Below are 54941 nucleotides of genomic sequence, written 5' to 3' on the forward strand. Positions count from 1 at the left end.
GGGCGTGTCCGAATTTTTGTGTAAACGGTTCGGACTTCAGTTGACGGAGATGCGGTCTCCGAACTGAATGGTAAAGCGGGTCAGCGCAGCCTTCCAATCCCGGATGGGCATGGTCCACTTCTGGCTGATGTTGCGCAGGGCCAGGTAGAACAGCTTGCTCAGCGCCTCATCGCTGGGGAATGAGCCCCGGTTCTTGGTCAGCTTCCTCAGGCCCATGTTCACCGACTCGATGGCGTTGGTGGTGTAGATGACCTTGCGGATTTCCGGCGGGTAGTCAAAGAACGGGATGAGTCGGCTCCAGTTCCTGCGCCAGGACTGGCCAATGGGCAGGTACTCGGCATCCCAGCGCTCCTCGAATTCCCCGAGCATCAGCTCGGCCTCCTCGGCGGTGGCGGCCGTGTAGATGCGGCGCAGGTCGGCAGCCACCTCTTTGCGGCGCTTCCATGAGACGTAGTTCAGGCTGTGGCGCACCATGTGAACGATGCATAGTTGCACCACCGCCTTGGGAAAGACGGCCTCAATGGCGTCAGGGAAGCCCTTGAGCCCATCGACGCAGGCGATGAAGATGTCCTGCACGCCCCGGTTGCGCAACTCGGTGACCACCTGCAGCCAGAACTTGGCGCCCTCGGTCTGGGCCAGCCACAGGCCCAGCACCTCCTTGTCGCCCGTCATGGTGATGCCGATGGCCAGGTACACCGCCTTGACCCGCACCGCGCCCTCGCGCACCTTCACATGGATGCAGTCCAGATAGACGATGGGATAAATCGGCTCCAGCGGTCGGGCCTGCCAGGCCTTGACCTCGTCGGCCACGGCATCTGTCACCGAGGAAATCAGGCTGGGTGAGACCTCGGTGCCGTACATCTCTTCGAGGTGGGCCTGTATCTCGCGCACCGTCATGCCACGGGCGTACAGCGAGATGATTTTGTCGTCGAAGCCGGCCCAGCGGGTCTGGTGCTTGGGGATGAGCTGAGGCTCGAAGCTGCCATGGCGGTCGCGTGGCACTTCGATGGGCAATTCGCCGAACTCGCCCTTGAGGGTCTTCTTGCTCTTGCCGTTGCGGGTGTTGCCAGCGGGGTTGGCCACCGCCTCGTTGCGTTCATGGCCCAGGTGCTCAGTCAGCTCAGCGTCCAGGGCTCGCTCGACCAGCAGCTTGGTAAGTTGCTTGAGCAGACCGTTCTCGCCGATGAGGTCTTCGGGCTTCTTGTAGTTGGCCAGCAGGCCAGACAGCAGTTCTTCGGGTACGTCGTGTTTCTTGGTGTTCATTGTGCTTACGGACAGGCCGGCTTACGCCGGCGGTGGATTGTCCGTTTACACAAAATTCTGCACACCCTCGTTTCTGCAATGCAGCGTAAGGAGCCATTTGAGCCTGGCGGCCGAAGTACCGCAGTCGGACCGCGACCGGCCGCTGGGAGCAGTGCCCCTTCCTGAGGAACTCCAGCTTAAGAGTCTGTAGCACCAGGTGCTATAAGATACGGGTTTAGTTGACGGAACGCTGGAGGAGGTGGACAGCGATGAGCAAGATGAGGTCACCCGTCATTGAAGCCGTGCGCGACACCACCAAAGGCCTTCGGAAAGCAGGCGTGATGGATCAGGTCACACTGCGCGAAATCGACCCGCTGTGGTTGCCTCCGGTCGAGCCATTGGAGCCGGCCGAAATCAAACGCATCCGCGAAAGCGCTCATGTCAGCCAAGCGGTTTTTGCGCGCCTGCTGAACACAAGTCTCTCGACCGTTCAGAAGTGGGAGATCGGGCAGAAGAAGCCCGCGGGCACTGCGCTCAAGCTGCTGCACCTCGTTCAGAAGCGCGGCCTGGAGGTTGTCGCATGACTGCGATGCTCCTGCAACACTCGATCCGACCGCAAGTTTGCGGACCAGGCTTCGGCAATGAAATCCAGTCTGTCTGCGTGCTATCACTCGTCCGACGGCTCGCAATTAAAGGTGATACCGCATGAACGCCGATATTCTGAAAAGAGTAGTACGAGCCATTGCCGATGGTTCGCAATCCGACTTGGACCGGCTTGCCGGCAAGATCGTCGAAGCAGAACGCAAGACAGGCCACGTCAGACTGGCTGAGCAGCTGGAGGCCATCCTTAAGCAGCCCAAGACAAGACGTGCGCCGCCGTCGCCGACTCCGTCGGCTGACATTGAGCGCACGCTGAAAGAGCTGCCCATGAGCCGGCGTCACGGGGAGACGCTGGCCACGCTCATTCCGCACGACCAGTTGGAACACCACATGGTGCTGCCCGAAGCGGTAGAGCAGCGCTTCGCCCGCATCGAAGCCGAGTACGCGGCACGTGACAGGCTGCGTACCTTCGGGCTCAAGCCCCGCAAGACTGTGTTGCTATACGGGCCACCGGGCTGCGGCAAATCGCTGGGCGCTAAGCGGTTGGCTTGGAATACTGGCTTGCCACTGATGAAAGTGCGCTTCGATGTGCTGATTTCGTCTTTTTTCGGCGAGTCAGCCCAGAACCTGCGATCCATCTTCAGCAGCGCCCGCGAGAAGCCCTGCGTGCTGCTGCTCGACGAATGCGACTTTATTGCCCGGTCACGCACGGCCTCCAAAGACATCGGCGAAGTCTCTCGCATCGTCAACTCCTTGCTGCAACTGATGGAGGAATACGACGCGCCGGGCCTACTGGTCGCGACGACGAATTTGGAGTCCGCATTGGACCCGGCGCTGTTCAGACGCTTTGACGATGTCTTCGCAATCCCGCTGCCTGGAAAAGCAGAGATCGAGAAGTTGCTTAAGTTGACGCTCTCCAGCGTGCGGATGGACAAACCTATCCACTGGGATGCTCTAGTTACCAGACTCGAAGGATCGTCTGCCGCGATGGTCGTGAAGGCCGGCCAGGACGCCGCCAAAGCTGCCGTGCTGGCCGGCCACCCCTCCCTGTCGCAAGACAAGCTGCTTAAGGCCATCGACGAGCTTCAGCGGCATGACGCAGCGCAGAAAGCCTAAGCCATGCCGGGTGCGCACAACTTTGAACACCTGCCACTGCTACTGCGCTATCAAGGCAAAGCGCGCCTGCGCGGAGGCGGCGATCCGTCGCCGCAAACGCTCGCCAATAAGGGAGCGCAACGCCAAGCGCACAGCGTCGCCCTGGACACGGCGGCGCAGGCGCTCAGTCAGAACTGGCAGGCCCGCAAGGCGCAGCGACTGGCGGCAGGGCTGGTCTTGCCCGACATCCCGGCGGGCATTCCCATCCTGCTGCAGATCGACACCGGCCTCGACCTAGACGCGCTGCGCGCCAAATTCGAATTCGAGATCGTGGCGGAACAGGAAGACGGCTATGTGATTGTGGCGTCTGAGGACATTCAGCTGACGGCGTTCCGCAACATGGCCCGGGGATTTGCTGTCACCGTGCACGGCTCGGCGACCATCGCCGAGGTCCACACGCTGTTCGACGATCCCAACCAGACAGACCGGCTGGGCCGCATCCTTTCCGACCAGTTGATAGCTTCGTGGGGCTACATCGACGAAGACCAGCTCTACATCGTTGACGTTGGCATCGCCTGTGCCGGCACGCAGGAAATTCCGCCTCGTCCGGTGCGAGGCAAGCGCGCGACTGACGCCCAGTGGGCGGCCAAGGAGTATGAATGGTCTGAGCGGCGGGCCAGTGCGTACAACGAGTGGGACGACATCAAGATCGAACGCGAGACTTCCATCCAGAAGTTCACAGATTTCTACCAAGCCGAAATCCTGCACATGCGGGATAGCGCCGACTTCGACGCGGGCGTCTTGCCTGACAGCTTTACGGTTCGGCTGAAAATCTCGGGCAAGGGGCTGAAGGACTTCGTCCTGAACTATCCCTACATCTTCGAAGTCGTCGAACCGGAAGATATCGCGCTGCCCCAGCACCTGAGCCAGCAAGGCGTGCAAGCGGCAACCGCCGTCGCGCCGGTCGCACCCGCCGCTGATGCGCCCGCCGTCTGTGTCATCGACAGCGGTATCCAAGAAGCGCACGTCATGCTCCAGCCGGGTATCGATCAAGCAACCTCATATTGCTTCCTACCGGGTCAAGCAGCGACAGCCGTCGCCGATGAAGTCGCGCCAGGTGGCCACGGCACACGCGTCGCTGGCGCAGTGCTTTATGGCGAAGATATTCCGGCTGACGGCGCACCGCAGTTGCCGTTCTGGATTCAAAACGCCCGCGTGCTCGATGCCCAGAATGCGATGCCGGTCGAGTTGTTCCCGCCCGAGGCGCTGCGCAAGGCGGTCGAACGCTTCAACGACAGCCCGCGTCAGACCCGCATCTTCAATCATTCAATCAACGCGCGCAGCTACTGTCGCACGCGCTACATGTCGTCGTGGGCGGCGGAGATTGACCAGTTGTGCAATGAACGGGATGTGCTCATCGTGCAAAGCGCCGGCAACCTGCCGCTGAAAGGCACGCCGCCATTCCTGGGCATCGCCGACCATCTGACCGCCGGCCGCGACTACCCGGCTTACCTGGTGGAAAGCTCAGCCCGCATCGCTAACCCAGGTCAAAGCCTGCAGGCATTGACCGTTGGCTCAATCGTCTATGACGCGGCAGAGCAAGGGGCATGGCGCACCTTCGCTACGCAGCCTGCAGGTCCGTCTGCATTCTCGCGGACGGGCCCTGGCATCTGGAACGTCATCAAGCCTGAAGTTGTGGAGTATGGCGGCGATGCCGCTCTCTCAAACAATGAGCCGCCCGACCTACAGGCCGGTGGCGTCATCCCTGCCGCTTGCCCCTATCTCGTCCGCTCGACGCTGTATGGTCCCGGACCCGCAGCTGACCGTGACACTGCCGGCACCTCTTATGCAGTGCCGAAGGTCGCGCGCATTGCCGCCCAAATACAGCGTGTCCTGCCTGCTGAGCCGGCGCTGCTGTACCGCGCACTCGTCGTGCAATCAGCGCAGTGGCCGGCGTGGGCAGAAGACCTGCTGACACGTTTGCGCAATCCGCCGCCCGGCATGACGCCTCAAGAAAAGCAGGCTCTACTCGCCTCGGCGTCTAGTGCTTTACGCAGCTTGGGTTTCGGTATTCCGGATGCGGAACGAGCCACTACCAATACTGACCATCGAACGACACTCATTACGAGCAGGGAGATCGGTATACATGCCGGTGAGTGTCACATCTATCAAGTGCCTATTCCCGCCGAGCTGCGTCAGCAGGCCGATGAATTCGATATCCGGATTGACGTGACCATGTCCTACGTCGCCCAGCCGCGGCGCACGCGCCGCAACCTGCGCCGGTATCTTTCAACCTGGGTCGATTGGAAGGCCAGCAGGCTGGGCGAGGGGCTGCATGATTTCCGAGTGCGCGCTATGAAGGACGCGGCAAACGGCGAGGCGCCGCTGCCTGGCACCACGCTGCCTTGGGTGCTGCATGACAAGCCCCAGGATGGCCTGATCCGCGACTTCAAGCGCAACAGCGGGACGGTGCAGAAGGACTGGGCGGTCGTCCGCTCGAACAGCCTTCCCGACCACTTCTGCATCGCCGTGGTCGGCCATCAGGGTTGGAGTCATGACCCGGACTCGACGGCGCGCTATGTGCTCGCGGTGACCTTTGAAATCCTGGGCGGCGAAATCACGATCTATGAACCGCTGCGCGCAGCAATAGCCGAACTTCAGGCCCAGACCGAAGTCGAGATCGAGGGCAACGAGGTCGAAGTGGAAGTCGAAGCGACTGAGTGACCCGCGGACACAGATCCAAAATAGGAGACAGAGTTGGTTGACTTTAAGAAGCAACTGGCCGGGAAAAAAGCTGAACGCCCTACCGATCCGGTGAAGCTGTTGACACCTTAGATCGTACGCACGATAAAGGGGCCGCTGCGGCCCGATGAGGGCGCAGTGATGAAGGATTGCTTTGACAGCCCATCGCTAGCAGAAAGACGTGATCGTCAAGCTACACAAGGGGCAGGACAAGATGCTAATCGGCCTGCTGGTGCTGCACTCCCGGCGCAACAACGGCAAAGGGCCGGCCAAATAGCCGACGACAGCTATCGTTCGAAGCAGCCGCTCAGCGTCCGAGACTGAGCGTCGGCTTGCAGCCTCTTGCAGTCATCGGAGCGTTTAGGGGCTGCTCGGACCGCAAGAACTTCTGGGAAAACCGAAGAAAAAGAGCGCTCACCTTGAGCGCTCTTTTTTGTATAGCAAAAAGTCCAATCCAGACCTAGGCGACATTCGCATGTATTGGTCTTCTTCACCCGTTGAATTCGAGTTTACGACTTTACAGTTACAAATGACCGCCCCGCAAACCCGCATGAATGCTAGAGGCCTGTTTACGACTTTATTTGCGAGTTTACGACTTTAATTGCCCGGATTAACCATGCCGCCGGCGTGCTTGGCCTTACTCCACCGTGACGCTCTTGGCCAGGTTACGGGGCTTGTCCACATCCGTTCCGCGCGCGCAGGCCGTGTGGTAGGCCAGCAGTTGCAGCGGCACCACGTGCAGCAGCGGCGACAGGGCGCCGTAGTGCTCTGGCATGCGGATGACGTGCAGACCTTCGCTGCTGTCGATATGGGTATCGGCATCGGCCAACACGTAGAGCACGCCGCCACGGGCGCGCACTTCTTCCATGTTGCTCTTGAGTTTCTCCAGCAGCGCGTCGTTGGGCGCCACGGTCACCACCGGCATGCTGCTGGTGACGAGAGCTAGCGGGCCGTGCTTGAGTTCACCCGCAGGGTACGCCTCGGCGTGGATGTAGCTGATCTCCTTGAGCTTGAGGGCACCCTCCAGTGCAATGGGGTAGTGCAGTCCGCGGCCCAGGAACAGGGCGTTCTCCTTCTTCGCGAAGTCCTCGGACCAGCTGATGATCTGCGGCTCCAGCGCCAGCACGGCCTGCAGTGCGGCGGGCAGGTGGCGCATGGCTTTCAGGTAGTTGCCCTCGGCCTCCTCGGTCAGGCGCCCGCGCGACTGCGCCAGCGCCAGGGTCAACAGGAACAGTCCCGCCAGCTGCGCGGTGAAGGCTTTGGTCGACGCCACGCCAATCTCCACGCCGGCGCGGGTGACGTAGGCCAGCTCGCACTCGCGCACCATGGCGCTGGTGGCCACGTTGCAGATGGTGAGCGTGTGGCGCATGCCCAGGCTCTGCGCATGGCGCAGTGCGGCCAGGGTGTCGGCGGTTTCGCCGGATTGGCTGATGGTCACCACCAGCGTGCGCGGGTTGGGCACGCTGGTGCGGTAGCGGTATTCGCTGGCCACTTCCACCTGGGTGGGAATGCCCGCGATGCCCTCCAGCCAGTACTTGGCGGTGCAGCCGCTGTAGTAGCTGGTCCCGCAGGCGAGGATGAGCACGGAGTCGATCTCCTTGAACACACGCCAGGCTGCCGCGCCCTGCTGTCCGGGCTGGCCCACGCCGTCGAACAGCTCGGGCACGATGCCCTGCAGGCCGTGCAACGTGTCGGCAATGGCGCGCGGCTGTTCAAAGATTTCCTTTTGCATGTAGTGGCGATAGGGCCCCAGCTCCACCGCACCACTGTGTGCGTGCACGGTGCGCACGGGGCGGCTGCCGGCGTCCAGCGGCTGGCCATCGGCCGTGGTGATCCAGTAACGGCCCAATTGCAGGTCCACCAGGTCGCCCTCTTCCAGGTACACGATCTGGTCGGTCACACCAGCCAGGGCCATGGCATCGCTGGCCAGGAAGTGCTCACCCTCACCGACACCCAGCACCAGGGGCGAGCCCGCGCGCGCACCCACCACGCGGTGCGGCTCGTCCTTGTGGATCACGGCGATGGCGAACGCGCCGTGCAGCCGCGCAGTCGCGGCGCGCACGGCCTGGAACAGGTCGCCGTCGTACAGGCTGTCCACCAGATGCGCGATGACTTCGGTATCGGTCTGGCTGGAGAACACGTAGCCGCGCGCCTGCAACTCGGCGCGCAACTCCTCGTGGTTCTCGATGATGCCGTTGTGCACCAGCGCGACGCGGCCGGGGCGCTCTGCCTGCGCCGGCGCGGCACCGGGTCCATGGCTGAAATGGGGATGGGCGTTGTGCACGGCGGGGGCGCCGTGCGTGGCCCAGCGGGTGTGGGCGATGCCCGTGGCGCCTTGGAGGTGTTCATGGTTCACCTGCGCCAGCAATTCGGCCACGCGGGCAGTGCTGCGCGCACGGTACAGGCCACCCGCGGGCATTTCGCCCAGGCTCGCCTTGTGCACGGCGACGCCGCAGGAGTCATAGCCGCGGTACTCCAGCCGCTGCAGGCCCTGCACCAGGATGGGAACGATATTGCGGGTGGATACCGCGCCGACGATGCCGCACATAAATACTGCTCCGATGAAAGAATGGGCGAGATGCTAGGCGGCCTCTCAAGAAATTTTTGATCTGATTTTCATTACATATGAACAAAAATTTCTTCCGCCATAATCCAAGAAGTATTTATTCATAAAACACACTTTTATGGAATCTGATTCCTCGCTGGATGCCGTGGATTTGCAATTGCTGGACCTGCTGCAGCGCGACGCCTCCCTCAGCAACCAAGCTATGGCAGAACAAGTGCATGTCTCCCCACCCACCTGCCTGCGCCGCGTGCGGCGGCTGCACACCCTGGGCCTGATCGAGCGGCAGGTGGCGCTGTTGCAGCCCGACCGCCTGGCCGCGCTGCAGGGCCACGGGCTGGCTGCGATCGTCGAGGTTGCACTGGACCGCCAGGGTGCCGAGCACCTGGACGCGTTCGAGGCCCGCGCCGTCGCCGAAGACGAGGTCCAGCAATGCTGGCGTGTCTCGCCGGGGCCGGACTTCGTGCTCATCGTGCACACGCGCGACATGCCGGGCTACCTGGCCCTGTCGCAGCGGCTGTTCACGCAGGACGCCAATGTGCGCAACGTGAAGTCGTTCTTCTCGGTCCACCGTGCAAAGTTTGAAACAAAAGTACCTCTAGCGCTTATCTAGCAAGCGTCAACAGCTATTGAATTTATAGCAATCCTGCACGACCTCTTGACCTTCCGGGACAGCGACTCCACTCTGTGAACCTCAAGGCCGCGCCCACTGCGGGCCGGCCATGCATGGAGGGACGCATGGAGTTCAAGGACTACTACCAGATCCTCGGCGTGGCACGCGACGCCACTGCCGCCGACATCAAGAAGGCCTACCGCAAGCTCGCGCGCCGGTACCACCCCGACGTGAGCAAGGAGGCCGATGCCGCGGCCCGCATGGCCGAGGTGAATGAGGCCAATACCGTGTTGTCGGACCCGGAGAAGCGCGCCGCCTACGACGCGCTGGGCCGCGAGGCACCGCACCGCGCGGGGCAGGACTTCCGCCCGCCGCCGAACTGGGACGCAGGGTTCGAATTCACCGGCACGCCCGGCGCCGAGGGCATGGACGCGGCGCAGTTCAGCGACTTTTTCGAGCAGCTCTTCGGCCGTGCCGCCCGCGCCCAGCGCAGCCGGCACGCGGGCCCGTCGGCCCATGATGGAAGCGGCAGAACCTCACCGCAGCGCGGGCGCGACCACCACGCCAGCATCGAGCTGGACCTGCGCGATGCCTACCTGGGCGCCGAGCGCACGCTGACGCTGCGCGGCGCGCGGGTGGACGACAGCGGCCACCTGGTCAATGAAGAACGCCAGTTGCAGGTGAACATCCCCAAGGGGGTGCGGGAGGGCCAACTCATCCGCCTGGGCGGCCAGGGCGGCCCGGGCCTGGGCGGCGCGCCCGCGGGCGACCTGTTCCTGGAGGTGCATTTCAAGCCCGACGCACGCTGGCGCGCCGAAGACCGCGACGTGTACCAGTCCGTTACCCTCGCGCCCTGGGAGGCCGAACTGGGCGGCCCCGTCGAGGTGCAGACACCCGGCGGCGCCACCGTGGAAGTGACCGTGCCGCCGCGCTGGAAACCCGGCCGCAAGCTGCGCCTGAAGGAGCGCGGCATTCCCGCCGCCACGCCCGGCGACCTGTACCTGGAACTGCACGTGGCCCTGCCCCCCGCCACCAACGAGGCCCAGCAGCAGGCCTACCGCGCGTTCGCGCAGGCCTTCCCGCAATTCCAGCCCCGCAAGCCCTCTACGCAAGGAGCCTGAGCATGCCCACGCCCCCATTTGTTGATCATGCCCTGGCCGAGCTGCTGGACGAGCAGCCCCGCCTCACGCTGGAAGACCTGGCACGCACCTGCTGCATGCGCCCCGACTGGGTTGTGGAGCGCCTGGAGGCCGGCTTGCTGCAAGGCGAGCAGGCCGGCGGGCACTGGCGGTTCAGCAGCGCAAGTGTGGTGCGCGCGCGGCGGCTGGCACGCCTGGAATCCACTTTTGACGCCGACCCCGAGCTGGCCGCACTGACGGCAGACCTGATCGAGGAAGTGACCGCGCTGCGCCAGCGCCTGCGCGAGCTGCAGACGCGCCTGGGCCTGCCTGCGGCGATGCCTTGAGCGCGGCGGCGGGAAGCGCGGCAAGCGCAGGCCGCTACTGCGCCGCAGCCGGCCACTCCAGCGCCACCGTGCAGCCCGCACCGGGCGCCGCGGTGGCCTGGATGCGGGCGCCATGGCGCTGCGCGATCGCCTGGCACAGCGCGAGACCCGCGCCCACGCCCTCGAATTCGGCTTCGCGGTGCATGCGCTGGAACACGCCAAAGAGCTGCTGCGCGCGCGTGCCATCAAAGCCCACGCCGTTGTCCCGCACGGTGATGCGCACACCGCCCTGCGCCGCAGGTTCAGCCTGCACCTGCACATGGGGCTGCGCCACGCCGCGCGAGAACTTCACCGCATTGCCCAGCAGTTGCACCAGCAACTGGGCCAGCAGCTCGGCATCGGCCTGCACGACGGGCAGATCCGGCGCAATGTTCCATGCCGCGCCTTCGGCCGCCGCACCCAAAGCCTGCCGAGCGTCCTGCACAGCCACGGTCAGCGCAACGGCCCGGGGCCGCAGCGCAGCGCTGCGCGCGCGGGCGATGGCCTGCAGCCCGTCGATCATCTGCGCCATGCGGCGCGCGGACTGCTCCATCGTGGCCAGGAAACCCAGCGCCTCGTCCACCTGCGGCGGCTGCTCCTGCAGTACCTCGCGCACCAGCGCGCCATAGGAGGTGACGTGGCGCAGCGGCGCGCGCAGGTCGTGCGACACACCCCGTAGAAAGTCCTCCTGCGCCGCCGCCATATCGCTGATCTGCTGGCGCGCCTGGGCCAGTTCGCTGCGCAGCTGCGCCAGCGTGTCCGCCGGTGGAATGCCCTCGCCGGTCATGGCCTCAACCCTTGGCCTGTTTGGCGGGGCGCTTCCAGTTCGCGATGCTCACCTGCCGGCCACGCGCCACGCTCAACCCCCCGGGTGGCGTGTCCTTGGTGATGGTGGAGCCGCCACCCACCGTGCCGCCCGCCCCAATGGTGACGGGCGCCACCAGCACGCAGTTGCTGCCGATGTGCACGTCGGCCTCGATCACCGTACGGTGCTTGTTGGCACCGTCGTAATTGGCGGTGATGCTGCCGGCGCCGTAGTTCACGCGCTCGCCCACGCTGGCGTCGCCCAGGTAGGCCAGGTGGTTGGCCTTGGCGCCGTCGGCCAGCGTGCTGTTCTTCACCTCCACGAAGTTGCCAATGTGCACCTCGCGCCCCAATTGCGCGCCGGGGCGCAAGCGCGCGAAGGGACCAATCAGTGCGCCTTCGCCCACATGGGCGCCGGCCTTCTCGCCATCGATGTGGGTAAAGGGGTGGACCACCGCGCCCGCGGCGATGGTGGCGTTGCTGATGTGGCAGTAGGCGCCGATGCGCGCGCCCTCCCCCAGTTCCACGCGGCCGGTGAAGATGCAACCCACGTCGATCTCCACATCCTGCGCACAGAGGATTTCGCCGCGCGCGCCGCTGCGCGCATCGTCGCGCAGGTCAAAGCGCGCGGGGTCGGCCAGGCGAACGCCCTGCTCCATGAGTGCCGCGGCCTGGGCGCGCTGGTGCGCGCGCTCCAGCTCGGCCAGTTGCGCGGGGCTGTTCACGCCCGCCACCTGCAGCGCATCGCCAATGCAGTGGGCCGCCACGGGCACGCCGTCCGCCACGGCCATGGACACGATGTCGGTCAGGTAGTACTCGCCCTGCGCGTTGTCGTTGGTCAGACGCGCCAGCCAGCCCGCCAGGCGCTGCGCGGGCACGGCCATGATGCCGCTGTAGACCTCGTCGATGGCGCGCTCGGCATCGTTTGCATCCTTGTGCTCCACGATGCGCTGCACCGTTCCGCCCTCGCCGCGCACGATGCGGCCGTACCCTGTGGGATCGGGCAGGCGCACGGTGAGCAGCGCAAGGCGCTCGCCCGCCCCGGCCTCGACCAGCGCGCGCAGCGTCGCGGCCTGGGTCAACGGCACGTCGCCCGACAGCACCACCACCGTGCCATCGCCCGCCAGCGCGGGCGTGGCCTGCTGCACCGCGTGGCCCGTGCCCAGCTGCGGCTCCTGGCGCACGAACTTCAAGTCAAAAGTGCCCTCATGGCCCGCCAATCCTGCGCAAGCAGCTTCTACTTCTGTAGCGCCATGGCCCGTTACCACCACCACGCGGCGCGCCTGCAGGCTGGCGGCCTGGCCCAGCACATGGTGCAGCAGGGGCCGGCCGGCCAGGCGCTGCAAGACCTTGGGAATGCGGCTTTTCATGCGCGTGCCCTTGCCCGCGGCCATGATGATGATGTCCAGTGCTGTCATGAAGGTGTAGAGAGTGGAAGGTCGTCGTGTCCTGCCAGCCCAGGCCGGCAGCCCTCCGCCATTATCCCGCCGCCCATGCGCTGCCCCTCTGCGGCGCGGCTGCACCACCGCCTCTGATTGCTCCTAAAAAAATAGCTGCTAGCGCCCGTCATTCGGGCGCTAGCAGCCAGTTTGATGCGATAGCCGGATGGTCAGGCGCGGCAGACATCGCCCCGGGGGGAGGCGTACTGCGTTGACGGTGCGCGCACCGCGGCGGCGCTGCGCCACTGGAACTGCAGCGGCTCGCGGCCCATCGGCTCGACCACGGCGTGCTGGCCGGAGGCCACGCACACGCTCTGGCCCGCGTGCAGCATGAGGTCCCCCGAATCCTCGCGCCAGCCATGGGGGCCGTCGCTCAAGGTCACCCAGGCCAGGCCGCTGACCACGCGCAGTTGCATCGGCGCGCGGGGGTGCAGGCTGCGCGCCGCGCCCTGGGGAATGGTGCACAGTTCCGGTGCGGCAACGCCGGCGGGAACGCTGGAGGCTTGCGAATGCAGAACTTGCGAGGTGGTCACGGTCATCTCCTGGTAAACCCTTTGAAGTGACGTCAGTGTGCGACTGCGGCCCGGGCACCGTCCAATGAAAACGGAAGGCCTCATCGATTACGGAACGGCATCAATCACGGTATCACCCCATTGCCCCGGGGGACGGCAACCGCCAGCAGTGCTCCCGCTGCCTGAGCAGCCTGCTGCGCGATCGATGAAAAAGCGCTAGCATTTTGATTCCTAATGGTCATCAATCTGCCATGAACTCCCCCCTCTTGCCCGCCAGCGCTCCTCCCATCGCGCATCTGCGCACCCGGCCCGTGGCCGTGGGCCATTGGCGCGCATTTCTGGCCGTGGCGCGGCATTTGAACTTCCGCGCCGCGGCCGAGGAACTGGCCCTGACCCAGTCGGCGGTGAGCCGCCAGATCCAGGCGCTGGAGGACGAAGTGGGCGTGCCCCTGTTTCTGCGCCACACGCGCGCCGTGGAGCTCACCAGTGCAGGCGGCCAGTTGCAGCGCGCCGTGGCACCCGCGCTGGAGCGCATGGACGCGGCCGTGCGCCTGGTGCGCCAGACGGCGGGGCGCAAGAGCGTTGCCATCACCACCTGGGCCAGCTTTGCGTCCATGTGGCTGATCCCACGCATGGAGGAATTCCAGCGCGACAACCCCGACATCGATATCCGCATCGACGCAACCGACACCATCGTGGACCTGGAGACGGCCGACATGGACCTGGCCCTGCGCTCCAGCGTGCCCGGCACGCAGGCCGCGGGCGCGCAGCGGCTGTTTGGCGAGCAACTGGCGGTGGTGGCCAGCCCCTGGCTCCTCAACAGCATGCCGCCCATCCGCACGCCGGCCGACGTGGCGCAGTTCACGCTCAGCGAGGCAGGCGACGCGCACCGCATGCCCTATTTCGAGTGGATCACCTGGCGGCGCTGGTTCGAACTGCACGGCCTGGGGCGGCTGCAGCCCAAGCGCTGGCTGTACTTCAACTACGCGCAGCAGATCGTGCAGGCCGCGCTGGCCGGACAGGGCCTGGCGCTGGCGCGCATGCCGCTGATCGCGGAAAGCCTCGCCTCGGGCGACCTGTAGGAGGTGCTGCCGGGCCACCGGCTGGACTCTCCGCTGGTGTACTGGCTGGTCGTCGGCCCGCGCAGCGGCCAGCGCCCCGAAATCCAGGCGTTCAGCGCCTGGCTGCTGCTGCAGGCCGAAGCCACGCGCCAAGCCGTCGGCGAAGTGCCGGACACGGACCTGGTCGAAGACATCTCCTGAGCGCGGCACGGTTGCTCCTCTATTTATAGCGCCTAGCGCGCGATGGGCGGGCGCGTTTGGCTTTTTTTGCCCAGGAATGCGTGGCAAACCGCTCACGCAGCCGGGCGCTTCGTCTGACGAAGATCAAGGCCCATGCAAATCCATGCGAATGACATGGTCTTCCCCTATGGGTTGTCACGCAAAGGTCTGCGACCGTCGGCAGGCTATGCCCCGCCCCCGACAACACCAATGGACAGAAGAGAAGACCCTGTATGCCTTTCATGCCCTGGACCGCGGAACTGGAACTTGGCCTGCCCGAAATCGACGACCAGCACCGTCAACTGGTCGCGCTGACCAACGCCCTGCACGATGAACTGAGCGCGGCGAGCCCGCGCCGCAGCGCCGTGGGCGAAATTTTGGAAGGCTTGGTGGACTACACGCGCAACCACTTCATCGTGGAGGAGGTGCTGTTCCAGCAGCACGACTACGCCGAGACTCCTGTCCATAAGGCCGAGCATGACGGCTTCACGCGCAAGGCCATGGATCTGCTGACGCGCTTCGACGGCGGGCAGGAGGTCATGCTGGAGGCGCTGGAATTCCTCAAGCAATGGCTGGTGCACCACATCTGCAAGGTGCACCGCGCCTACCTGCCGTTCATGCGCGAGGCGCTGCAGGCGCAACGCACCGTCGCCCTGGCCTGAAAGGGCATGAAAAAAGCCACTGCGCGGAGTGGCTTGGCAAAGCGGTAAGCGGTCGCGCCCCGCCGGGCGTCAGGCCAGGGTGACGCGCGCGAACTTGCGCTTGCCGACCTGCACCACGTAGCTGCCCGCTTCCAGCTTCAGGCCCTTGTCGCTGACCACGCCGCCGTCCACGCGCACGCCGCCGCCGTCGATGAGGCGGTTGGCCTCGCTGGTCGAGGGCGCAAGGTTGGCCTGCTTGAGCAGCGCGCCGATGCCCAGGGGCGCGCCCGCCAGGCGGACTTCGGGAATGTCGTCGGGAATGCCGCCCTTGCTGCGGTTGATGAAATCCTGCTCGGCCGCGTCGGCCAGTGCGGCGCTGTGAAAGCGCGCGGTGATCTCCTTGGCCAGCATCACCTTGGCATCCTTGGGATTGCGGCCTGCCGCCACCTCGGCCTTGAGCGCGGCGATTTCGTCCAGGCTCCTGAACGACAGCAGCGTGTACCAGTCCCACATCAGGGTGTCCGAGATGGAGAGCACCTTGGCGAACATGGAGTTGGCGTCCTCCGTGATGCCGATGTAGTTGTTCTTGGACTTGGACATCTTGTCCACGCCATCCAGCCCCACCAGCAGCGGCATGGTGAGCACACACTGCGGCTCCTGCCCCCATTCTTGCTGCAGATGGCGTCCCATGAGCAGGTTGAACTTCTGGTCGGTGCCGCCCAGCTCCAGGTCGCTCCTGAGCGCTACCGAGTCATAGCCCTGCAGTAGCGGGTAGAGGAACTCGTGCAGGCTGATGGAGCTGCCGTCGGTGAAGCGCTGGTGGAAATCGTTGCGCTCCATCATGCGTGCCACGGTGTACTTGGCCGACAGCTGAATCATGCCGCGCGCGCCCAACTGGTCGCACCACTCGCTGTTGTAGCGGATCTCGGTACGCGCTGGGTCCAGCACCTTGGCCGCCTGGGTGTAGTAGGTTTCGGCGTTGACCTTGATCTGCTCGGCCGTCAGGGGCGGGCGCGTGCTGTTGCGGCCCGACGGGTCGCCGATCAGCGTGGTGAAGTCGCCGATCAGGAAGATGACCTGGTGGCCCAGGTCCTGCAATTGGCGCATCTTGTTGAGCACCACCGTATGGCCCAGGTGGATGTCCGGCGCCGTGGGGTCCAGCCCGAGCTTGATGCGCAGCGGCTGGCCCGTGGCCTCCGAACGCGCCAGTTTCTGGGTCCATTCTTCTTGGGGCAGAAGCTCGTCGACCCCGCGCAGGGAGACTTCAAGCGCCCGTCCTACACCATCGGTCACCGAGAATGTTGTAACAGCAGATTGATTCATAAGGGTTTTTTGGGGTGCCGCCAGGGCCCCAACGACTATACTTCCGGGCACTTTCCAGCCGTGGATTCTAGTGGGCCGCCCGTACGCCCGGCGTTCGCTCCCTTCCACAGCACTACGACATTGACAGTGCCTCCCGCCCTTTAAGACCCCTGGCCCGGGGCCTGGAAGCACACAGACGCCTGGGGTAAGACTCTTGAACAACGGCTTGACGACCGCCTGCCTGGTATTGCTCAACCAACTGAAGCAGTCCGTTCAGAAACATCCAAAACGCATCACCGCCGCCGTGGCCACCCTGCTGCTCACCGGCGGCGGCGGTGCCTTCGCAGTGGCTTCGTTCGCGCCCGACCCGGCCGACCTGCCCGTGCGCACCGTCACCCAGGCTGTGCAGTCGCTGGCGGCAGACGAACCGCTGTCGTCGCTGGTGGACATCCCGCAGTACGCGCTGTACCGCTCCGACGTCACCCGCAGCGCCGATACCGCCGAGAGCATCCTGCAGCGCCTGGGCGTGGCAGACCCCGCCGCTTCGGCCTTCCTGCGCAGTGACGCCAACGTGCGGCAGAACCTACTGGGACGCACTGGCCGCTCGATGTCCGCCGAGACGACCGACGACCACCGCCTCACCCGCCTGACGGCGCGCTGGGCCCCCGACGACAGCGGGAGCTTCAAGCGCCTGGTGGTCGAGCGCCAGCAGGACGGCAGCTTCGCCTCGCGCATCGAGACGGCGCCGCTGACGGTGGGCAGCCGCCTGGCGGGCGGCATCATCCGCAGCTCGCTGTTTGCGGCAACGGATGCCGCCAACATTCCCGACGCCGTCGCCGTGCAGCTGGCAGAGGTGTTCTCCGGTGACATCGATTTCCGGCGCGCCCTGCGCAAGGAAGACCGCTTCTCGGTGGTGTATGAAACCCTGGAGGCAGATGGCGAGCCCCTGCGCAGCGGCCGCGTGCTGAGCGCCGAGTTCCACAATGGCGACAAGACCCACAGCGCCGTCTGGTTCCAGGAGCCGGGAGCCACCAAGGGCTCGTACTACACACTGGACGGCGAGAGCATGCGCCGTGCCTACCTGTCGTCGCCGGTCGAGTTCTCCCGCGTCTCCAGCGGCTTTGCGATGCGGTTCCACCCCATCCACAAGACCTGGCGCGCGCACCTGGGTACCGATTTCGCGGCACCGACCGGTACTTCTGTACGCACGGTAGGCGACGGCGTGGTGGATTTCGCCGGCGTGCAGAACGGCTACGGCAACGTGGTGTACATCAAGCACCGCAACCAGCACGTCACCGTCTACGCGCACCTGAGCCGCATCGACGTGCGCAAGGGCGAAAGCGTGGAGCAGGGCCAGAAGATTGGCGCCGTGGGCTCCACCGGCTGGGCCACGGGCCCGCACCTGCACTTCGAATTCCGCGTCGCGGGCGAGCACAAGGACCCGATGGTTATTGCGCGCCAGAGCGAGGCAGCCCAGCCGGTCTCGGCCGCCGCACGTCCGGCATTCGACCGCCTGGCCGGCAACATGCGCGTGCAGCTGTCCTCCGCCGCACAGATCCTGCAAGCCAGCGCCGAGTAACGCCCTTCGCCCATGGATACGCCGCCACGGTGGTTCATCGGGCTGATGTCGGGCACGTCGCTGGACGGCGTGGATGGTGTGCTCGCGCATTTTTCAGGCCAAAAATGCACTGTAGCCCAGCATGCATCAGCGCCATTAGCTCCTAATTTAAGAGCAGAACTCCTCGCTCTCAACAGCACCGGCCACGACGAACTGCACCGCGCGGCGCTCGCCGCGAATGCGCTGGCGCGTACCTATGCGAAGGTAGTCCACCGTCTGCTGGACCAAGCGGGCCTCACGGCGGCCGCGGTGCAGGCCCTGGGCGCGCATGGGCAGACGGTGCGCCACCGGCCGCAGGCGTTCGATGGCACGGGCTACACGCTGCAACTCAACCAGCCCGCCTTGCTCGCTGAAATCACCGGCATCACCGTCGTGGCCGACTTCCGCAGCCGGGACGTGGCGGCGGGCGGCCAGGGCGCGCCGCTGGTGCCCGCCTTCCACCGCGGCGTGTTCGGCCAAGCCGGACGCACCGTGGCGGTGCTGAACCTGGGGGGCATTTCCAACCTGAGCATCCTGCGGGCCGACGGGACCACCGTGGGGTTTGACTGCGGCCCGGCCAACGCCCTTATGGATCACTGGTGCGAGCGGCACACGGGGCAGCCCTACGACCACGAAGGCGCCTGGGCACGCAGCGGCCATGTCCTGCCCGCCCTACTGGAGGCGATGCTGGACGAGCCATTCCTCGCCCTTGCGCCCCCCAAGAGCACAGGGCGTGACCTGTTCCATCCGCAATGGCTGGCCACACGCCTTGCGGCCAGCGCCGTGGGCGCCGCGCCCCAGGATGTCCAGGCCACCCTTGCTGAGTACACGGCCCTTACGTGCGTCCAGGAGTTGTCACGGCACGCACGGGACTGCGGGCTGTTGATCGTCTGCGGCGGCGGGGCACTGAACCGCTATCTGATGGAGCGCCTGCAGCAATTGGCACCGACGGTTCGTGTCGAAAGCTCGGATCACCACGGGCTGCCCCCCCTGCAGGTCGAAGCGGCTGCCTTCGCGTGGCTGGCGCATCAATGCGTCAGCGGCCAGACAGCCAGCTTGCCCGCGGTCACGGGCGCCCGCGGGGAGCGCATCCTCGGCGCCATCTACGCCGCCTGAGCAATCTGCCACGCAGCCATAAAAAAGCCGCCCGTAGGCGGCGGATTCTCATGGGCTGTGCGTCAGTGGTCTTCCACGGAGAAGCTGGAGCCGCAGCCGCATGTCGAAGTGGCATTCGGGTTCTTGATGACGAACTGCGCACCCTGCAGGTCTTCCTTGTAGTCGATCTCTGCACCCACCAAGTATTGGTAGCTCATGGCATCGATGAGCAGTGACACACCGTTCTTGGTCATGGTGGTGTCGTCTTCGTTCGTGATTTCATCAAATGTGAAACCATACTGGAAGCCCGAGCATCCCCCGCCCTGCACGAAGACCCGCAGCTTGAGGTCAGGATTGCCTTCTTCGGCAATCAACTCGGCCACCTTGGCGGCGGCGCTGTCGGTGAAAAGGATGGGGGCGGGCATCTCGGTCGTGGTGTTCTCGGCAACGGCGCTCATGAAGGGCTCCTTGGGTCAGTCTTTGTTTCGATGGTAAGGCATAGCCCCCCAGCGCTCCGTTCACTGTGCGTTTGACGCCAGTTTCAGTGTGGGCTTTTCTTCCAGCAGCAGCGGCGCGGCCGGGCAGAGCTGCCCGGCAATCACCGCGCCCTGGTGCATTTCAAGGGCCTTGTAATGCACGTTACCTGTGATCCGCGCCTTGGGCTGAACCTCCAGCAGCTCCGTGGCATGTACGGGCCCCTCCACCGTTCCGTTGACGATGACATGGGCGGCATGCACCGCACCTTCCACCTTTGCTGATTCGGACACCACCACAATGCTGGGTTCAGCCGAAGACCGCAGGTCGCCGATCACTTCGCCATCCACCCGCAATCCGTCAGCGAACAGCACATCGCCCTGCACGCGCGTTCCTTGCGCAATCAGGCTCTTGATCGGGGGTGGCTTCTTGCGCGAAAACATGTGGTATTCCCTCGGGGTGTAGTAGTCATTGCCATGCGGGTCCGCAGCCGGGCCCTATGGCTCTAGTGAAAAAGTCTGGGCCGCGCGCAACGAGGTTCCATCCATCAGGCGCGCGGTCACGGTTTTTACCATGGCGCCCGGCGGCAGGGCCGCCACGCCCTGAACCCGCCGGTACTGCCGGAACTGAAGCGGCTGGATGACCGCTGGAGACGTGGAGGACCACTCCGCCCCGTTCAGCGTGCCCGCCAGCAGCAGTTCCAGCCGGCCCTTGAATTCCGGCGCATTGCGCATGGGCTGCATGGCCAGCACCTGCCAGCGCAACTGCCCACCTCCTTCCAAGGTCTCGGCATGCAGCCCGCGGATGGTCAGGTTGCCAGGCTTGCCGGTGGGGGTCAGCTTCTCGAAGAAGCCCAGGTCCTCCCGCAGGCTACGGTTGTCGGCTTCGAGTTGCCGCAGTTGCTCCAGCAGGCGATCCATGGCCGCCTGCTCGGCTATGCGCAGGCTGCCCGCGGCTTCCTGCTTTTCGTGCTGGAGACGGTTGTGCTCGCGCAACTGCGACACCTCTGCACGAAGGCGCTGCAATTCCTCCCGGCTGCCCGCGTCCAGCCCGGCGATCCGTTTGCCCAGGTCGAAGGCCCACAGCGTCATGGCCGCGCACAGGCCCAGGACGATGGCCACGGCCGCCCAGCGCAGCGGCCACGGAAGCGCGCTGCGCACGGTGACGCGCGGAGCGGAGATCGTGAGGCGGCGGCGCAGCAGTCGGTAACGCATGGGCAGTGCACGTTTCTTTCAGTGGGATGGTCGCCGCCCGCGGCAACGCCCAAAAACAAAAAACCGCCCCGAAGGGCGGTTTCTGCACTCTGCAGCACGCCAGGGGCGCTGCAGCATAACGCAAGGCAGTGGCCGAGGCTTAGCGCTTCGAGAACTGCTTGGCGCGGCGTGCGGAGTGCAGACCGACCTTCTTACGTTCGACTTCACGAGCATCACGCGTCACGAAGCCGGCTTGGCTCAGTGCGGGCTTCAGCGTCGCGTCGTAGTCGATCAGAGCGCGGGTGATGCCGTGGCGGGCAGCGCCAGCCTGGCCGGATTCACCACCGCCGTGCACGTTGATCTGGATGTCGAAGGTTTCGACATGGTTGGTCAACGCCAGGGGTTGCTTGGCAATCATGATCGAGGTTTCGCGGCCGAAGTACTGCTGAATGTCTTTGCCATTCACAGTGATCTTGCCGGAACCCTTCTTCAGAAACACGCGGGCGACGCTGGACTTGCGACGGCCGGTGCCATTGTTCCATTCACCAATCATTCAAGGCTCCTTAGATTTCCAGCGCTTTAGGCTGCTGAGCGGTGTGCGGATGTTCCGCGCCGCCGTACACCTTGAGCTTCTTGATCATGGCGTAGCCGAGCGGGCCCTTGGGCAGCATGCCCTTGACGGCCTTTTCCAGCGCGCGGCCGGGGTGCTTGGCTTGCAGATCGCGGAAGTTCGTGGCCGTGATACCGCCGGGATAACCCGAGTGGCGGTAGTACACCTTGTCCAGGGACTTGGTGCCGGTGACCTTGAGCTTGGAGGCGTTGATGATGACGATGTAGTCGCCGGTATCAACGTGAGGCGTGTAAATGGCTTTGTGTTTGCCGCGCAGACGGAGGGCAACTTCGCTGGCTACCCGGCCGAGCACCTTGTCGGTGGCGTCAATCACAAACCACTCGTGCACGACCTCAGCGGGCTTTGCGCTGAATGTGGACATGAGTTTCTCTTTTCTAGAGGTGGTTTGGCGGTCCTTTTCCACGGTCGGTGCTTTTCTGATGAAAGCCTCTTAGGTGGGATGTGCGCTTCGCCGCGGGACCTAAAAATCGCTGCGAAGCCGGCCATTATACAAAATCGACCGCTGCGCAGTGCCCTACTGCGAGTAAAGCTGTCGCCTGTGCTCCTCGGCTTCCTGCCGGCGGCGGTTTTCCACGCAAACGGGATGGTTGGCCAGCCCCGGCTTCTGGCATTGCTCGTGAATGCACAACGGGCGAGCAAAGAAACTGGATGCCTCGCAGGCCTCGTCAGGCCCGGGCACCCTTGCGGGCACCGCAGGGCGTGACGGCGCAGGGGGAGGTGGCGCCGGCTCGGGAGCCGGAGTCACAGGGGCGGGCGCTGGGGCAGGCGCGGTCGCCTCGGCAGCCTTGCGCGCAAGCCGGGGTTTGGAGACGGCCGCCGGCCGGGCCTCAGCCACCGACGCAGCCTCTGGCTGCATTGCCATTGCCGCCGACGCGGGGTCCGCCGCCTCATGCGACACCATCACCACCTCTGCCGGCTCCGGTGCTGGCGCTGGTGACGCAAGTTCCGTGATGATCTCGTTTTCGGGGGTATACCGCGGCGCGCTCTCCCGGCCTCCCCACCACGGACTGCTGGCGATGACCAGCAGCGCCAGGGAGGCAGCCATACCCCACACCAGCCGTGCCCGTCCGCCATGACCTGCTCTGGCAACACGGGGGGCTGATGCATGGCGTGCAGCCTTCTGGGGGCGGGGTGTGCGCGCGTGCGTCTGTTGGCGTGTACCGGTCGGCGCGTCATGTTGCGGCATCTCGCGCGTATCTGCGAAGGCCTGCGTGTCGCCCGCATCGGCAATGGTTTCCGCAAACACGGTCGCAGGCTCCACGGTTGACACCATGAGGTCTGCCGGCGCGCTAGCCGACGCCGCCACAACGGTGGCGGCCTGCGGCCGGGAATCCTGCGGCTGCGACATCGCCGTGAGGTCGATCATCGGGACTGCCACGCCCTGCGCATCCTTGCTCGAGGGCTCCACCCAGATGGAGCCCAGTTCGGCACGGAAGTCGAACCCGTCCAGTCCCGCGGGCGCAGCCGTCATGCCCATCGTCTGCAGGAACGCGTCGATCGATTGCGGACGGTCTTGCGGCTGCAGCGCCAGGCATTGCGACACCGCATCGACGAACGGACGCGAGTATTCCACGCCGAACTGCTTGCGCACCGTGCGTGCTACGCGGGAGAACGACACCATGCGGTCACGTATGGCACGCAGAGTAGCGGGCAGCGGCGTGTCGTTGCACAGGCAGCCATGCACGACGGCGCCCAGCGAATACAGGTCGCTCCACGGCCCTTGGTGCAGGTGCGATGCCGCGTCCGTGTACTGCTCTATGGGCGCGTAGTTGACTTTGAGCACGGCCGTGTGCTTCTGGTCCCGGTCGCTGATCGCATGCCGCGCGGCGCCGAGGTCCAGCAGCACTGGTGGGCCATGGTCCTGCAGGAAGATGTTGTCCGGCGAGATGTCGCGGTGCAGCGTCTGTCCATCGTGCAGCACCCGCAACGCGCTAGTGACCGACCACAACACCTTGCGCAGCCATTCCTCGGGGGGCGGCGTGCGCATGTGCGCGCGCGCCTGCTTGAGGGTCAAGCCGCTGTACAGGGGCATGACCATGTAGGCCGTGTGATTGGCTTCCCAGAACCGGAAGACCTTCACCAGCGAGGGATGGTCGAACTGCGCCAGCAGGCGCGCCTCGTCCACGAACGAGGCCAGGCCCGCCTGGAAAGACTGCTCGTCCGACGAGGAACGCACCCAGAGCGAATGCCCGTCCGCGCGGCCCGCCAGGGCGGCAGGCATGTATTCCTTGATCGCGACGAAACGCAGCAGGGAATGGTCGAACGCCTGGTACACCATGCCGAAGCCGCCCACGCCCAGCAGCGCCACGATCTCGAACTCTCCCAACCGGGTGCCCGCCGGGAGGGCGTCGACGTGGTGCGCGACGCTGGCGGGCGTGAAGCGGGGGGGGAGCGAAGACATGGAGGGCGTTGCGGACAAGGGATGCGGATCAGCGAGGGCAGCGAAGTCTAACGAGGAAGCGGAGGAAGCACCGCGGCACGCCGCAGCGGACGCCATGATGCGCCAGGCAGCCAGGCCGACGCGCAACAAAGCGCATCCTGTCTGCCAAAAACATCACTTCCCGTACCAGGCGGACCCGCATTGTGCCCGCGATGGCGCTGGTTACCATTGGGTGCATGTTCAGTTACCGCCACGCCTTCCACGCAGGCAACCACGCCGATGTGCTCAAGCACACGGTGCTCATTGCCACCTTGCAACACCTTCTACAGAAAGACGCGGCCCTGACCGTTCTGGACACCCACGCCGGCGCGGGCCTGTACCGGCTGGACGGAGACTATGCCTCCACCAGCGCCGAATCCGCGGACGGCATCCTGCGCCTCGTGCCGCCAGCGGCTCTTCCCGCCCTGGCACCCGCGCTGCAGGACTACGTGGACATGGTGCGCGCCTTCAACCAGGGCGATGCCACGCGCGTCTACCCCGGCTCGCCCTTCATCACGCAGCGCCTCTTGCGCGCCCAGGACAAGCTCAAACTGTTCGAGCTGCACCCCACCGACGCCCGCTCCCTCGCAGGCAACATAGCCCAGCTTGAAGCAGGCAGGCAGGTGGCCGTGCTGCAGGAGGACGGTTTTGAGGGCGTCAAAAAGTTCATCCCCCCACCGGCCCGCCGCGCGCTTGTACTGTGCGATCCCAGCTATGAAATCAAGAGCGACTACCTGCGCGTGCAGGCGCTGTTGCAGGATGCGCTGAAGCGCTTTGCGACCGGCGTGTATGCCGTCTGGTACCCCATCATTCCGCGGGCGGAGGCGCACGATCTGCCGCGCCGGCTCAAGACGCTGGCCCAGAAGGCGGGCAAGCCCTGGCTGCATGCGACGCTGACCGTGAAATCCAGCAAACTGGCCTCCCCTGCGGCCGGCGAAGGCGCGCGCCGGCCCGGCCTGCCGGCCAGCGGCATGTTCGTGGTCAACCCTCCCTTCACGCTGCAGGGCGTGCTGCGCGAGGCGTTGCCGCAGATGGCGCAATTGCTGGCCCAGGACCGCAACGCGTCCCACACGCTGGAGGTGGGTTAAGCCCCGGGGCAGCGGCGCCCGCACGATCCCTGGGATGCCGTGGTTTAGCGCCGCCGGGCCCGGCTCTTGCGGGGAGTAGTGCGCGCAGCGCCCTGATTTGTGCGCGCTTGCGCGGCGCCCGCTGGAGCAGCGGCCGGCGAGGCTGCGGGCGTGGACGGGTCCAGCTCCGGCAGATCTTCGGGGCAGCTGTCGTCGTCCGGCCCCATGTGCCAGATCTCCACGGGCTTGATACCCAGGCCCACCATGCCCAGTTCCTGCGCCGCGGCCTGGCTCAGGTCGATGACCCGGCCTGGCGCGAACGGTCCGCGATCATTGACGCGCACCACCACCACCTTGCCGTTGACCAGGCTGCGCACGCACACCCGCGCCCCGAAAGGCAACGTGCGGTGCGCGGCGGTGAGTTCCCCACGGTCAAAACGCTCGCCGCTGGCCGTGCGCCGGCCATGCAGGCTGCCGCCGTACCAGGAGGCCAGCCCGCGCCCGAGCAGCACGCCGCTTTCTTCCTCGTCTTCGCGGCCGCGCTCGATGGCGGTATCGGCTTCACGCGGAGAAGACGGTGCCGAGCGCACCCTGCCCTCCTTGCGAGCCCGCGGCGGGGCCGATACGCCGGAGTCGGGTGGGCTGTCCGCCTGCGCGCCCGCCGGTCCCGGCAGCGCCTGCGTCGGGCCAGGTGCTACCACAGGGGGCGCATCGGCGGGTGGCGCCGCGCAACCCGCCAGCACGGCCGCCAACAGCACGCCGGCCAACCACCGTCCCATGCGGCCGGGATGCAAAGGGTCAGAAGTCGCCGCAGCGGGTGATGACGTTGGTCTCAAAACGGCGCAGATCATTGCGTTCACCCGGTGTCAGGTCGGTGCGCGCTCTCTTGGCGGCCAGGATGCGCTTGGACTCCGCGCATTGCAGCGCCTTGCGGCTTTCCTGCTCCTCCTGCGCCAGTTGGGCTTGTTCCTCGCGCTCGCGCTCTGTGCGGCGCTGGCTGCGTGCCTCGCGGCGCTCGCGGTAGTAGCGCGAGGCGGCATCGCTCTCCTCGTCGCTGCAGTCGCGCCGGTATTCGCGCTGCATGCCTGCGATGACGTCGTAGCTGGAGCCGTTGGCCGATGCCCCGCGGATGCTGTTTTGCAGCGTGCGGCAGCGCCCGCTCATGTAGCTCTCGTATTCCGGCACCTCGCGCATCGCACTGCTGCGCCGGGACGGAGCGGGCGCATAGCTGCGGGGCTCTGCACGCGGCTCCACCGGCCCCGCCGAGACGGCGCTGGTCACCATGCCTTTCGGGCACGGGCGCGCCAGGGTGTAGACGGCGCCCTGCTCGTCGCGGCAGGAATAGCGCGTCTGCGCCGACGCGGGCGATGCCATCGCAAGCGACAGCGTGGTGAACAGCAGGAAGGCAATGACGGGACTCATACCGCAAACGCGCAGGGGAAAGGAGAAAGAGGACGGGAAAAAGCTGCCGATATTACCCACCCCCGCCGCTTCAGAGCCCCAGGCGGTCGCAGATTTCCAACGTGGCCGCGCTCTGGTTCATGGTGTAGAAGTGCAGGCCCGGCACGCCCTCGCGGCGCAGTTGCTCGCACAGGTGCGTGACGACATCCAGGCCGAAGGCGCGAATACTCGCCACATCGTCACCATAGCCCTGCAGGCGCAGGCGGATCCAGCGCGGGATCTCGGCGCCGCAGGCGTCCGAAAAGCGCAGCAGCTGCGACGCGCCCATGATCGGCATGATGCCCGGCACCACGGGCACGTCCAGCCCCAGGCGGCGCACGTCCTGCACGAAGCGCAGGTAGGCGTCGGCATTGAAGAAGTACTGTGTGATGGCCGAGTCGGCGCCCGCGCGCACCTTGGTGGCAAAGGCCTGCAGGTCGGCATCAGACGAACGGGCCTGGGGATGGACCTCGGGGTAGGCCGCCACCTCGATGTGGAAGTCGCGCCCCGTCTCGGCGCGGATGAACGCCACCAGATCGCTCGCGTAATGGAACTCGCCCCCGATGCCGTAGCCACTGGGCAGGTCGCCGCGCAGCGCAACCAGGCGCTTCACGCCCATGGCTTTCAGCTCGGCGAGCTGCGCGCGCACGCTGTCCTTGGTGGCGCCGATGCACGAGAAGTGCGAGGCCGCGCTCACGCCCTCGGCGAGGATCTCGCGCACCGTGCCGAAGGTGCCCGCCTGCGTGGAGCCCCCCGCGCCGTAGGTGACGGAGCAGAACTCGGGCCGGCGCGCATACAGCTGCTGGCGCACGGCGCGCAGTTTGTCGGCGCCCTCGGGCGTCTTGGGCGGGAAGAATTCAAAGCTGACCGGAAAGGCCGTGGAAAGGCTCATGCCTTCCTCCTTGCATGGATGAAGAACTCGCGGTTGCCGTCGCCCCCCTCGATGGGGCTATCGATCCAGGCCACCACGTGCAGCCCCAGCTCCGTGCAGCAGTCACGGATGCGCTGCTCCACCTGCGGATACAGCTGCGCATCGCGCACGATGCCGCCCTTGCCCACTTGGCCGGGCTGCAACTCAAACTGCGGCTTGACCAGCATCAGCAGCTGGCCCTGCTCTTTCAACAGCGGCACCAGCGCAGGCAGCACCAGCGTGAGCGAGATGAAGGACAGGTCGCCGGTGACGAGATCGAACGCTGGCGTGATGTCCACGTCCTCGCACCCGGGACGGCGGCGGCGCTGCACGGGCAATGAGCCCTCGGCGCGTGCCTTGGCCTTGGCGGCGCGCTCGGCCTTGAAGCTCTCGATCTCATGCTCCTTGGCGTCGTCGCTGTCGTCGTACTCATCGTCCACCATGCCGCCGTTGCGCATCCAGGCGTAGGGGGCCTGGGGCTGGGTGTCGTTGTCTTCCGCGTCCTCGATGACTTCGGACAGCGCCACGTCGCAGGCGTCCTGCAGCGCCTCGGGCGTGAGGGCCCGGGCATTCACGCCTTCCACGCAGACCACCCGCGGGTCGGCGCGCAGCCGCTCGTGCAACTGGCCGTGGCCCACGTCCACGCCAATCACCTGGGCAGCGCCATGTGCCAGCAGGCAGTCGGTGAAACCGCCGGTGCTCTGCCCCACGTCCAGGCAGCGCAGGCCAGCCACTTGCAGGCCCGTGGCAGCCAGCGCACCTTCAAGCTTGAGGCCGCCGCGCGAGAGGTACTTGGCCTCCGCAGCGTCCAGCAGCTGCACCTCGACCCCCGCAGGAATGTCGTCGCCGTTCTTGGCCACCTTCTGCCACGGCAGCGTGGGCGCCAGGCGCCACTGCACGCCGGCGGCAATCAACCGCTGGGCCTGCGACCGGGTGGCCGCGTAGCCGCCTTCCACCAGAAATACGTCCGCGCGCATCGCGCTGTCCTCTCATATCGATAGCTGGCAGCGCTTGCAGTGAGCCACTTTCAGCAATTTTTCATGCTGAAAACGACTACTGGCAAGCGCAAGCAGCTATGCTTTTTGACAATCAATAGCGGTAGGTGTCGGGCTTGTAGGGGCCCTGCTTCGGCACGCCGATGTAGGCGGCCTGCTCGTCGCTCAGCTCGGTCAGCATGGCGCCCACCTTCTTCAGGTGCAGGCGCGCCACCTTCTCGTCGAGGTGCTTGGGCAGCACGTAGACCTTGCCCACGTCGTAGCCCTCGGGGTGGGTGAACAGCTCGATCTGCGCGATCGTCTGGTTGGCGAACGAGTTGGACATCACGAAGCTGGGGTGGCCCGTGCCGCAGCCCAGGTTCACCAGGCGGCCCTTGGCCAGCAGGATGATGCGCTTGCCGTCCGGGAAGATCACGTGGTCCACCTGGGGCTTGATCTCTTCCCACTGGCAGTGCTCTTCCAGCTTGGCGACCTGGATCTCGTTGTCAAAGTGGCCGATGTTGCACACGATGGCCTGGTCCTTCATGGCCTTCATGTGCTCGAAGGTGATGACGTCGCGGTTGCCCGTGGTGGTGACGAAGATGTCGGCCTTGTCGGCGGCCCACTCCATGGTCACGACCTTGAAGCCTTCCATAGCGGCCTGCAGGGCATTGATGGGGTCGATCTCGGTCACCCACACCTGGGCGCTCAGGGCGCGCAGCGCCTGGGCCGAGCCCTTGCCCACGTCGCCATAGCCCGCCACCACGGCCACCTTGCCGGCAATCATCACGTCGGTGGCGCGCTTGATGCCGTCCACCAGCGACTCGCGGCAGCCGTACAGGTTGTCGAATTTGGACTTGGTCACCGAATCGTTCACGTTGATCGCACGGAACAGCAGCGTGCCCTTGGCCGACATTTCCTTGAGGCGGTGCACGCCGGTGGTGGTCTCTTCGGTCACGCCGATGATCTGGGCGCTCTTGCGGCTGTACCAGGTGCTGTCCTCGGCCAGCTTGGCCTTGATGGCGGCGTACAGGATGCGCTCTTCCTCGCTGCCGGGGTTGGCCAGCACGGAGGCGTCCTTTTCAGCGCGCTTGCCCAGGTGCATCAGCAGCGTGGCGTCACCGCCGTCGTCCAGGATCATGTTTGGGCCTTCGCCCTCGCTGCCCTTGGGGCCGAAGTCGAAGATGCGGTGGGTGTAGTCCCAGTAGTCCACCAGGGTTTCGCCCTTGATGGCGAACACCGGCGTGCCGGTGGCGGCAATCGCGGCGGCGGCGTGGTCCTGGGTGGAGAAGATGTTGCACGAGGCCCAGCGCACGTCGGCGCCCAGGGCCTTGAGCGTCTCGATCAGCACGGCCGTCTGGATGGTCATGTGCAGCGAGCCGGTGATGCGTGCGCCCTTCAGGGGCTGCTTGGCCGCGAATTCCTCGCGGATGGCCATCAGGCCAGGCATCTCGGTTTCGGCGATGCGGATCTCCTTGCGGCCCCAGTCGGCCAGGGAGATATCGGCAATCGCGGAGTCGGCTGGGGACTTGAGAACAGCGCTCATGGTGGTTTCCTTGATGGGTATCTGAAAAAACCGCGCCTGGGGGATGGGGCTCACCGCACCGCAAGGCGTGGGTGAGCGTCGTTGCTGGGTATGACTTCCGAGCCTCGCGCCCCGCCGTGCTGGGGACGCTGCAACGCTCCTCGGAAAGTGCAAGATTATACCGGCGCCCCCGCACCACGCGCTGCGCCGTAGAATCCCCGCCCAATGCCAGGGCGTTCCCGCAGGGTGCGCCCGCCTCTTCTCGCACCGGCCGCAGCGCACCGCGCGGCCCTCACCCAGAATCACTGTGTCGTACGCCCCAGAAACCCGGCGCCGCCGGACTTTTGCCATCATCTCCCACCCCGACGCCGGCAAGACCACGCTGACGGAAAAGCTGCTGCTGTTCTCCGGCGCCATCCAGATCGCCGGCGCCGTGAAGGGCCGCAAGGCCAGCCGCCACGCCACGTCCGACTGGATGGAGATCGAGAAGCAGCGCGGCATCTCGGTGGCGTCGAGCGTGATGCAGATGAGCTACCGCGACCATGTCATCAACCTGCTGGACACGCCGGGCCACAAGGACTTCTCGGAAGACACCTACCGCGTGCTCACGGCCGTCGATTCGGCCCTGATGGTGATCGACGCGGCCAACGGCGTGGAGGCGCAGACGCGCCGCCTGATCGAGGTCTGCCGCCAGCGCGACACGCCCATCATCACCTTCGTCAACAAGATGGACCGCGAGGTGCGCGACCCGCTGGACATCCTCGACGAGGTGGAGCGTGAGCTGGGCATGCCCTGCTGCCCCATCACCTGGCCCGTGGGCCAGGGCAAGAGCTTCGGCGGCATCATCAACCTGCGCACGCAAAGCATGACGGTCTTCCAACCCGGCAGCGAAAAGCGCCCGCAGGACTTCGAGGTCATTCCGCTGGCCGATGCCGACAAGCTGCGCGCGCGCTTCGGTCAGGCCTTTGACGACGCACTGGAAAGCATGGAGCTGGCGCAAGGTGCCTCGGCGCCCTGGGACCATGAAGCCTTCCTGGCCGGCAAGCTCACACCGGTGTTCTTCGGCTCGGGCGTGAACAACTTCGGTGTGATGGAAGTGCTGGATGCGGTGGTGGACATGTCGCCCCCGCCCGGCCCGCGCAAGAGCTCGCTCGTCGTCAACAAGCAGACCGTCGAGAAAACCATCCTGCCCGAAGACGAAGGCTTTTCGGGCGTGGTGTTCAAGGTGCAGGCCAACATGGACGCCAACCACCGCGACCGCATCGCCTTCGTGCGCGTGGCCAGCGGCAAGTACACGCCCGGCATGAAGCTCAAGGTGCAGCGCACCGCCAAGGAGCTGCGCCCCACCAGCGTGGTCACCTTCATGAGCCAGCGCCGCGAGGCGGTGGAAGAGGCCTACGCCGGCGACATCATCGGCTTCACCACGCACGGCGGCGTGCAGTTGGGCGACACCATCACCGACGGTGCCAACCTGCAGTTCACCGGCCTGCCCTTCTTCGCCCCCGAAATGTTCATGACCGTGGTGCTGAAGAACCCGCTGCGCACCAAGCAACTACAGCAGGGCCTGATGCAGCTGGGCGAGGAAGGCGCCATCCAGGTCTTCAAGCCCGAGGCCGGCGGCAACATGCTGCTGGGTGCCGTGGGCCAGCTGCAGTTCGAAGTGGTGCAACACCGTCTGAACACCGAATACGACTGCGACATCCGTCTGGAAGCCTGCCAGTACACGGGAGCCCGCTGGATCACCGCCGACACGCCGGCCGAACTGCGCGAGTTCGAGAACGCGTATCCGATGCGCATGGCGCGCGATGCGGCGGACACGCTCGCCTATCTGTGCACGAGCCCATATGACGTACGGCTGGCGCAGGAGCGGTTCCCGAAGATTCATTTCCATCCGCTGCGGGAGCATGCGGGGTTGGCGTTGCAGAACAGTTGACGCGACCCCCATCCGCCATGCACCCTCTTGCCTCATGGGACGAGTTGGCGCGCACATGCATCACCGGCGTGCTCACCGACATCGACGACACCCTGACCACCGATGGCGCCATCACCGCCGATGCCCTGCAGGCGCTGGCCGACCTGAAAGCCTCAGGGCTGCACGTCATTCCGATCACGGGCCGGCCGGTGGGCTGGAGCGAGCCTTTTGCCGCTGCCTGGCCGGTGGACAGCATCGTTGCTGAGAACGGTGCGGTGGCGCTGCTGCGGGCGTCCCGAAATTTTGCCCCAAATGGCCTACAGTCCCCGTGCGATAAGCGCGAGCAGCTATTAAAGTTGTATCAACAGGACGCCGCCACGCGCGCCTCCAACTTCGCGCGCATGCAACAGGTGTTGGCCGAGATTGAAGCCGCCGTGCCCGGCGCCCGGCGCGCCACCGACTCGCCCGGGCGCGAGACGGACATCGCCATCGACCACAGTGAATTCACGCACCTGCCCCAGGCGGCCATCGATCAGGCGGTTGCCCTGATGCATGCCGCGGGCATGAACGCCACCGTGAGCAGCATCCACATCAACGGCTGGTTCGGCGCGCACAACAAGCTGGAGGGTGCGCGATGGATCGTGCGCGAGCTGTTCGGGCGCGATCTGGACGCCGAGCTGGAGCGCTGGGTCTACATCGGTGACTCCACCAATGACCAACTCATGTTTGCGCACTTCCCGCACAGCGTGGGTGTGGCCAATATTGCGCGTTTCGTGCCCCAACTGCAGCATCTGCCGCGCTATGTGACGCAGGGCGAGCGCGGGGCAGGGTTTGCAGAACTTGCGCAATCCTTGCTCGCCATCAACGATCGCTGACATCGACCGTTCAGGTGCGCGTTGCACTACCAAAACACCACCGGGGCTTCACAACTCGCCTTCTAAAATGACCCTTTTCACAAAAAGGGTTACACCATGGCAAGGCGCATTCCCGCAATGCTGGCGCTGGCGTTGTTCGCCGGGCTGGCGTGGCAACCCGCGGCGATGGCCCAGGCCGGCCGCAGCAAGGTGGACATCGACACGCGCTTGCAGCAAGCCATGGCGGACCCCAAGCTGGCCGACGAGCTCTACAAGGTGGGCCGCAAGGTCTCGGCGGTGTGCGCCAACTGCCATGGCGACGGAGGCAACAGCACCAAACCCTCGGTACCCAACCTCGCGGGCCAGAACCCGGCCTATCTGCTCGAGCAGGTGCGGCAGTTCGCGGACGGGCGCCGCCGCTACGAGTTCATGGAAGGCATGATCCGCGCGATGAACAGCGACGAGAAGATCGGCATGGTGCTCTTCTACGCCGCGCAGCCCGTCACTCCCAAACCCGTGGCGGACGCAGCGCTGCTGGCCAAGGGGCAGGAGATCTTCGGCAAGAACTGTTTTCGCTGCCATGGCGACATGGGCCGGGGCAACGACCAGATCGCACGCATTGCCGGCCAGCAGACCGACTACCTGCGCAGCACTCTCAAGCGTTACCGCGACGGCCCAAATACGCGCGCCAATTCGATCATGACGCCCAACACCAAGCTCCTCACGGACGCCGACATCGAGTCGCTGGTGGCGTACGTCTCGTCGATGCAATGAAGCACCGCCCGCTCGGGCGGGGCGATCACAGCTTGTACGTGGATAGCAGGATGCTGGTTTCGGTGCGCGCGATGCCCGGCGTGAGCCGAATGCGCGTGAGCGCCAGGTCGAATTCCTCCAGGCTCTGCGCATGCAGCTCGGCCACGATGTCCCAGCGGCCGTTGGTACTGTGCAGCGCGCCGACCAGCGGCTCTCCACGCAGGGCGCGAATCACGTCAGGCGCCGCGTTCCCTTGCACTGCAATGCTCATCCAGGCGCGGATCCGGTGGGGCTCCGACTCGGGGCGCAGCCGCACGGTGTAGCCGACGATGACGCCCTCTTCCTCCAGCCGGCGCAGGCGGTTCTGAACGGTGCCGCGGGCCACGCGCAGACGTACGGCGAGCGCCGCCACCGGCATGCGTGCATCCGCACGCAGCAGCGCAATGATCTCGCGGTCGACGTCGTCCATGTTGCGCATAGTGCCACGGGTTGCTGGCGAAACGCCAGTTTTTTGCGCTTATTGAGCAGTTTGCAGGCTGGCCGCAAGCGCAGGGCCTGTCCACAATGGGGAAACACGTTGGACCGACACCATGACACGCCTCATTGATTTGCCGACCCTTGCTGCCTTCGTGCATGAACGGGGTGCCGCACGCTGCATGACCGAGCTGGCGACCGAGCTTCGCGCCGACTTCCTGCGTTGGGAGTCTTTTGACAAGTCCGCCCGCACGGCCAGCCATAGCCCGCGCGGCGTGATTGAGCTGATGCCCGTGGCTGACGATGCGCTCTACAGCTTCAAGTATGTGAACGGCCATCCCGGCAACCCTGCCAGCGGACTGCCCACAGTGATGGCCTTCGGCGTGCTGGCGGAGGTCCATACCGGCTATCCGCTGCTGCTGTCGGAGCTGACGCTGACCACGGCGCTGCGCACCGCTGCCACGTCGGCGCTGGCGGCGCAGGCGCTTGCACGACCCGGCAGCCGCCGCATGGCGCTGGTTGGCAACGGGGCGCAGGCGGAGTTCCAGGCCCTGGCCTTCCACGCGTTGCTGGGCATCCGCGAACTGCGGGTGTACGACACCGACCCCGCCGCCACCGACAAGCTGGTGCGCAACCTGGCGCACGTCGATGGCCTCACCGTGGAGCGCGCCGCCAGCACGGCCGAGGCCGTGCGCGGCGCGGACATCGTGACCACGGTCACCGCCGACAAGAGCCGCGCCACCATCCTCACTCCCGCGATGGTGGAGCCCGGCATGCACCTGAATGCCGTGGGTGGCGACTGCCCCGGCAAAACCGAACTGCACCCCGATGTGCTGCGCGGGGCGCGCGTGGTCGTGGAATACGAGCCGCAAAGTCGCGTGGAGGGCGAGATCCAGCAATTGCCCGCGGACCATCCCGTTACCGAGCTTTGGCGGGTACTGCGCGGCGACGCGCCGGGGCGCACGCGGGCCGACGAAGTCACGGTGTTTGATTCCGTGGGCTTTGCGCTGGAGGACTACTCCGCACTACGCTACCTGTACCAGCAGGCCCAGGCGCGCGGCCTGGGCGTGGATGTGGAGCTGGTGCCCACAGACGACCCCAAGGACCTGTTCGGCCGCACGCGCGGTGCGAGCGTCCAAGGCCGCACGCGGCTGCGGCGCGTGGCTTGACCGCCTCAAGCCAAATCAGGCTCTAACGCCCATCCATCAAGCGCTAGCAGCTATCAAAATAAAAGCAAAAGGCGCCAATGGCGCCTTTTGCCCTTTTTCCCTTTTGCCCTTTTGCCCTTTTGCTTTTGTACGCCACCCGGGCAAGCCTGGGCCACGGCCCATCCCACTGGCGCGCCCCGGACCATGGCAGCCGTGGGCCGGGCTCTGCCCTGCCGCCGGCTGCGCCCCCTCCTGCAGCGCAGCGCTGCGAGTGTGGGGGAAGGCGCGAAGCGCCTCAGGGGGTGTGCAGAATCAATGCTGCAGGATCTTGTTGAGGAAGTCCTTGGTGCGCGGCTGGCGCGCCTCGGGGTTGCCGAAGAATTCCTCCTTCGAGCAGTCCTCCAGGATCTTGCCGCCCACGTCCATGAAGATCACGCGGTTGCTCACCTTGCGTGCGAAGCCCATCTCGTGCGTCACGCACATCATGGTCATGCCCTCCTGGGCCAGGCCCACCATGACATCCAACACCTCGCCCACCATTTCGGGGTCCAGCGCCGAGGTCGGCTCGTCAAACAGCATCACGATGGGGTCCATCGACAGTGCGCGTGCGATCGCCACGCGCTGCTGCTGACCGCCCGACAGCTGGCCGGGGAACTTGTCCTTGTGCGCCGTCAAGCCCACGCGCTCCAGCATCTTCAGGCCGCGCGCCTTGGCGTCGGTGGGGTTGCGGCCCAGCACCTTGATCTGCGCGATGGTCAGGTTCTCGGTCACCGACAGGTGGGGGAACAGCTCGAAGTGCTGGAACACCATGCCCACGCGGCTGCGCAGCTTGGGCAGGTCGGTCTTGGGGTCGTGCACGGCCACGCCGTCCACGAAGATCTCGCCCTTCTGGAAGGGCTCCAGCGCGTTGATGGTTTTGATGAGGGTGGACTTGCCGGAGCCGGAGGGCCCGCAGACCACCACCACCTCACCCTTCTGGATGTTCGTGGAGCAGTCCGTGAGCACCTGGAAGCTGCCGTACCACTTGGAAACGTTCTTCAGTTCAATCATTGCAATTCCTTGGAACGCCGCTTCAGCGAATGATGGCGATCTTCTTGTGCAGGCGCTTGACCAGCCAGGACAGCGCGTAGCAGAGGATGAAATAGACCACGGCCGCGGCCAGGTAGGCCTCGATCGGGCGGCCATAGTTCTTGCCCGCGATCTCGAAACCCTTGAGCATGTCGTAGGCACCGATGGCGTACACCAGCGACGTGTCCTGGAACAGGATGATGGTCTGCGTGAGCAGCACCGGCAGCATGTTGCGGAAGGCCTGCGGCAGCACCACCAGGCGCATGTTCTGCCCGTAGGTCATGCCCAGCGCCTGCCCCGCGAACACCTGGCCGCGCGGGATGGACTGGATGCCTGCGCGCATGATCTCGCTGAAGTAGGCGGCTTCGAAGGCGATGAAGGTCACCACCGCCGACACCTCGGCGCCGATGGGGCGACCGATGATCATGGGCACCAGCAGGAAGAACCACAGGATCACCATCACCAGCGGAATCGAGCGCATGCCGTTGACATAGATGGTGGCCGGCACGTCCAGCCACTTCTTGCCCGACAGGCGCATGAGCGCCAGCACCGTGCCCAGCAGGATGCCGCCCACGGTGGCGATCACCGTCAGCACCAGGCTGAAGTACAGCCCCTTGATCACGAAGTTGCTGAACAGCTCCCAGGTGAAGAAGGACCAATCGATATTCAGGTTCATATCAGTGTCCTCCCCCGCCTGCGGCAATCAGGCCCGGCACCCGCGTGCGCTTTTCGATGAACGCCATGATGCGGTTGATGGCAAAGGCCGAGATGATGTACAGCGCCGTGACGGCCAGGTACACCTCGATGCCGCGTGAAGTCTCTTCCTGCGCCTGCATGGCGAACATGGTCAGCTCGGCCACCGAAACGGCAAACGCCACCGACGAGTTCTTGAACACGTTCATGGTCTCGCTGGTGAGCGGCGGGATGATGATGCGAAACGCCATCGGCAGCAGCACGTAGCGGTAGTACTGGAACGTGGTGAAGCCCAGCGCCATGCCCGCATAGCGCTGGCCGCGCGGCAACGCCTGGATGCCCGAGCGCACCTGCTCGGCGATACGCGCCGAGGTGAAGAAGCCCAGCGCAAACACCACCAGCACGAAGCCCGGCAGCGATTTCATGGCCGGGAAGATCGACGGCACCACGTGGTACCACACAAAGATGTGCACCAGCAGCGGAATGTTGCGAAACAGCTCGACCCAGGCGTTGCCCAGGCGCACCGTCCATGGACGGCCTTCCAGCGTGCGCAGCGTGCCGACCAGCGAACCGACCACCAGCGCAACGGCCAGCGACAGCAAGGAAACGGATACCGTCCAGCCCCAGGCTGACAGCATCCAGTCGAGGTAGGTGATGTCGCCGTTCTTGCCGAAGCAGCTTTGACCGACCTCTTGGGTAATGGTGTCCTGGCAGAACACCTGCCAATCCCAATTCATAGGAGCACCCCTTCTATTCTTCGATCCGTGTTGCCGCGGCGGCACATGGCGGCGCTGGCGCAACAACAAAAAACGCCCCTTCGGGCCCAGAGGCCGAAGGGGCGATGCAATGCAAGCCGATTACTTGACTTCGTACGACTCCATGGGCTTGTCGTTCGGATTCGCCCAGGCTTCCTTGGTGGCTTCAGACAGCGGCAGGCCGATCTTCACGTTGGCCGGCGGGATGGGTTGCATGAACCACTTGTCGTACAGCTTGGCCAGGCTGCCGTCTGCAATCTGGCGCTTGATGGAGTCGTCCACGGCCTTCTTGAAGGCGGGATCGTCCTTGCGGATCATGCAGGCGATGGGCTCCACCGACAGCACTTCGCCCACGATCTTAAAGTCAGAGGGGTTCTTGGACTTGGAGATGTTGGCGGCCAGAATGGAGCCGTCCATGATGAAAGCGTCGGCACGGCCCGTTTCCAGCATCAGGAAGCTGTCGGCGTGGTCCTTGCCCATGACTTCCTTGAAGTTCAGGCCATCGGCGCGCTTGTGCTTGCGCAGCGTCTGCACCGACGTCGTGCCGGTGGTGGTGACGATGGTCTTGCCGTTCAGGTCCTTGATGCCGGTAATGCCCGACTTGGCGTTCACGGCAATGCGCACCTCTTCCACATAGGTGGTCACGGCAAAGGCCACTTCCTTCTGGCGGGCCGTGTTGTTGGTCGTGGAACCGCACTCGATGTCCACCGTGCCGTTGGTCACCAGCGGAATGCGGTTCTGCGAAGTCACCGGCTGGTACTTGATCTCCATGTTGGCCAGGCCCAGCTGCTTCTGGATGTCGGCCAGGATGCGCTCACCCATCTCGGTGTGGAAGCCCACGTACTTGCCGTTGCCCAGGGTGTAGCCCAGGCCCGAGGACTCGCGCACGCCCAGCGTCACGGCACCCGTAGATTTGATCTTGGCCAGGGTGTCGTTGGCCTGTGCGAACGCGCTACCAGCGGCCAGGACGGTAATGGCTGCGGCCAGCAAATGCTTCTTCATGAATATCTCCTTGTGGGTGAAGCGAAAAGCGAAGTGTATTGAAATCGAACGACCGTTCTGAGGAACCGATGGCGGTCAAGCCACACCCTGCGGCGCGTTCAAGACAGGGGCGTATTGTGGGTTCAGAAGGGGACCTGATCGGTAGGGTATTTCCAGAAGTCCCGCAGCAGGTAGCTCACGGGCAGGTTCAGCGCACGGTGGGTAGGCGCAATGGGCTGCATGAACCACTTGTCGTAGATGGCGTTGATCTCATTGCTCACGATCAGGCGGCGCATCTCCTCGTCCACCAACTTCTTAAACTCGGGATCGTTCTTGGCAAGCATGATCGCCAGCGGCTCAGTGGTGACGAAGCGGCCCACCACCTTCAGCGCCTTGGGGTCGGGGCGGTTGGCCGCCAAGCCATACAACAGCACATCGTCCATCACGAAGGCGTCGGCCTGGCCCTTCTCCACCATGACCACCGCGGCCTCATGGTCGGGCGCCTCCACCAGCTGGATGCGCATCAGCCGTTCGCGGTTGGCCTGCTCGGCCGCTTTGTAGGGCGTCGTGCCTTTGGTGGACACGAGCTTCTTGCCTTCCAGATCCTCCATGCGCGTCACCGTGCTGGCCGCGGGCACCAGCAGGCGCGCACCCGTGATGAAGTGCGGAATGGTGAAGGCCACATCCTTGCGGCGCTCGGCGTTGTTGGTGGTGGAGCCGCATTCCATATCGGCCTTGCCGGTCTTCACCATCTCAATGCGATTGGCGGGTGTCACCTGCACCAACTGCACCGGCATGTTCTTCATGCCGGTCTTCTTGCGCACCACTTCGGCGATTTGCAGGCACAGGTCCAGGGCGTAGCCCATGGGCTTGCCCTCGTGCACGTACGAAAACGGCACCGATGATTCACGGTGTGCCAGCACCAGCGGTCCGCCGCCGCGCACACGCTCCAGCACCCCTTGGGCTTGCGCGCCCACGGCGCAGCACAGCGCCACCGCGGCGCCCAGCGCCTTCCATCCTTGCTTGCAATTCATTCAGAGGGTCTCCCTTGTGCATGGCTTAGCAATCTCCGCACCAGGTGCGCGCCATGTTTCGGTGCGACCGTGCGTTGCCACATTTAGTTTCAAAGACTGTAATGTCGCGTGACCACGCAATCCAATGCCAGGGATGTGGGTTCGCATGCAAGACTTGCATGCCAAGTGTGGTGCGCCCGCGTCAGATGGGGTTCTGTCCGGCGCGCGTCTGCAGGTACGTCCACAGGGACTGGGCCAGGCCCTTGGCAGGCTCCTTGCGCGAGGGCTTTTCGCGGTAGGCGCGCACTTCCATCACCATCTGCAGGTCCTGCGCGTCGGGCGGCGCCGCGCTCAGAAGTTTGCGCGAACGCAGTTCCTTCTTCACCGCACTGTAGGGCAGGAAGGCGACGCCGTGCCCTTCCAGCGCCATGGCCTTCAGGCCTTCGGCCATATCCGTTTCGTACACGCGGTCCAAGTGGATGGCCGTCCCCGCCTGCTTGAGGATCAGCTCCGTCACGCGCCCCAAGTAGGCCCCCGGCGCATACCCCAGGTAGGGCAGCGGCTCGCCAGGCCGGCCCGGCAGGCAAAACAGCGGCTGACCATCAGCGCCCGCCTTGGCGTAGGGGGCCAGTACCTCCTGCCCCAGCGTCACCATCTCGTAGCGGTCCGGGTCCAGTTGCAGGGGCTGCGATGGATGGTGGTAGGAGATGAGCAGATCGCAGCCGCCCTCCACGAGGCGCATCACCGCGTCGTGCACATTCAGGGCGATCAGCCGGCTTTTGAGCGGGCCGAAGTCCGCCCGCAGCGCCGACACCCAGGCCGGGAAAAAAGTGAACGCCAGCGTATGCGGCACGGCGAACTCGATCATGTCGGTGCCCGCGCTGGTGTGCGCGCGCAGCATGGCGCGCGTGTTCTGCAGCGCCTGCAGCACCTCCAGCGCCTGGTCGTACAGCGTGTTGCCCGCGGCCGTCAGCCGCGTGGGGTAGGAACTGCGGTCCACCAGATCGGTGCCGGCCCAGGCCTCCAGCGCCTGGATGCGCCGCGAAAAAGCGGGCTGTGTCACATGGCGCAATTGCGCCGAGCGGCTGAAGCTGCGCGTTTCTGCCAGGCTGACGAAGTCTTCGAGCCATTTGGTTTCCATGGCCCGCATTATCGATGCGCCCAGGCAGGCCTTCTCCCCCTGTTGAGCGCGACTGGCCCGCCCCAGCACCCTCCTGGGGAACACCCTGCGGCGGAGCACCGTACGTTTGATTGCAAAATAGGCCCTCTCGCGCCCACAGCGCAATCCTTCGACCAGGCCCCTGGTGCACAACACCGGAGGGCAGAGCGGCCAGCCTTTCATGTTCGACTTTTCTGTTCTCTGCCCCCATGTCCTCCCTACCTACCCCCGGGCCGGCCGACGATGCCGCCCCGGATGGCGCGCGCGTCTCTAGCGCCCCCGCCTCCAGCGAACCCCGTTCCCTGCGCATCGAGGACTGGCTCACCGTCATCGTCATGGCGCTGCTGGCGCTGATCACGTTTGCCAACGTGCTCGTGCGCTATTTCACCAATTCGTCCTTTGCCTGGACCGAGGAGCTCTCGGTCTTCCTGATGATCGTGCTGGCCCTGGTGGCTGGCTCTGCCGCGGTGGCGCGCGACCGCCACATCCGCATCGAATTCTTCTGCGACAGCGGCTCCGCAGCCCGCCGCCGCCGGTTGGCGCAACTTGGCGCACTGCTGGTGGCCGTGCTGTTCGCGGTGATCGCCGTGCTCAGCGTGCGCGTGGTCTGGGACGACTACCGCTTCGAAGAAACCTCGCCCGGCATCGGCGTGCCGCAGTGGTGGTACTCGGTCTGGCTGCCCATCCTCTCGCTGCTCATCACCTGGCGCGCCATTGGCCTGCTGATCCGCCGCACGCGCCAGCCGGACGTGGAGTTTCTCGGCAATGACGCAGACGACAACGGAGAGCGCCAGCCATGATCGCCACGCTGCTCTTCGTCGCCTTCCTGGTGCTGATGTTTGTGGGTGTGCCCATCGGCGCCGCCCTGGGGTTGGCCGGCGCCGCCGCCATTGCGCTGGCCAATGCCGAGACGCAATGGTTTGGCCTGCTCGCCGTACCGCAGAACTTCTACGCCGGGCTAGGCAAGTACCCGCTGCTGGCAATTCCCATGTTCGTGCTGGTGGGCTCGATCTTCGACCGTTCGGGCGTGGCGCTACGCCTGGTGAACTTTGCCGTGGCGATCGTCGGGCGCGGACCGGGCATGCTGCCGCTGGTGGCAATTGCCGTGGCCATGTTCCTGGGCGGCATCTCCGGCTCGGGACCGGCCAACGCGGCCGCCGTGGGCGGGGTGATGATCGCGGCCATGAGCCGCGCGGGCTACCCCGGCAGCTTCTCGGCGAGTGTGGTGGGGGCGGCCGCAGCCACAGACATCCTCATCCCGCCTTCGGTGGCGTTCATCATCTATTCGGTGCTGGTGCCCGGGGCCTCGGTGCCGGCCTTGTTCGCGGCAGGCATGGTGCCGGGCGTGCTGGCGGGCATTGCGCTCATCGTGCCGGCCGTGTGGATGGCGCGCCGCCACCGCATGGGCCACCTGGAAGCCGACATGCCCCGCCCGCCGTTCTGGCGCAGCCTGCGCGAAGCCTCCTGGGGCCTGGCCGCGCCGGTGCTGATCCTGGGCGGCATGCGCGCGGGCTGGTTCACACCCACCGAGGCCGCCGTGGTGGCCGTGTTCTACGGCCTGTTCGTGGGCATGGTGATCCACCGCACCATCCGGGTGCGCGACCTGTTCACCATCCTGCGCGAAGCGGGCGAGCTCTCAGCCGTGATCCTGATCGTGGTGTCGCTGGCGGGCATCTTCGCGTTCTCGCTGTCCACACTGGGCGTGATCGACCCGGTGGCCAACGCCATCGTGAACTCGGGCCTGGGCGAATACGGCGTGCTGGCGCTTTTGATCCTGCTGCTCATCACCGTGGGCATGTTCCTGGACGGCATCTCGATCTTCCTGATCTTCGTGCCGCTCTTGCTGCCCATCATGCAGCACTACCAGTGGGACCCTGTGTGGTTCGGCGTGATCCTCACCCTGAAGGTCGCACTGGGCCAGTTCACGCCGCCGCTGGCCGTGAACCTGATGGTCAGCTGCCGCATCGCAGGCGTGCGCATGGAGTCCACCGTGCGCTGGGTCGGCCCCATGCTGCTGGCCATGTTCCTGGTCATGGTGGCCGTGATCGCCTTCCCGCAGTTGGCCCTGTGGCTGCCTGCCCAGCTGGGCTACTGATTCGTTCGCATTTTTTCCAAGGAGACCTGTCCCATGAAACTTCGCACTTTCCTCACTTCCGCCGTCGCCGCTGCTGCGGCCCTTGCCTTCGGCACACCCGCGCTGGCGCAGAACTACAAGAGCGAATACCGCATGTCGCTGGTACTGGGCACCGCCTTCCCGTGGGGCAAGGGCGGCGAGATCTGGGCACAGAAGGTCAAAGAGAAAACCCAGGGCCGCATCAACATCAAACTCTACCCGGGCGTGTCGCTGATCCAGGGCGACCAGACGCGTGAGTTTTCCGCGCTGCGCCAGGGCGTGATCGACATGGCCGTGGGCTCCACCATCAACTGGTCGCCCCAGGTGAAGGCGCTGAACCTGTTCTCGCTGCCCTTCCTGTTTCCCGACTACGCGGCTGTCGATGCGGTCACGCAGGGCGAAGTCGGCAAGAGCATCTTCCAGACGCTGGAAAAGGCCGGCGTGGTGCCACTGGCCTGGGGTGAGAACGGCTACCGCGAGATCAGCAACTCCAAGCACGCCATCAAGAGCCCCGCCGACCTCAAGGGTCTGAAGATCCGCGTGGTGGGCTCGCCCCTGTTCCTCGACACCTTCACCGCGCTGGGCGCCAACCCCACGCAGATGAGCTGGGCCGACGCGCAGCCCGCCATGGCCAGCGGCGCCGTGGACGGCCAGGAGAACCCCATCGCCGTGTACCAGGCCGCCAAGCTGCACACCGTGGCACAGAAGCACGTGACCATGTGGGGCTACATGAACGACCCGCTGATCTTCGTGGTGAACAAGGACGTGTGGAACAGCTGGACGCCCGCCGACCGCGAAGCCGTCAAGCAGGCCGCCATCGAAGCCGGCAAGGAAGAAATTGCCATCGCGCGCAAGGGCATGGTCGAGGCCGACAAGCCCCTGCTCAAGGACATCGCCGCCAATGGCGTGACCGTGACGCAGCTGAGCCCCGCCGAGCGCGACGCCTTCGTGAAGGCCACGCGCCCCGTGTTCGAGAAGTGGAAGGGCCAGATCGGCGCCGACTTGGTAAGCGCAGCCGAGAAGGCGATTGCGGCGCGCAAACAGTAAACGGGCAGTAAACAGGCGCCTTACCCCATAGCGCAGGCTCTGCCAGCGCTATCAAATCAAAAGCGGCTAGCGCCCTAACCACGGGCGCTAGCCGCTTTTTTACGCCTCACGCATCAGGGAACGGGATGCTTGACGGCGTTCTTGGCCAGCTTGCGCCGCACGGCAACTTCCAGGTCCACGCCCGCGTGGTCCGCCAGCTGCAGCAGGTACAGCAGCACATCGGCCATCTCGTCGCCCACCCGCTCGTGGGCGGTGGCGTCCTGGGTGAAGGTGCGCGACTGCTCCGGCGTGAGCCACTGGAACAGCTCCTGCAGCTCGGCCGCCTCCACCATCAGCGCCATGGCCAGGTTCTTGGGCGTGTGAAAGGGCTGCCAGTCACGCGCGGCGGCGAAGGCGCGCAGTTCACGCTGCAGGGCGGCGATATCCATGCTCAACGCTCCGTGCTTTCATTTTGATAGCTGCTTGCGCTTGCCACATAAGCGCTACAGCCCATTTTGACCATCATTCTTCTGCAACGCCCACATGCGCGCGTAGTGCCCGCCGTGGGCCAGCAGCTGCGCGTGCGCGCCACGCTCGACGATACGGCCGGCCTCCATGACCAGGATTTCGTGCGCGTCCACCACGGTGGACAGGCGGTGGGCGATCACCAGGGTCGTCTTGTTCTGCGCGGCGCTGGCCAGCTCGGCCTGGATGGCACGCTCGTTGGCAGAGTCCAGGGCGCTGGTGGCCTCGTCGAAGATCAGGATGGGTGGGTTCTTGAGCAGCGTGCGCGCAATGGCCACGCGCTGCTTCTCGCCACCGCTGAGCTTCAGCCCGCGCTCGCCCACCATGGTGTCGTAGCCCTTGGGCTGGGCTGCGATGAAGGCATGGATGTGCGCAGCGCGCGCTGCCTGCTCGACCTCGGCCTGGCTGGCGCCGGTGCGGCCGTAGGCGATGTTGTAGGCCACGGTGTCGTTGAACAGCACCGTGTCCTGCGGCACGATGCCGATGGCGCGGCGCAGGCTGTCCTGCGTGACCGTCCGGATGTCCTGCCCCGCGATGGTGATGCGCCCGCCCTGCAGGTCATAGAAACGGTACAGCAGGCGGCTCAGGGTGCTCTTGCCCGCGCCCGAGGGGCCGACCACGGCAACCGTCTTGCCGGCGGGAATCGTGAAGCTCACTCCCTGCAATACGGGCCGTGCGGGGTCGTAGGCGAAGTGCACATCCTCGAAACGCACGGTGGGCGTGTGCAGGTCCGTCAGCGGCTGGGCGCCGGGCGCATCGGCCACCTCCTGCTCCCTGTCCATCAGCGTGAACATCTTGTCCAGGTCGGTCAGGTTCTGCCGGATTTCGCGGTAGATCACGCCCAGGAAGTTCAGCGGGATGTAGATCTGGATCATGAAGGCGTTGACCATGACCAGGTCGCCCAGCGTCATGCGCCCCGCGGCCACGCCCTCGGTGGCGCGCCACAGCATGGCCACCAACCCCACGGCGATGATGAGCTGCTGCCCGCTGTTGAGCAGCCCCAGGGTGCTGCGGCTCTTGAGCTGGGCCTGCCGCAATTGCTCCAGGCTTTCGTCGTAGCGGCGCGCCTCGAACTGCTCGTTGTTGAAGTACTTGACGGTCTCGTAGTTCAGCAGCGAATCGATGGCCTTGCTGTGCGCGGCCGAGTCGAACTGGTTCGCCTGGCGCCGGAACTGGATGCGCCACTGCGTCACGCCCACGGTGAAGGCGACGTACAGCACCAGCGCGGTGAGCGTGATGACGGCAAACCAGACGTCGAACTGGCGCGCCAGGATGAACAGCACCAGCAGTACCTCGACCAGCGTGGCGGCCAGGTTGAACAGCGCGAACGACACCAGCGACTCGATGCCGCGCACGCCGCGCTCGATGTCGCGCGTCATGCCGCCGGTCTGGCGCTCCAGATGAAAGCGCAGGGACAGCGCATGCAGGTGCTCGAAGGTCTTGAGCGCGATGGCGCGCGCCGCGCCATGCGTGGCCTTGGCGAACACCAGCTCGCGCAACTCGTTGAACACCGCGTTGGCCAGGCGCAGCGCCCCGTAGGCCAGCAGCAGCCCCACGGGCACCACCAGCAGCGCCGTGGTGCTGCCGGCGGGCAGCGTCATGGCATCGACGAGCCTCTTGAGCAGCAGCGGCACCCCCACGTTGGCCAGCTTGGCGCCGACCATGAAGGCCATGGCCGCGACCACGCGCCATTTGTACTGCCACAGATAGGGCAGCAGGCGCTGCAGGGTGGCCCGGTCGGAACGAACGCGTGGGCTGTCGGAGGCGATGGCTTCGCCGTAGCGGCGCATGATGGACAATCCGTGGAGTCAAGCAAACCAAAGATTGTGCCCATGTCCCAGGATCGCCCCGCCTCCCACACCCAGCTGCCCGCCGACAAGGAACTGGTACTCAAGGTGATACCCATGCCCGCCGACACCAACGGCAATGGCGACATCTTCGGCGGCTGGGTCATGGCGCAGGTGGATCTGGCCGGCTCCGTGCTGCCCGCGCGGTACATCCGCGGCCGCATGGCCACGGTGGCGGTGAACGAATTCATCTTCAAGCAGCCCGTGCGCGTGGGCGACCTGCTGTCGTTCTTTGCCGAAGTCACGCGCATCGGCAACACCTCCATGACCGTGCAGGTGGAGGTCTATGCCGAGCACATCCGCACCCAGGGCAGCTACGTGAAGGTGACCGAGGCGTCGCTGACCTATGTGGCCATCGACGAAAACGGCCGCCCGCGCCCCATTCGGAAGCCGGGCGACGAAAGCGTCGCGCCGTAAAAAAACGGGAGCGCCTCACGGCCTCCCGCTGGCGGCGATGGGTGTGCCGGCGTCAGGCCGCGGCCAGCGCGGCCGAGGATGCGGCAGACGACGAACCCGAGGCCGCGCTCATGCGCGCGCCACCACCCAGGCCCACCTCGATCTCGCCGGAGAGCTGGCCACCCTCTTCGATCACCACCTTGCCGTAGCGGATCTTGCCGCTCACCTTGCCGGTGCTGAAGATCACCAGCTTCTGGCGCACGGTAAGCGTGCCGTCAAACTCGCCGTGGATCTCGGCAATGTCGATCTCGGCGGAGCCGCGGAACGCGCCCTGCTCGGTGATCTGGATCACGCGCGAATCCATGGTGGCCTCCACGGTGCCTTCCACGACGAGGGTGTCGCAATCGGTGATCTCCACACCCTTGAGCTTGATGTTGGGGCCCACGGTCAGCTTGCTGCCGCTGCCCTCGGCCGTGGCGCTGGAGGCGGTGGACACAGCGGCTCTGGTTGCGGGAGCGGCGGTTGGGGTGCTTGCGGTGGTGGTGGTGCCGCCCAGCGCTGACGAAGGCTGGCGGGATTGGAAAGTGTCGGGTTCGCGTTTGCCAAAGAAGGGGTTTTGCACGGCCATCGGATCGGATCTCCTAGAAAAGACCCGTAGATGCTAGGAGTTGCCACAGATCAAAACCGCCCCTGTTACGCAAGAACGGTAACCAAACCGTTCGATGGTTGCATGCACTTGCAGGGCTTGCAGCAGCACACAGCGCGTATCCCCCAAACGGCGCGTGCCCGGCGCGGCCGTCTTCGCACGGTCGCGCTAAGAGACGATGTACGCCGCGGCTCCCGCGGACATCAGCTCGCCCTGCGGGCCGAGGAACTCCATGCGCGTGGTGGCCACGCGCGAGCCCAAGCGCAGCACCTCGGCCCGCAGCTCGAAGTGGCTGCCGATGCCGGGGCGCAGATAGTCGATGCGCAGGTCGATGGTGCCCAGCTTGGCAAAGCGGTGCAGGCGGTCCATGGGCGCCTCGTCCATGTGCTTGGCGCCGATGGCCGCCATCACGGCCAGACCGCCCATGGCATCCAGCCCCGCGCTGATGACGCCGCCGTGCAGCCGGTTGTAGGCAAAGTGCCCCACCAGATCGGGACGCATGTCGATGCGCGCAGCGACGGCCGCGGGCTCCAGGCGCGTGATCTTCAGGCCCAGCAAGTGGTTGAAGGGAATCTTCTCTTCAAAGATCTGGCGCAGGCCGGCGATGAACTCGGGCTCGAAGGCCACTGGCAGGCTGGCAGGTTTGCTCATGGAATTTTTGCTCTCTTATCAGGAGCTGTTAGCGCTTATTGGACAAGCGCTAGAGCCATTTTTCATTCAAATGCACGGCCACCCTGTCCAGCAGACACGGTGATCACCGGCGCGTAGGGCGAACACGGCATGGATGCCGGCGTCGCCCTGCCCCCGCCCCGTTCGGTGGCGGGGCGGATGTCAGCAGGCGCTGAAATCCGGGCGGCGTTTGTCCATGAACGCGGTGAAGGCCTCGCGGGCGGCGGGCTCGCGCAGCATGCGGCCAAAGCTCTGGCCCTCCTCGGCCATGCGCTCCAGCACGGCGGCGGTCTGGCTCTTCTTGAGCAGGCGCTTGGTCTCGATCAGGGCCGACAGCGGCTTGGCCGCGAGCTTGCGCGCCTGGGCCTGGGTCACCATGTTGCATTCGGTCGGCGGCACCACGCGGTTGACGAAGCCGACTTCCAGCGCCGCCTCGGCCATGAAGGGCTCGCCCAGCAGCAGCGCCTCGGCCGCGCGGTGGTAGCCCAGCATCTGCGGCGCGAACAGGCTGGAGGCGGCCTCGGGGCACAGCCCCAGGTTCACGAAGGGCATCGAGAACGCCGCATTGTCCCCCGCGTACACCAGGTCGCAGTGGAACAGCAGGGTCGTGCCGATGCCCACTGCCGGGCCGCACACCGCAGCCAGCACGGGCTTGGGAAAGGTGGCGATGGCGCGCAGGAAGCGGAACACGGGCGCGTCCTGCGTGGCGGGCGGCTGCTGCAAAAAGTCGCCGATGTCGTTGCCCGCACTGAAGATGGCCACGTCGCCCTGCAGCACGACCACGCGCACCGAAGCGTCCTGCGCCGCGGCCTCGAACGCATCGGCCAGCTGCGCGTACATGGCCGTGGTGATGGAATTCTTCTTCTCCACGCGGTTGAAGGTGATGGTGGTCACGCCCTCTTCGGCGTGGACCAGGATGTCTGCTTTCGTTGTACTCATGGGTGTTGCTCCGGGGGTCATTCCTTGTAATAAACGATCTGGTGGCTGGTGGCCAGCATGGCGCCGGCCTCATTCCACAGCTGCACGGTCTGGTCGAAAAAGCCGTTGCGAAACTCCTGCGCGCGCGCCTGGCCCAGCAGGTAGCCCGTGCCGGTCTGCGCCAGCAGGTCCGCGCCCGCATGGAAGTACACGGTGATGGACACGGTGCCCGCGGGCACCTGGCGCGCGCGGCGCAGCCACACGCGAGGGAAGAACACATCAGCCAGCGCCGCCAGCGCGCAAAAGTCCAGCGCCCGCGCGGGTGCGTCGCGCATCCACAGCTGCGACAGGCTGGTGTCGCCGCTGTCGTCCCACTGTTCGGGCAGCGCGCCGGTCAACGGGCGCATCTCGTAGCGCTGCAGCCATTCCGAGCGGAACGCCGGTTGCGCGGGTTTGCACTGCGCCGGCGCGGGGACCTGCGGCATGGGCGTGTCGGCGGCGCCCCAAGTCTCGCGCCGCGCGGCCGTGACCACGGTGGCCGTGGTGGTGACCACGGGCGCTCCGTCCGCCCCCGCCTGCAGGATCGACAGCGTCCAGTGCTGGGTGGAGCGGTTGGTGCGCACCGGTGTGGCCTGCAGCGTGAACGGCCCCTCGGCCAGCGCGCCCGCGTAGTTCACCGTGAGCGACAGGGGCTCGCCCAGGCGGTCGGGGTGCTGCATCACGGCCTGCAGCAGCGTGGCCGCGGTGATGCCGCCAAACGGCCCGACCATGTTCCAGTAAGCCGGCGAGGTGTGGCCGGTGTACTGCCCGGCCCCTTCGGAATGGCTGGACGAGAGCGCCAGCGCCGCGTCCAGGGGATGAATGCTGTGGTGCGTAGTCATGGGTGCGAGTGTGCCGTGATTCGGCTCAGCCTGCGGTGGCGGTGGCACCTGCGGTGCCCTGCGGCTGCGCCTGGGCCAACGCCTCCAGCTGCTGCAAGGCGCGGGGCCACAGCGTGTCGCGGAACTGTTCGCGGAAAAATCCAAAGTGCCCGATGCGCCGCGCCTGCGCCTCGTGCGGCGCGATGCGCTCCACGCTGCACGGCGCGTTCGCATACAGCGCCAACAGGCTTTGCGTGCCGCGCCAGGTCATGAGCTCATCGTCCTGCATGGACCAGGCGTGTACCGGAAAGCGCACCGCCGCGTAGCTGCGCTGGGCGGATTCTCCCTCCGCCCCCACGCTGTAGCGCGGGTGCAGGCACCAGCGGCGCCACTGCAGCATCACGCCGGCGGGCAGGTCGCCCACGGCGCGCAGGCGCCGCCCGGGGAAGTAGCCGCACAGCCGCACCGACAACGGCACCAGCACATGCCAGAACGCGGGCATGGCGCGGCGGATGCGGGGTGCGTTGTCGCGCCAGTAGCCGCTGCCCGCGGCGACGCTCAGCAGGCCGCTCACGCGCGCATGCTCGCGCAGCAGCCCGGGCAGCTGCGCGCCCAGGCTGTGCCCCAGCAGCAGCAGCGGCTGGCCAGGCAGCGCCTGGGCTGCATGGGCGATCACCGCGTCGTAGTCGCGCGCCCAGTCGAACAGGTTGGCCCGCACCTCGCGCATGCCACCGTTCAGCGACTCGCCCTGCCCCCGGTAGTCGAAGGTGGTGACCCGCAGGCCCTGCTGCGCCAGCCAGGCGGCGAACGGCCCATAGAAGGCCTGGCGCACGCCCATGGCACCGCCAATGACGACGCTGGCGCGCGCGGGGCCGGGCCGCGGCACGTACACGCGCAGCGCCAGCGGCACTGCGCCATCGACCATCAGGGTTTCACTCTGCATGGCTTGTCTCCATGAAGGCGGCCGGTCTGCGCCGGCTCGGCTGCAATCCCCGCGCGCTGCCGCGCGGCAGCGGCGCTTACTTACACGCGCTCGAAGATACCCGCCGCGCCCTGGCCCATGCCCACGCACATGGTGACCATGCCGTACTTGAGCTGCTTGCGGCGCAGCGCATGCACCACGGTGGCCGAGCGGATGGCGCCCGTCGCACCCAGCGGGTGGCCCAGCGCGATGGCGCCGCCCATGGGGTTGACCTTGGCCGTGTCCAGCCCCAGCGTGTTGATGACGGCCAGCGACTGGGCGGCGAAGGCTTCGTTGAGCTCGTACCAGCCGATGTCGTCCTGCTTCAGACCGGCATAGCGCAGCGCGGCGGGAATGGCCTCGATCGGGCCGATGCCCATGATGGACGGCGGCACGCCCTTGCTGGCGAAGCTGACGAAGCGCGCCAGCGGCGTGAGGCCGAAGCGCTTGACGGCGGATTCGCTGGCCAGGATCAGCGCGCCGGCGCCGTCGCTGGTCTGCGAGCTGTTGCCGGCCGTGACCGTGCCGCGCGCGGCAAACACGGTGCGCAGCTTGGCCAGGCCTTCCAGGCTGGTGTCGGGGCGGGCGCCCTCGTCCAGGCTCACGGTGCGGGTGCTGGCAATGACTTCGCCCGTCTCCAGGTGGGCCGTGCGGTCGGTCACCTCGATGGGCGTGATCTCGTCGGCAAACTCGCCGGCCCGCTGCGCGGCGATGGCGCGGCGGTGCGACTCCAGCGCGAAGCCGTCCTGCGCCTCGCGGCTCACCTTCCACTGCTGGGCCACCTTCTCGGCGGTGAGGCCCATGCCGTAGGCGATGCCCACGTCGCCGTCACGCTCGAAGATGCTGGGCGACAGGCTGGGCGCGTTGCCCATCATGGGCACCATGCTCATGCTCTCCACGCCGGCGGCGATCATCACCTCGGCCTCGCCCACGCGGATGCGGTCGGCCGCCATGGCCACGGCCGACAGGCCCGAAGCGCAGAAGCGGTTCACCGTGATGCCGCCCACGCTGGTGGGCAGGCCCGCCAGCACGGCGCCGATGCGCGCCACGTTCAGGCCCTGCTGCGCCTCGGGGATGGCGCAGCCGCAGATGATGTCCTCGATCGAGGCGGGGTCCAGCCCCGGCACCTGGGCCAGCGCGCTCTTGAGCGTGGTGGCCAGCAGGTCGTCCGGGCGGTAGTTGCGGAAAAAGCCCTTGTGCGAACGGCCGATGGGCGTGCGCGTGGCGGCAACGATGTAGGCGTCTTGGATCTGTTTCATGGTTTCTCTCCTCGGGCGGCCTCAGTTACGCACCGGCTTGCCAGTGTTGAGCATGCCCAGGATGCGCTCCTGGGTCTTGGGGTGCTCGATCAGGGCGCAGAACGCCTTGCGCTCCAGCGCCATCAGGTATTCCTCGCTCACCAGCGTGCCGGCGTCCACGTCGCCGCCGCACACCACTTCGGCGATCAGCGTGGCGATGTGCTGGTCATGCTCGCTGATGAAGCCGCCGTCGCGCATGTTCACCAGCGAGCCGCGGATGGTGGCGATGCCGCTGCGCCCCGCCACGGGGAACAGGCGCTTGTGCGGCGCGCGCCAGCCGCCGGCGGCCATGGCCTTGGCTTCGTTGATGGCGACGAACAGCACCTCGTCCTTGTGCGGCACGATGAGGTCGCTGTCGAGCAGGTAGCCGAGCTTCTTCGACTCAAGGGCGCTGGTGCCTACCTTGGCCATGGCCGCGGCGGTGAAGCCTTCGGTCAGGAAGGGCAAAAGGTCCTTGCCGGTGCTGGCGGCGGCGTTCTCGGCCGCGCGGCGGGCGATGTAGGTCAGGCCGCCGGCGCCGGGCACCAGGCCCACGCCCACTTCCACCAGGCCGATGTAGCTTTCCATGTGGGCCACGCGGCGTGCGCTGTGCACGGCCAGCTCGCAGCCGCCGCCCAGCGCCATGCCATGGATGGCCGAGACCACCGGCACCTGGGCGTAGCGCAGGCGCAGCATCAGGTTCTGCAGCTCATGCTCCACGCCCTCGATGGCGGCAATGCCGGCCACCACGTAGGCAGGCATGGTGGCCTGCAGGTCGGCGCCCACGCTGAACGGCGCGTCGCCCGACCAGATGACCATGCCGTCGTACTCGCGCTCGGCCAGGTCCACGGCCTCCATCAGGCCTTCCATCACGTCGGGGCTGATCGCGTGCATCTTGCTCTGGATGGAGGCGATCAATACCTTGCCATCGAGCGTCCAGGTGCGCAGCGCATCGGTCTCGCTGATGGTGGTGCCGGCCTTGCGCCAGTCGGGCAGGTTGTCCTCGCCCAGCAGTTTCTCGGGGAAGTACTGGCGCTCGTACACCGGCAACTGGCGGCGCGGCACGAACTTGCCTTGGCGCGCGCTCCACGAACCCTGCGCCGTGTGCACGCCGCCGGCATCCGCCACCGGGCCCTTGAACACCCACTCGGGCAGCGGCGCCTTGGACAGTGCCTTGCCCGCGTCAATGTCCTCCTGGACCATCCTGGCCACCTCCAGCCAGCCCGCCTCCTGCCACAGCTCGAACGGCCCCTGGCTCATGCCGAAGCCCCAGCGCATGGCCTGGTCCACATCGCGCGCGGTGTCGGCAATCGTGGCCAGATGCACCGCAGCGTAGTGGAAGCTGTTGCGCAGGATGGCCCACAGGAACCGGCCCTGCGCGCCTTGCGAGTTGCGCAGCAGCTTCAGGCGCTCGGCGGCGGGCTTCTTGAGCATGCGGCCGTACACCTCGTCGGCCTTGGCGCCGGCGGGCACATATTCCTCGCTCTCCAGCTCGAAGCGCAGGATGTCGCGGCCCACCTTCTTGTAGAAGCCCGCCTTGGTCTTCTGGCCCAGGTGGCCCAGCTCGATCAGCTTTTGCAGGACTGCGGGCGTGCCGAAGCTGTCGTAGAACGGGTCGGTCTCGAGGCTCAGGTTGTCCTGCAGCGTCTTGATGACGTGGGCCATGGTGTCCAGGCCCACCACGTCGGCGGTGCGGAAGGTGCCGCTGGAGGCACGGCCCAGCTTCTTGCCGGTGAGATCGTCCACCACGTCGAAGGTCAGGCCGAAGTTCTCCACCTCCTTCATCGTGGAGAGCATGCCGGCGATGCCCACGCGGTTGGCGATGAAGTTGGGGGTGTCGTGCGCGCGCACCACGCCCTTGCCCAGGCCGCTGGTCACGAAGGCTTCGAGCTGGTCGAGCACCTCGGGACGGGTGGTGGGGGTGTTGATCAGCTCCACCAGCACCATGTAGCGCGGCGGGTTGAAGAAGTGGATGCCGCAAAAGCGCGGCTTGATGGCGTCGGGCAGCGCCTCGGACAGCTGGGTGATCGACAGGCCCGAGGTGTTGGACGCCACGATGGCGTGCGGTGCGACGTGCGGCGCGATCTTCTTGTACAGATCGAGCTTCCAGTCCATGCGCTCGGCGATGGCCTCGATGATGAGGTCGCACTCGCCCAGCAGCGCCATGTTCTCCTCGTAGTTCGCCTGCTGGATCAGCGCGGCGTCGTCCGCCACACCCAGGGGCGAGGGCTTGAGCTTCTTGAGGTTCTCCACGGCCTTGGTGACGATGCCGTTCTTCGGACCTTCCTTGGCGGGGAGATCGAACAGCACCACCGGCACCTTCACATTGACGAGGTGGGCCGCGATCTGCGCGCCCATCACGCCCGCGCCGAGCACGGCGACTTTCTTCACTTGGAATCGGGACATTTGCTTGTTCCTTGGATGGTGGGATGCGCACGGGGCCGCGCGCCAGGCCCCGCGCCACGCGGGCGGGCCGGCTGCGGCGCCGTGGCGCTCACTGCTTTGCTTACTGCACGCGCTGCCAGGTCTGGGTGCGCCAGAACGGGCCCAGGAAGCCGCGCACCTCCAGCCGCTTGCCGCCCTCGATGGGGGTCAGGCTGGCGCGGTATTCCTTGCCGTTTTCGGGGTCGAGGATCTTGCCGCCCTCCCAGACCTCGCGGTCATCGGCCTTCTTGACGCCGCGGATGATCTCCAGCCCCGCGATCGCCTTGCCCTTGCGGTCGTCCTTGCACTCGGTGCAGGTGGCGGCAGGGTCGGCGTCCTTTTTGAGGGACTTCTCGATGCGGCCGGTCAGCACGCCACCGGCTTCGGCGATACGGATCTCGGCCTTGGCCTCGCCCGTCTTGTCGTCCACGCTGCGCCACAGGCCCACGGGGGACATCTGGGCCCATGCAGGGGCCGCGATTGCTGCAAAAATAATAGCTGCTAGCGCTTGTCTCATAAGGCCTCCAGTGCAAAAACGTTCAAAATTGGCAATGCGTGCAATCGCTGGCTCAGGCCAGGGCGGCGTCGGTGTCCATGAGCACCTTGCTGCCGGCGCGGGCGGTGCGCATCAGCGTGTGGACTTCAGGGAACAGCTTGGCGAAGTAAAAACGCGCCGTCTGCAGCTTGGCCTGGTAGAACGGGTCGGTGTTGCCGGCGGCAATCTCGCGCAGCGCCACCTGGGCCATGCGGGCGAACATGTAGCCGAACACCAGGTGGCCGGCCACCCGCAGGTAGTCCACGGCGGCGGCGCCCACCTCATCGGGGTTC

Annotated in this window: 53 protein-coding genes, 1 pseudogene and 1 riboswitch (1 of these 55 running past the window's edge); of the genes and pseudogenes, 19 read left to right on the forward strand and 35 right to left on the reverse strand. The window is 66.0% G+C overall.

Features of this window, described 5'->3' with window-relative positions; all coding sequences use genetic code 11:
- Positions 1 to 36: 36 nt before the first annotated feature.
- Complete coding sequence (locus tag BV908_RS15880) at positions 37 to 1263, reverse strand: IS256 family transposase (RefSeq protein ID WP_103738104.1); 1227 nt, start codon at positions 1261 to 1263, stop codon at positions 37 to 39.
- A 248-nt stretch (positions 1264 to 1511) separates the two neighbouring features.
- Between BV908_RS15880 and BV908_RS15885 the strand changes: the two genes are divergently transcribed.
- The 3 genes from BV908_RS15885 to BV908_RS15895 all read left to right on the forward strand — a co-directional run bounded on the left by BV908_RS15885 (position 1512) and on the right by BV908_RS15895 (position 5661).
- Positions 1512 to 1826 (forward strand): DNA-binding transcriptional regulator, encoded by a 315-nt coding sequence (locus tag BV908_RS15885; protein WP_103738606.1) that lies wholly within the window; start codon positions 1512 to 1514, stop codon positions 1824 to 1826.
- Between the two features lie 121 nt (positions 1827 to 1947).
- Positions 1948 to 2958: an AAA family ATPase gene (locus BV908_RS15890; RefSeq protein WP_103738607.1), complete on the forward strand. Its 1011-nt coding sequence runs from the start codon at positions 1948 to 1950 to the stop codon at positions 2956 to 2958.
- Between the two features lie 3 nt (positions 2959 to 2961).
- A complete protein-coding gene (locus BV908_RS15895; protein WP_210434033.1) occupies positions 2962 to 5661 on the forward strand; it encodes a S8 family peptidase in 2700 nt (899 codons plus the stop codon).
- Between the two features lie 655 nt (positions 5662 to 6316).
- On the opposite strand, the gene glmS is transcribed toward BV908_RS15895, so the two are convergent.
- Positions 6317 to 8227, reverse strand: coding sequence for a glutamine--fructose-6-phosphate transaminase (isomerizing) (gene glmS, locus BV908_RS15900; RefSeq protein ID WP_103738608.1), 1911 nt, complete (start codon positions 8225 to 8227; stop codon positions 6317 to 6319).
- A 136-nt stretch (positions 8228 to 8363) separates the two neighbouring features.
- Between glmS and BV908_RS15905 the strand changes: the two genes are divergently transcribed.
- The 3 genes from BV908_RS15905 (at position 8364) to BV908_RS15915 (ending at position 10320) form a co-directional block, all read left to right on the forward strand.
- A complete protein-coding gene (locus BV908_RS15905; protein WP_103738609.1) occupies positions 8364 to 8855 on the forward strand; it encodes an Lrp/AsnC family transcriptional regulator in 492 nt (163 codons plus the stop codon).
- 125 nt (positions 8856 to 8980) lie between these two features.
- Positions 8981 to 9976, forward strand: a complete 996-nt coding sequence (locus BV908_RS15910) for a DnaJ C-terminal domain-containing protein (protein ID WP_103738610.1) — start codon at positions 8981 to 8983, stop codon at positions 9974 to 9976.
- Positions 9977 to 9978: 2 nt separating this feature from the next.
- Positions 9979 to 10320, forward strand: coding sequence for a chaperone modulator CbpM (locus BV908_RS15915; RefSeq protein WP_103738611.1), 342 nt, complete (start codon positions 9979 to 9981; stop codon positions 10318 to 10320).
- A 34-nt stretch (positions 10321 to 10354) separates the two neighbouring features.
- On the opposite strand, the gene BV908_RS15920 is transcribed toward BV908_RS15915, so the two are convergent.
- From BV908_RS15920 to BV908_RS15930, 3 genes are all read right to left on the reverse strand, one after another.
- Positions 10355 to 11125 carry an ATP-binding protein gene (locus BV908_RS15920; protein WP_103738612.1) on the reverse strand — a complete coding sequence of 257 codons (771 nt, stop codon included), beginning with the start codon at positions 11123 to 11125 and terminating at the stop codon, positions 10355 to 10357.
- 4 nt (positions 11126 to 11129) lie between these two features.
- Positions 11130 to 12560 (reverse strand): bifunctional UDP-N-acetylglucosamine diphosphorylase/glucosamine-1-phosphate N-acetyltransferase GlmU, encoded by a 1431-nt coding sequence (glmU, locus tag BV908_RS15925; protein ID WP_103738613.1) that lies wholly within the window; start codon positions 12558 to 12560, stop codon positions 11130 to 11132.
- A 191-nt stretch (positions 12561 to 12751) separates the two neighbouring features.
- Positions 12752 to 13120 (reverse strand): DUF2917 domain-containing protein, encoded by a 369-nt coding sequence (locus BV908_RS15930; protein WP_246867526.1) that lies wholly within the window; start codon positions 13118 to 13120, stop codon positions 12752 to 12754.
- 224 nt (positions 13121 to 13344) lie between these two features.
- Between BV908_RS15930 and BV908_RS15935 the strand changes: the two are divergent.
- Positions 13345 to 14355 (forward strand): annotated as a pseudogene (locus tag BV908_RS15935) (LysR substrate-binding domain-containing protein).
- A 260-nt stretch (positions 14356 to 14615) separates the two neighbouring features.
- Entirely contained in the window at positions 14616 to 15035 is a 420-nt protein-coding gene (locus BV908_RS15940; protein WP_246867527.1) for a bacteriohemerythrin, read from the forward strand.
- Positions 15036 to 15104: 69 nt separating this feature from the next.
- Here the strand turns inward: BV908_RS15940 and tyrS are convergent, their stop codons facing one another.
- A complete protein-coding gene (tyrS, locus tag BV908_RS15945; protein WP_103738615.1) occupies positions 15105 to 16337 on the reverse strand; it encodes a tyrosine--tRNA ligase in 1233 nt (410 codons plus the stop codon).
- A gap of 193 nt (positions 16338 to 16530) precedes the next feature.
- Here tyrS and BV908_RS15950 point away from each other — a divergent pair, with 193 nt between their 5' ends.
- The gene (locus BV908_RS15950; RefSeq protein ID WP_011804084.1) at positions 16531 to 17895 is read left to right on the forward strand and encodes a M23 family metallopeptidase; all 1365 of its coding nucleotides are present in this window, start codon (positions 16531 to 16533) and stop codon (positions 17893 to 17895) included.
- Positions 17896 to 17907: 12 nt separating this feature from the next.
- A complete protein-coding gene (locus BV908_RS15955; RefSeq protein WP_103738616.1) occupies positions 17908 to 19029 on the forward strand; it encodes an anhydro-N-acetylmuramic acid kinase in 1122 nt (373 codons plus the stop codon).
- Positions 19030 to 19091: 62 nt separating this feature from the next.
- Here the strand turns inward: BV908_RS15955 and erpA are convergent, their stop codons facing one another.
- From erpA to BV908_RS15985, 6 genes are all read right to left on the reverse strand, one after another.
- On the reverse strand, positions 19092 to 19466 hold the full coding sequence (gene erpA, locus BV908_RS15960) for an iron-sulfur cluster insertion protein ErpA (RefSeq protein WP_103738617.1): 375 nt from the start codon (positions 19464 to 19466) through the stop codon (positions 19092 to 19094).
- A 60-nt stretch (positions 19467 to 19526) separates the two neighbouring features.
- Positions 19527 to 19925 (reverse strand): polymer-forming cytoskeletal protein, encoded by a 399-nt coding sequence (locus tag BV908_RS15965; RefSeq protein ID WP_011804081.1) that lies wholly within the window; start codon positions 19923 to 19925, stop codon positions 19527 to 19529.
- Positions 19926 to 19979: 54 nt separating this feature from the next.
- Complete coding sequence (locus BV908_RS15970; protein ID WP_012655620.1) at positions 19980 to 20696, reverse strand: DUF6776 family protein; 717 nt, start codon at positions 20694 to 20696, stop codon at positions 19980 to 19982.
- A gap of 139 nt (positions 20697 to 20835) precedes the next feature.
- Positions 20836 to 21228: a 30S ribosomal protein S9 gene (gene rpsI / locus BV908_RS15975; RefSeq protein WP_011804080.1), complete on the reverse strand. Its 393-nt coding sequence runs from the start codon at positions 21226 to 21228 to the stop codon at positions 20836 to 20838.
- Between the two features lie 10 nt (positions 21229 to 21238).
- A complete protein-coding gene (gene rplM / locus BV908_RS15980; protein ID WP_011804079.1) occupies positions 21239 to 21667 on the reverse strand; it encodes a 50S ribosomal protein L13 in 429 nt (142 codons plus the stop codon).
- Positions 21668 to 21820: 153 nt separating this feature from the next.
- The gene (locus tag BV908_RS15985; protein WP_103738618.1) at positions 21821 to 23707 is read right to left on the reverse strand and encodes a serine/threonine-protein kinase; all 1887 of its coding nucleotides are present in this window, start codon (positions 23705 to 23707) and stop codon (positions 21821 to 21823) included.
- A gap of 215 nt (positions 23708 to 23922) precedes the next feature.
- Here BV908_RS15985 and rlmJ point away from each other — a divergent pair, with 215 nt between their 5' ends.
- Complete coding sequence (rlmJ, locus tag BV908_RS15990; RefSeq protein ID WP_011804077.1) at positions 23923 to 24813, forward strand: 23S rRNA (adenine(2030)-N(6))-methyltransferase RlmJ; 891 nt, start codon at positions 23923 to 23925, stop codon at positions 24811 to 24813.
- A gap of 44 nt (positions 24814 to 24857) precedes the next feature.
- Here rlmJ and BV908_RS15995 read toward each other — a convergent pair whose 3' ends face one another.
- The 5 genes from BV908_RS15995 to ahcY all read right to left on the reverse strand — a co-directional run bounded on the left by BV908_RS15995 (position 24858) and on the right by ahcY (position 29662).
- Positions 24858 to 25571: a septal ring lytic transglycosylase RlpA family protein gene (locus tag BV908_RS15995; protein ID WP_103738619.1), complete on the reverse strand. Its 714-nt coding sequence runs from the start codon at positions 25569 to 25571 to the stop codon at positions 24858 to 24860.
- Positions 25572 to 25590: 19 nt separating this feature from the next.
- Positions 25591 to 26214 carry a DUF4124 domain-containing protein gene (locus tag BV908_RS16000; protein WP_220638496.1) on the reverse strand — a complete coding sequence of 208 codons (624 nt, stop codon included), beginning with the start codon at positions 26212 to 26214 and terminating at the stop codon, positions 25591 to 25593.
- A 70-nt stretch (positions 26215 to 26284) separates the two neighbouring features.
- Entirely contained in the window at positions 26285 to 27124 is an 840-nt protein-coding gene (gene metF / locus BV908_RS16005; RefSeq protein WP_103738621.1) for a methylenetetrahydrofolate reductase [NAD(P)H], read from the reverse strand.
- Positions 27121 to 28119, reverse strand: coding sequence for a TlyA family RNA methyltransferase (locus tag BV908_RS16010; RefSeq protein WP_103738622.1), 999 nt, complete (start codon positions 28117 to 28119; stop codon positions 27121 to 27123). Before BV908_RS16010 ends, metF begins: the two co-directional genes overlap by 4 nt.
- Positions 28120 to 28231: 112 nt before the next feature.
- Positions 28232 to 29662, reverse strand: coding sequence for an adenosylhomocysteinase (gene ahcY / locus BV908_RS16015; protein ID WP_103738640.1), 1431 nt, complete (start codon positions 29660 to 29662; stop codon positions 28232 to 28234).
- A gap of 66 nt (positions 29663 to 29728) precedes the next feature.
- A riboswitch (S-adenosyl-L-homocysteine riboswitch) is annotated at positions 29729 to 29810 on the reverse strand.
- Positions 29811 to 29948: 138 nt separating this feature from the next.
- On the opposite strand from ahcY, the gene BV908_RS16020 reads away from it, so the two are divergent.
- The 3 genes from BV908_RS16020 (at position 29949) to BV908_RS16030 (ending at position 33181) form a co-directional block, all read left to right on the forward strand.
- On the forward strand, positions 29949 to 31574 hold the full coding sequence (locus tag BV908_RS16020; protein WP_103738623.1) for a peptide chain release factor 3: 1626 nt from the start codon (positions 29949 to 29951) through the stop codon (positions 31572 to 31574).
- Between the two features lie 17 nt (positions 31575 to 31591).
- Positions 31592 to 32428 (forward strand): HAD-IIB family hydrolase, encoded by an 837-nt coding sequence (locus BV908_RS16025; protein WP_103738624.1) that lies wholly within the window; start codon positions 31592 to 31594, stop codon positions 32426 to 32428.
- A gap of 96 nt (positions 32429 to 32524) precedes the next feature.
- Positions 32525 to 33181 carry a c-type cytochrome gene (locus BV908_RS16030; RefSeq protein WP_011804069.1) on the forward strand — a complete coding sequence of 219 codons (657 nt, stop codon included), beginning with the start codon at positions 32525 to 32527 and terminating at the stop codon, positions 33179 to 33181.
- 25 nt (positions 33182 to 33206) lie between these two features.
- Here the strand turns inward: BV908_RS16030 and BV908_RS16035 are convergent, their stop codons facing one another.
- The gene (locus tag BV908_RS16035; protein WP_012655610.1) at positions 33207 to 33638 is read right to left on the reverse strand and encodes an Lrp/AsnC family transcriptional regulator; all 432 of its coding nucleotides are present in this window, start codon (positions 33636 to 33638) and stop codon (positions 33207 to 33209) included.
- Between the two features lie 112 nt (positions 33639 to 33750).
- On the opposite strand from BV908_RS16035, the gene BV908_RS16040 reads away from it, so the two are divergent.
- A complete protein-coding gene (locus tag BV908_RS16040; protein ID WP_103738625.1) occupies positions 33751 to 34803 on the forward strand; it encodes an ornithine cyclodeaminase in 1053 nt (350 codons plus the stop codon).
- Positions 34804 to 35094: 291 nt separating this feature from the next.
- Here the strand turns inward: BV908_RS16040 and BV908_RS16045 are convergent, their stop codons facing one another.
- The 6 genes from BV908_RS16045 to BV908_RS16070 form a co-directional block, all read right to left on the reverse strand.
- Positions 35095 to 35832, reverse strand: a complete 738-nt coding sequence (locus tag BV908_RS16045; protein WP_011804066.1) for an amino acid ABC transporter ATP-binding protein — start codon at positions 35830 to 35832, stop codon at positions 35095 to 35097.
- A 22-nt stretch (positions 35833 to 35854) separates the two neighbouring features.
- Entirely contained in the window at positions 35855 to 36526 is a 672-nt protein-coding gene (locus BV908_RS16050) for an amino acid ABC transporter permease (RefSeq protein WP_011804065.1), read from the reverse strand.
- 1 nt (position 36527) lies between these two features.
- Positions 36528 to 37280 (reverse strand): amino acid ABC transporter permease, encoded by a 753-nt coding sequence (locus tag BV908_RS16055; RefSeq protein ID WP_011804064.1) that lies wholly within the window; start codon positions 37278 to 37280, stop codon positions 36528 to 36530.
- 120 nt (positions 37281 to 37400) lie between these two features.
- Positions 37401 to 38300: a transporter substrate-binding domain-containing protein gene (locus BV908_RS16060; protein WP_011804063.1), complete on the reverse strand. Its 900-nt coding sequence runs from the start codon at positions 38298 to 38300 to the stop codon at positions 37401 to 37403.
- 122 nt (positions 38301 to 38422) lie between these two features.
- Positions 38423 to 39313 (reverse strand): amino acid ABC transporter substrate-binding protein, encoded by an 891-nt coding sequence (locus tag BV908_RS16065; protein ID WP_103738626.1) that lies wholly within the window; start codon positions 39311 to 39313, stop codon positions 38423 to 38425.
- 181 nt (positions 39314 to 39494) lie between these two features.
- A complete protein-coding gene (locus BV908_RS16070; RefSeq protein ID WP_011804061.1) occupies positions 39495 to 40433 on the reverse strand; it encodes a LysR family transcriptional regulator in 939 nt (312 codons plus the stop codon).
- Between the two features lie 227 nt (positions 40434 to 40660).
- Here BV908_RS16070 and BV908_RS16075 point away from each other — a divergent pair, with 227 nt between their 5' ends.
- Genes BV908_RS16075 through BV908_RS16085 form a run of 3 tightly spaced genes read left to right on the forward strand, consistent with a single transcriptional unit; the run spans position 40661 to position 43611 of the window.
- Complete coding sequence (locus tag BV908_RS16075; RefSeq protein WP_012655605.1) at positions 40661 to 41251, forward strand: TRAP transporter small permease; 591 nt, start codon at positions 40661 to 40663, stop codon at positions 41249 to 41251.
- Positions 41248 to 42546, forward strand: coding sequence for a TRAP transporter large permease (locus tag BV908_RS16080; RefSeq protein WP_011804059.1), 1299 nt, complete (start codon positions 41248 to 41250; stop codon positions 42544 to 42546). The genes BV908_RS16075 and BV908_RS16080 overlap by 4 nt, the downstream gene beginning before the upstream one ends.
- A 33-nt stretch (positions 42547 to 42579) precedes the next feature.
- Entirely contained in the window at positions 42580 to 43611 is a 1032-nt protein-coding gene (locus BV908_RS16085; protein ID WP_011804058.1) for a DctP family TRAP transporter solute-binding subunit, read from the forward strand.
- Between the two features lie 113 nt (positions 43612 to 43724).
- On the opposite strand, the gene BV908_RS16090 is transcribed toward BV908_RS16085, so the two are convergent.
- A complete protein-coding gene (locus BV908_RS16090) occupies positions 43725 to 44039 on the reverse strand; it encodes a nucleotide pyrophosphohydrolase (protein WP_011804057.1) in 315 nt (104 codons plus the stop codon).
- Positions 44040 to 44093: 54 nt separating this feature from the next.
- Positions 44094 to 45905: an ABC transporter ATP-binding protein/permease gene (locus tag BV908_RS16095; RefSeq protein ID WP_103738641.1), complete on the reverse strand. Its 1812-nt coding sequence runs from the start codon at positions 45903 to 45905 to the stop codon at positions 44094 to 44096.
- 42 nt (positions 45906 to 45947) lie between these two features.
- Between BV908_RS16095 and BV908_RS16100 the strand changes: the two genes are divergently transcribed.
- A complete protein-coding gene (locus tag BV908_RS16100) occupies positions 45948 to 46379 on the forward strand; it encodes an acyl-CoA thioesterase (RefSeq protein ID WP_011804055.1) in 432 nt (143 codons plus the stop codon).
- A 52-nt stretch (positions 46380 to 46431) separates the two neighbouring features.
- On the opposite strand, the gene BV908_RS16105 is transcribed toward BV908_RS16100, so the two are convergent.
- From BV908_RS16105 to BV908_RS16145, 9 genes are all read right to left on the reverse strand, one after another.
- Positions 46432 to 46986 carry a polymer-forming cytoskeletal protein gene (locus BV908_RS16105; protein ID WP_011804054.1) on the reverse strand — a complete coding sequence of 185 codons (555 nt, stop codon included), beginning with the start codon at positions 46984 to 46986 and terminating at the stop codon, positions 46432 to 46434.
- A 186-nt stretch (positions 46987 to 47172) separates the two neighbouring features.
- Complete coding sequence (locus BV908_RS16110) at positions 47173 to 47655, reverse strand: thioesterase family protein (RefSeq protein ID WP_088887663.1); 483 nt, start codon at positions 47653 to 47655, stop codon at positions 47173 to 47175.
- 180 nt (positions 47656 to 47835) lie between these two features.
- Positions 47836 to 48612: an enoyl-CoA hydratase gene (locus tag BV908_RS16115; protein ID WP_103738627.1), complete on the reverse strand. Its 777-nt coding sequence runs from the start codon at positions 48610 to 48612 to the stop codon at positions 47836 to 47838.
- A 17-nt stretch (positions 48613 to 48629) separates the two neighbouring features.
- The gene (locus tag BV908_RS16120) at positions 48630 to 49472 is read right to left on the reverse strand and encodes a thioesterase family protein (protein ID WP_103738628.1); all 843 of its coding nucleotides are present in this window, start codon (positions 49470 to 49472) and stop codon (positions 48630 to 48632) included.
- Between the two features lie 25 nt (positions 49473 to 49497).
- Positions 49498 to 50394, reverse strand: a complete 897-nt coding sequence (locus BV908_RS16125; RefSeq protein ID WP_103738629.1) for an alpha/beta fold hydrolase — start codon at positions 50392 to 50394, stop codon at positions 49498 to 49500.
- Positions 50395 to 50474: 80 nt separating this feature from the next.
- A complete protein-coding gene (locus tag BV908_RS16130; RefSeq protein ID WP_103738630.1) occupies positions 50475 to 51671 on the reverse strand; it encodes an acetyl-CoA C-acyltransferase in 1197 nt (398 codons plus the stop codon).
- Between the two features lie 21 nt (positions 51672 to 51692).
- The gene (locus tag BV908_RS16135) at positions 51693 to 54095 is read right to left on the reverse strand and encodes a 3-hydroxyacyl-CoA dehydrogenase/enoyl-CoA hydratase family protein (protein ID WP_103738631.1); all 2403 of its coding nucleotides are present in this window, start codon (positions 54093 to 54095) and stop codon (positions 51693 to 51695) included.
- Between the two features lie 100 nt (positions 54096 to 54195).
- On the reverse strand, positions 54196 to 54630 hold the full coding sequence (locus BV908_RS16140; protein ID WP_103738632.1) for a DUF2147 domain-containing protein: 435 nt from the start codon (positions 54628 to 54630) through the stop codon (positions 54196 to 54198).
- Positions 54631 to 54682: 52 nt separating this feature from the next.
- Positions 54683 to 54941: the 3' end of an acyl-CoA dehydrogenase C-terminal domain-containing protein gene (locus BV908_RS16145; protein WP_103738633.1), read on the reverse strand. 1538 nt of this gene lie beyond the right edge of the window; the window shows 259 of its 1797 coding nt (coding positions 1539-1797); its start codon lies off the right edge, out of view; the stop codon is at positions 54683 to 54685.

The organism is Diaphorobacter sp. LR2014-1, from assembly GCF_002916785.1.
GTDB classification, from domain to species: Bacteria; Pseudomonadota; Gammaproteobacteria; order Burkholderiales; family Burkholderiaceae_C; genus Diaphorobacter; species Diaphorobacter nitroreducens.

What these genes read in the sequence shown, in the direction of transcription:
- BV908_RS15880 (WP_103738104.1), bottom strand. Translation starts at nt 1,263, where the DNA reads ATGAACACCAAGAAACACGACGTACCCGAAGAACTGCTGTCTGGCCTG.
- BV908_RS15885 (WP_103738606.1), top strand. Translation starts at nt 1,512, where the DNA reads ATGAGCAAGATGAGGTCACCCGTCATTGAAGCCGTGCGCGACACCACC.
- BV908_RS15890 (WP_103738607.1), top strand. Translation starts at nt 1,948, where the DNA reads ATGAACGCCGATATTCTGAAAAGAGTAGTACGAGCCATTGCCGATGGT.
- BV908_RS15895 (WP_210434033.1), top strand. Translation starts at nt 2,962, where the DNA reads ATGCCGGGTGCGCACAACTTTGAACACCTGCCACTGCTACTGCGCTAT.
- glmS (WP_103738608.1), bottom strand. Translation starts at nt 8,227, where the DNA reads ATGTGCGGCATCGTCGGCGCGGTATCCACCCGCAATATCGTTCCCATC.
- BV908_RS15905 (WP_103738609.1), top strand. Translation starts at nt 8,364, where the DNA reads ATGGAATCTGATTCCTCGCTGGATGCCGTGGATTTGCAATTGCTGGAC.
- BV908_RS15910 (WP_103738610.1), top strand. Translation starts at nt 8,981, where the DNA reads ATGGAGTTCAAGGACTACTACCAGATCCTCGGCGTGGCACGCGACGCC.
- BV908_RS15915 (WP_103738611.1), top strand. Translation starts at nt 9,979, where the DNA reads ATGCCCACGCCCCCATTTGTTGATCATGCCCTGGCCGAGCTGCTGGAC.
- BV908_RS15920 (WP_103738612.1), bottom strand. Translation starts at nt 11,125, where the DNA reads ATGACCGGCGAGGGCATTCCACCGGCGGACACGCTGGCGCAGCTGCGC.
- glmU (WP_103738613.1), bottom strand. Translation starts at nt 12,560, where the DNA reads ATGACAGCACTGGACATCATCATCATGGCCGCGGGCAAGGGCACGCGC.
- BV908_RS15930 (WP_246867526.1), bottom strand. Translation starts at nt 13,120, where the DNA reads ATGACCGTGACCACCTCGCAAGTTCTGCATTCGCAAGCCTCCAGCGTT.
- BV908_RS15940 (WP_246867527.1), top strand. Translation starts at nt 14,616, where the DNA reads ATGCCCTGGACCGCGGAACTGGAACTTGGCCTGCCCGAAATCGACGAC.
- tyrS (WP_103738615.1), bottom strand. Translation starts at nt 16,337, where the DNA reads ATGAATCAATCTGCTGTTACAACATTCTCGGTGACCGATGGTGTAGGA.
- BV908_RS15955 (WP_103738616.1), top strand. Translation starts at nt 17,908, where the DNA reads ATGGATACGCCGCCACGGTGGTTCATCGGGCTGATGTCGGGCACGTCG.
- erpA (WP_103738617.1), bottom strand. Translation starts at nt 19,466, where the DNA reads ATGAGCGCCGTTGCCGAGAACACCACGACCGAGATGCCCGCCCCCATC.
- BV908_RS15965 (WP_011804081.1), bottom strand. Translation starts at nt 19,925, where the DNA reads ATGTTTTCGCGCAAGAAGCCACCCCCGATCAAGAGCCTGATTGCGCAA.
- BV908_RS15970 (WP_012655620.1), bottom strand. Translation starts at nt 20,696, where the DNA reads ATGCGTTACCGACTGCTGCGCCGCCGCCTCACGATCTCCGCTCCGCGC.
- rpsI (WP_011804080.1), bottom strand. Translation starts at nt 21,228, where the DNA reads ATGATTGGTGAATGGAACAATGGCACCGGCCGTCGCAAGTCCAGCGTC.
- rplM (WP_011804079.1), bottom strand. Translation starts at nt 21,667, where the DNA reads ATGTCCACATTCAGCGCAAAGCCCGCTGAGGTCGTGCACGAGTGGTTT.
- BV908_RS15985 (WP_103738618.1), bottom strand. Translation starts at nt 23,707, where the DNA reads ATGTCTTCGCTCCCCCCCCGCTTCACGCCCGCCAGCGTCGCGCACCAC.
- rlmJ (WP_011804077.1), top strand. Translation starts at nt 23,923, where the DNA reads ATGTTCAGTTACCGCCACGCCTTCCACGCAGGCAACCACGCCGATGTG.
- BV908_RS15995 (WP_103738619.1), bottom strand. Translation starts at nt 25,571, where the DNA reads ATGGGACGGTGGTTGGCCGGCGTGCTGTTGGCGGCCGTGCTGGCGGGT.
- BV908_RS16000 (WP_220638496.1), bottom strand. Translation starts at nt 26,214, where the DNA reads ATGAGTCCCGTCATTGCCTTCCTGCTGTTCACCACGCTGTCGCTTGCG.
- metF (WP_103738621.1), bottom strand. Translation starts at nt 27,124, where the DNA reads ATGAGCCTTTCCACGGCCTTTCCGGTCAGCTTTGAATTCTTCCCGCCC.
- BV908_RS16010 (WP_103738622.1), bottom strand. Translation starts at nt 28,119, where the DNA reads ATGCGCGCGGACGTATTTCTGGTGGAAGGCGGCTACGCGGCCACCCGG.
- ahcY (WP_103738640.1), bottom strand. Translation starts at nt 29,662, where the DNA reads ATGAGCGCTGTTCTCAAGTCCCCAGCCGACTCCGCGATTGCCGATATC.
- BV908_RS16025 (WP_103738624.1), top strand. Translation starts at nt 31,592, where the DNA reads ATGCACCCTCTTGCCTCATGGGACGAGTTGGCGCGCACATGCATCACC.
- BV908_RS16030 (WP_011804069.1), top strand. Translation starts at nt 32,525, where the DNA reads ATGGCAAGGCGCATTCCCGCAATGCTGGCGCTGGCGTTGTTCGCCGGG.
- BV908_RS16035 (WP_012655610.1), bottom strand. Translation starts at nt 33,638, where the DNA reads ATGCGCAACATGGACGACGTCGACCGCGAGATCATTGCGCTGCTGCGT.
- BV908_RS16040 (WP_103738625.1), top strand. Translation starts at nt 33,751, where the DNA reads ATGACACGCCTCATTGATTTGCCGACCCTTGCTGCCTTCGTGCATGAA.
- BV908_RS16045 (WP_011804066.1), bottom strand. Translation starts at nt 35,832, where the DNA reads ATGATTGAACTGAAGAACGTTTCCAAGTGGTACGGCAGCTTCCAGGTG.
- BV908_RS16050 (WP_011804065.1), bottom strand. Translation starts at nt 36,526, where the DNA reads ATGAACCTGAATATCGATTGGTCCTTCTTCACCTGGGAGCTGTTCAGC.
- BV908_RS16055 (WP_011804064.1), bottom strand. Translation starts at nt 37,280, where the DNA reads ATGAATTGGGATTGGCAGGTGTTCTGCCAGGACACCATTACCCAAGAG.
- BV908_RS16060 (WP_011804063.1), bottom strand. Translation starts at nt 38,300, where the DNA reads ATGAAGAAGCATTTGCTGGCCGCAGCCATTACCGTCCTGGCCGCTGGT.
- BV908_RS16065 (WP_103738626.1), bottom strand. Translation starts at nt 39,313, where the DNA reads ATGAATTGCAAGCAAGGATGGAAGGCGCTGGGCGCCGCGGTGGCGCTG.
- BV908_RS16070 (WP_011804061.1), bottom strand. Translation starts at nt 40,433, where the DNA reads ATGGAAACCAAATGGCTCGAAGACTTCGTCAGCCTGGCAGAAACGCGC.
- BV908_RS16075 (WP_012655605.1), top strand. Translation starts at nt 40,661, where the DNA reads ATGTCCTCCCTACCTACCCCCGGGCCGGCCGACGATGCCGCCCCGGAT.
- BV908_RS16080 (WP_011804059.1), top strand. Translation starts at nt 41,248, where the DNA reads ATGATCGCCACGCTGCTCTTCGTCGCCTTCCTGGTGCTGATGTTTGTG.
- BV908_RS16085 (WP_011804058.1), top strand. Translation starts at nt 42,580, where the DNA reads ATGAAACTTCGCACTTTCCTCACTTCCGCCGTCGCCGCTGCTGCGGCC.
- BV908_RS16090 (WP_011804057.1), bottom strand. Translation starts at nt 44,039, where the DNA reads ATGGATATCGCCGCCCTGCAGCGTGAACTGCGCGCCTTCGCCGCCGCG.
- BV908_RS16095 (WP_103738641.1), bottom strand. Translation starts at nt 45,905, where the DNA reads ATGCGCCGCTACGGCGAAGCCATCGCCTCCGACAGCCCACGCGTTCGT.
- BV908_RS16100 (WP_011804055.1), top strand. Translation starts at nt 45,948, where the DNA reads ATGTCCCAGGATCGCCCCGCCTCCCACACCCAGCTGCCCGCCGACAAG.
- BV908_RS16105 (WP_011804054.1), bottom strand. Translation starts at nt 46,986, where the DNA reads ATGGCCGTGCAAAACCCCTTCTTTGGCAAACGCGAACCCGACACTTTC.
- BV908_RS16110 (WP_088887663.1), bottom strand. Translation starts at nt 47,655, where the DNA reads ATGAGCAAACCTGCCAGCCTGCCAGTGGCCTTCGAGCCCGAGTTCATC.
- BV908_RS16115 (WP_103738627.1), bottom strand. Translation starts at nt 48,612, where the DNA reads ATGAGTACAACGAAAGCAGACATCCTGGTCCACGCCGAAGAGGGCGTG.
- BV908_RS16120 (WP_103738628.1), bottom strand. Translation starts at nt 49,472, where the DNA reads ATGACTACGCACCACAGCATTCATCCCCTGGACGCGGCGCTGGCGCTC.
- BV908_RS16125 (WP_103738629.1), bottom strand. Translation starts at nt 50,394, where the DNA reads ATGCAGAGTGAAACCCTGATGGTCGATGGCGCAGTGCCGCTGGCGCTG.
- BV908_RS16130 (WP_103738630.1), bottom strand. Translation starts at nt 51,671, where the DNA reads ATGAAACAGATCCAAGACGCCTACATCGTTGCCGCCACGCGCACGCCC.
- BV908_RS16135 (WP_103738631.1), bottom strand. Translation starts at nt 54,095, where the DNA reads ATGTCCCGATTCCAAGTGAAGAAAGTCGCCGTGCTCGGCGCGGGCGTG.
- BV908_RS16140 (WP_103738632.1), bottom strand. Translation starts at nt 54,630, where the DNA reads ATGAGACAAGCGCTAGCAGCTATTATTTTTGCAGCAATCGCGGCCCCT.